Source organism: Micromonospora sp. CA-249363, assembly GCF_050950185.1.
In the GTDB taxonomy this organism is placed as follows: domain Bacteria; phylum Actinomycetota; class Actinomycetes; order Mycobacteriales; family Micromonosporaceae; genus Micromonospora.
In genome coordinates this window covers 280,560-335,984 of sequence record NZ_CP192020.1, presented here as the reverse complement: position 1 = coordinate 335,984, position 55,425 = coordinate 280,560, and the positions used below count along the sequence as shown (strand labels likewise).

Sequence of the window (55,425 nt, the reverse complement as noted above, 5' to 3'; positions counted from 1 at the left end):
GTGGTGCGCTATCCGGGCCTGGCCGAACGGATCGACCCCCGCTGAAGGCACACCCAGCTCAGGCGGGCCACTCCCCGCTGCTCAGGAAGCGCTCGACCGTCGCGCCGTGCGGCGTCAGGTCGAGGCCCTGGGCGGCGACCCAGTCGTCGGAGTAGTACGTGTCGGCGTACCGGTCACCGGCGTCACAGATCAGGCTGACCACCGAGCCGGTCCGCCCTGCCGCCAGCATGCCGGCGATGAGACCGAACGCGCCCCACAGGTTGGTGCCGGTGGAGCCGCCCACCCGGCGACCGAGAACCGCCGAGCCGGCGCGCATCGCGGCCAGCGAGGCCGCGTCCGGCACCTGGACCATCCGGTCCACGACCGAGGGCAGGAAGGACGCCTCGACGGTGGGCCGGCCGATCCCCTCGATGCGGGAACCCTTGCCGGTGCGTACGGACCAGTCGGCGGCCACCCAGGCGGGGTAGAAGGCGGAGTTCTCCGGGTCCACGACGCAGAGCTTGGTGGCCAGGCGGCGGTAGCGGGCGTACCGGCCGATGGTGGCGCTGGTGCCACCGGTGCCGGCGCCGACCACGATCCAGGCCGGGATGGGGTGCCGTTCCAGTTCCAACTGCGCGTAGATCGACTCGGCGATGTTGTTGTTACCTCGCCAGTCGGTGGCCCGCTCGGCGTACGTGAACTGGTCCATGAAGTGGCCACCGGAGTCCTCGGCCAGCCAGCGGGCCTCGACCACGACGCCCGCCGGGTCGTCCACCAGGTGGCACCGGCCGCCCTGGAACTCGATCTGCGCGATCTTCTCCGGCGAGGTGGAGGCGGGCATCACGGCGATGAACGGCAGGCCGAGCATCCGTGCGAAGTACGCCTCGGAGACCGCCGTGGAGCCCGAGGACGCCTCGACGATCGTGGTGTGCGGACCGATCCAGCCGTTGCAGAGACCGTAGAGGAACAGCGAGCGGGCCAGCCGGTGCTTCAGCGAGCCGGTCGGGTGGGACGACTCGTCCTTGAGATAGAGGTCGATTCCCCACGCCCGGGGCAGCGGGAACGGCAGCAGGTGGGTGTCGGCCGAGCGGTTCGCGTCCGCCTCCACGGCGGCGATCGCCTCGGTCACCCAGCTACGGCTGGCCTCGTCGCACCGGTCGAGATGAGTCACGCCGGAAACCTAGCAAGCAGGTCAGCGGCCTTCAGCTCCGGTCCGTGGACCTCGACCGGCGGGACTGCCGGCGCTGACCGGCCCGGCCGACGGCCGTGAGGAACGGGATCAGTGCGGCGGTCAGTCGGGGCAGGGCGTCCAGCAGCCGGACCTGGGCACCCCGCCAGCGAGGCAGACTGACCACCGGGCGGGGCCTGCGGGCCAGCCGGACGACGCGGGCGGCAACCCGCTGCGGGGTCAGCATCGACCCGGTGAACGACGCCAGCGCGCCCGGGTCGTCCAGCCGGTCGTGCAGCATCGGCGTCCAGATACCGTCCGGGCAGAGGCAGGAGACGTGCACCCGTCGGTGGCCGGCCATCCGCAGGTCGGACAGGGTGCCGAGGCTGAACGCCAGCAGGGCGTGCTTGCTGGCCGCGTACATCGTCTCGCCGGGCGCGGCGACGAGCCCGGCCAGCGAGACGACGTTGAGGACGTGGCCGTGACCCTGGCGGCGCATCACCGCGAGCGCGGCGAGCGTGCCGTTGATGGCGCCCAGCGCGTTGACGTCGAACACCCGGCGACGGGTCGGCTCGTCGTGCTCCCACGACGGACCGGTCACCAGGATGCCGGCGTTGTTGACCCAGAGGCCGAGGCCGCCGCGGCTCGCCGCGAGCTGGGCGATCGCGGCGCAGGCGGCCTCGTCGCGGACGTCCAGGGCGGCCGACCAGCCACCGGACGGCGCGGCCGCAGCAGCTGCCGCGTCCAGGTCGAGGTCCGTGAGAAGCACCGACCAGCCGTCGGCGTGCAGCGCGGCGGCGACGGCACGGCCCAGGCCGCCGGCGGCCCCGGTCACCACGGCCACGCCGCGTCCCGGCAAGGTCATCGGCGCACGCTACCGCCGCGCCGAGGGCGACACCAGGGGTACGCCGGTCAGGTGGGCTGCGGGCCGACCGGCTGGGGGCGGTTCTCCCACTTGGTGGAGAGGGCGATGGCGGTGCGCGTGGAGGCGACGCCGGGCGTCCGGTTGAGCCGCACGATGAGTTGCTCCAGCTCGGCGATCGTGCCGACCCGGGCCTTGAGCAGGAACGACTCGACGCCCGCCATGAAGTAGCAGGACTCGATCTCGGGCAGCACCCGCAGCGACTCCAGCATGTCGTCGGAGTCCGCCCCGGAGTCCTCGACGATGCCGATGAGCGCGGTGACGCCCAGCCCGATCGCCTCGGGCGCCACGTCCGCGCGGTACCCCAACACCACGCCGCTGCTCTCCAGCTTGCCGACGCGTTCGTGCACGGCCGGGGCGGAGAGGCCCACCTGCCGGGCCAGCTCGGCGTACGACAGGCGGGCGTTGCCTCGCAGCAGGTCGACGAGGCTCAGGTCGATGGCGTCCACGGGGAGTGACCTTAACGCGTTGGGCGTAACGCGAGGCCTTCGGCATCCGTTGGTCAGGACAGTGAGTAACTGTTCATAAACTGACGGTCTAGGTAGGGGTCGCACCAGTACCATTTACTAACTTCCCAGTCAGTGCATTTTTCGCGTTTGGCGGACAGGCCAGGTCCCTGGTGCTGTAATTGCCATACGTCCCTCATGACGGCTCTGGGCTCGCACCAGCCGGGGGCAGTGTGTTCAGCCAGGGGCTTCGTCGACGCGAGGAGGGGGCTGTGGACACTGGAGATCGCCTGCTGACACCGGGCGAGGTCGCCGCGCTGTTTCGGGTGGACCCGAAGACTGTGACGAGATGGGCGGCGGCCGGCCGGATAGGAAGCATCCGGACTCCAGGCGGGCATCGCCGGTTTCGGGAATCCGAGGTGCGAGCCCTGCTTGAGGGGGAGGGCATGCTGGACGAGGTGGATGAGGTCGGAAAGCCACGCAACGTGGGTCCGGCCGCCTCCACGGGGCCGGGTCCGGCCAACGCCGGCATGTACTGAACAGGTGCGGACAACGTCAGGCGGACCGGACACCAGTCCGGTCCGCGCACCACTGGAACAGTCGGGATGACCGTTCAGCTCCGGGCAGCGCCGAGCTGGCCGGACCACCGACGGAACAGGGTGTGTGGCACGCCGAGCGCGTCCAGCACCTTGCCGGCCACGAAGTCGACAAGTTGCTGGGCGCTGGCCGCCGCGCCGGCGCCGTAGAAGCCGGGGCTGGCCGGCAGCACCACCGCACCGGCGTCGTGCAACGCGATCAGATGCTCCAGGTGGCTGCGGGTCACCGGCGTCTCCCGGGGCACCACCACCACCGGTCGGCGCTCCTTCAGGTTGACCTCGGCGGCACGTTGCAGCAGGTCCTTGGAGAGCCCGATCGCGATGCCGGCGCAGGCCGCGGTGCTGGCGGGCACGACGGCCATCCCGCGTACCCGGTAGGAGCCGCTGCTCGGTCCGGCAGCCAGGTCACCAGCCGGCCAGTGGCGTACGTCCGCTCCGGTCAGATCCCGGCCCAGCCAGGCCGCGAGGTCGTCGGCCCAGTGCGCGTCGCGGAACGACCGGCCGGTCTCGTCGAGCAGGGTGAGCCGTGCCGCCCGGGACACGATGAGGTCCACCGGCTCGCCCGCGTCGAGCAGCCCGCCGACGACGGCTGCCGCGTACGGCGTACCGGAGGCCCCGGACACGCCGACCACCCATGGTTCCCGCATGCCCCCAGCCTGCCTGGTCCGTGCCGCGCGCCGCTGGGCACCCCACGATCCGCCGCTCCCCGGGCCGAGTTGTCCGGCCGGGTAGGTGGTTGTCCCGCCGACCTGCGATGCTGCCGGTGGCGATTCGCACCGGGAGCAGTTCGCGCGGGAGGCATCGGTGACGACCGGCGAGATCCTCTGGGCGCTGCGCGATGAGTGCCCCATTCCGCCCCGGCTCTCGCCGCACGCCGACCGGGTTCAGCAGTGGCTCGTCGGCATTCTGCCCGAGCTGGGCATGCCGCTGGACGACGCCGCGCTGCACCGGCTGGCCCGGGGCGGCTTCGCCCGGTACGCGGGGCGGCTCTACCCGGACGCCGACGAGGCCGACCTGCGGGTGCTGACGGCCCTCTTCACCTGGTTCTTCCTCGTCGACGACGCCTGCGACGGCCCACACCGGCTCAGCTCCGCGCAGATCCGGGCGCTACGCGACGGGACGTTGGCGCTCCTGCGCGACGGTCCCCGCCTCCGTCACGCCGGCCTGACCGGTCCGCTGCGGCGGCTGCTGGTGCTCACCTGGCGGGAGCCGCGACGCCGGATGCCATTCCGGTGGAGGCTGCGCTTCGCCGACGCGGTGGGCCGGCACCTCGACGGCACCTGGCGCGAGGCGGTCAACAAGGAGGGCGGGCTCCGGCCCGGCCTCGACGAGTACGTCGAGTTGCGGCGATCGACCTCGGCGGCCGAGGTGTCGTATCCGCTGGTGGAGTTCGTCACCGGCCGACCGTTGCCCGATCCCGTCTACCACCACCCGCTGCTGCGCCAGATCGCCCGTACCGGCAACGACCTGCTCTCCTGGTACAACGACCTGGCCTCGCTGGAGAAGGACCGGTCCACCTCGGGCGGGCACAATCTGGTCCTGGCGACGCAGGCCGAGTGGGGCGTCTCGTCGGAGGAGGCGGCGCGGCGGGTGGCCGAGCGCTGGCGTGCGGCGATGCGACAGTTCATGGTGCTCCGCGCCGCCGTGCCGTCGTTCGGGCCGGCGTTGGACGAGGCCGTCACCGACCATCTCGACGGGGTCGCGTACGCCGTGCGCGGCACCATCGACTGGACCCTGGAGAGCGCCCGCTACCCGACGACCGCCCGACCCTAGGGTCAGGGTCGTGAGCCCCTAGGGTCGGGGTCGTCAGGCCCTAGGGTCGCAGGTCGAGGCGGATCACCAGGTCGAGCAGGGCGAATACGAACAGCGCGATGCCCACGAACCCGTTGGCGGTGAAGAACGCCCGGTTGACCTTGCTGAGGTCGGTCGGGCTGACCACCAGGTGCTGGTAGGCGAACGCGACGGCGGTCAGCGCCAGGCCGACCCACCACAGCCAGCCGAACCCGACCAGCGCCCCGAACCACACGAACAGCCCGAAGGTCACCACGTGCGCCACGGTCGAGACGTGCAGCGCGAAGCGGCGGCCGTACCGGGCGGGGACGCTGTGCACGCCGATCTCCCGGTCGATCTCGGAGTCCTGGCAGGCGTAGATCAGGTCGAAGCCGCCGATCCACAGGCCGACGGCCGCGCCGAGCACCCAGGCCGGGCCGGAGCCGTCCAGGGTGCCGGTGACCGCGAGCCAGGCGCCGACCGGGCCGACCGCCTGGGCGATGGCGAGGATGGCGTGCGGCCAGTTGGTGAACCGCTTGCCGTACGGGTAGACGACCAGCGGCACCACGGCGAGCGGCGCGAGCACCAGGCAGAGCGGGTTGAGCAGGGCGGCGGCGGCGAGGAACACCACGAGCGCGACGGCCGCGCCGGTCCAGGCCGTCCGCACGCTCACTGCCCCGGTGACCAGTTCCCGCCCGGCGGTACGGGGATTCCGCGCGTCGATCCGCCGGTCGAGGATGCGGTTGGCGGCCATGGCGAACGTCCGTGCCCCGACCATCGCCACGGTGATCAGCAGCAGGTCAATCCAGCGAACCCGACCCCCGGAGACCTGCATGGCGCTCAACGCCGACAGAAAGGCGAAAGGAAGCGCGAAGACGGAGTGCTCGATGGTGACGAGATCCAGGAAGGCACGCACCCTCCCCCGCGATCTTGCACTTTCTGCTGGGACATCTGGGGAGGAAGAGCGCGAATCGTCGACAGAAAGCGCAAGATCGCGGGGGTTGTCGGGGGTCGTCATCAGATCCCGTACTCCTTCCAGCGCTTGTCGACCAGGGCGGCGACCTCGGGGGCCATGGTCATCTCCTCCGGCCAGCCGCGGGTGTAGCCCTCGGCCGGGAGTTTGCGGGTCGCGTCCACGCCCACCTTGCCGCCCCAGAACTGCTGGTACGACGAGTGGTCGAGGTGGTCCACCGGACCCTCGGTGAGCAGCAGGTCCCGCGCGTAGTCGACGTTGCCGAACGCGCGGAAGGCGACCTCGTTGTAGTCGTGCACGTCGCAGTCCTCGTCGACGATCACGATCAGCTTGGTGAGCGACATGAGGTGGGCGCCCCAGATCGCGTTCATGACCTTCTGCGCGTGCTTCGGGTAGCGCTTGCGGATCGACACGATCGCGCAGTTGTGGAAGACCCCGGCGGCCGGCAGGTCGTAGTCGACGATGTCCGGGATCAGCAGCTTGAGCAGCGGCTGGAAGATCCGCTCGGTCGCCTTGCCGAGGCCGTGGTCCTCCTGCGGCGGCTTGGAGGTGACGATCGAGTGGTAGACCGGGTTCCGCTGCATGGTCATGGCCTCGATGTGCAGCACCGGGAACGGCTCGACCGGCGTGTAGAAGCCGGTGTGGTCGCCGAACGGGCCCTCGGGCAGCCGCTCACCGGGCTCCAGGTAGCCCTCCAGCACGATCTGCGCGTGCGCGGGCACCTGCAACGGCACGGTGAGGCAGTCGACCATCTCCACCCGCTCGCCGCGCAGGAACCCCGCGAACAGGTACTCGTCGATGTCGCTGGGCAGCGGCGCGCTGGCCGCGTACGAGACGACGGGGTCGCAGCCGATCGCGACCGCGACCGGCAGGCGCTGCCCGAGCCGTTCGGCCACCGCGTGGTGGGCGGTCGAGTCCTTGTGGATCTGCCAGTGCATGCCCAGCGTGTTGCGGCCGTGCTGCTGAAGCCGGTAGAGGCCCAGGTTGCGCTTGCCGGTCTCCGGGTGCTTGGTGTGGGTCAGCCCGTAGTTGTGGAAGATCCCACCGTCGCCGGGCCACACCTGCAACCCCGGCAGCCGGCCCAGGTCGACGTCGTCGCCCCGGTAGACGACCTCCTGGCAGGGCGCGGTCTTGACCTTGCGCGGCGGCACCGACTTGAGCTGCATGACCTTGCCCAGGCCCTCGCGGATGCCGGACCAGCCGACCGGCAGCTCCGGCTTGATCAAGGCGCCGATCCGGGCGCCGACCTCGTCCAGCGAGTCGACGCCGAGGGCCATCGCCATCCGCTTCTCGGTGCCGAACAGGTTGATCGCCACCGGCATCTCACCCCGGGTGGGGTGCTCGAACAGCAGCGCCGGACCGCCGGCGCGCACCGTACGGGTGACCACCTCGCTGATCTCCAGGGTCGGGTCGACGGGGACGTCGACCCGACGCAGTTCCCCCGCGCGCTCCAGCGCCGCGAGGAAGTCCTTGAGATCGGTGTACGGGAAGCCACGAGCCATGTCGCCCAGTCTCCCGCACGGGGTGCGGCGCGGCCCACGCCGGGTGCTGTGACACCCGCGACGGCGCCGCCCCGCCCGGCGAGCCCGGCCAGCCCGGCCAGCCCGGCCAGCCCGGCCAGCCCGGCGAGCCCGGCGAGCCCGGCCAGCCCGGCGAGCCCGGCCAGCCCGGCCAGCCCGGCGAGCCCGGCCAGCCCGGCCAGCCCGGCGAGCCCGGCGAGCCCGCCCGCCCGGCGAGCCCGGCCTTGATCCACTCGGGCTCCCGGAAGTCGGGGTGTCCGGCGGCCTGGGACGGCCCGACTTCCTGGATGTCGAGTCGATCAACGCTCGTGCGCAGGCATGGCCGTCGGTCGAGCGGGTAGCCGGGCAGGCGGCAGCGGGCGGGACGGCGGTCGGAGGCGGCGAATGGGTGGCGATCGGGTTCCGGCGGGGTTCACCGAGCAACGGGCACGGGTCGGTCGGATCACCATGAACTACGTCCGTGGCGGCGAGGGCCCACCGCTGGTGCTGCTGCACGGGTACCCGCAGAGTTGGTACATGTGGCGGCACCTGCTGCCCGAGTTGGGGCGATCCTTCGAGGTGGTCGCGCCCGACCTGCGCGGTTTCGGCAGCAGCGACGCTCCGGCCGACGGGTACGACAAGAAGACCGTCGCCGCCGACCTGCACGCCCTGCTCGATCAACTCGGCCTGACCGGTGACCTGCGAGTGGTCGGGCACGACCTAGGGACGATGGTGGCGTACGCGTACGCGGCTGCCCATCCTGAGCGGGTGAGCCGGCTGGCGCTCACCGAGGCGCCGATCCCTGACGAGAGCATCTACACGTTCCCCGCGCTCACCGCGGCCGGGCCGGCGGTGTGGAACTTCGGCTTCTTCACGCTCGACAACGGGCTGCCCGAGGAGCTGGTCCGTGGGCGGGAGTCGCTCTGGGTGGACCGGTTCACCGACGCCCTGATGGTGCACAAGGGCAGCATCGCCGCTCCGGACATCGAGGAGTTCGCCAGCCACCTGCGCGATCCGGCGCACCTGCGGGCGAGCTTCGCCCACTTCCGGGCGTTCGATCGGGACATCGCCGACAACGCGACGTACCGGACCACGAAGCTCACCATGCCGGTGCTGGCCGTCGGCGCGTCGGCCAGCCTCGGCGGTCAGGTCGCCGAGCAGGCACGCCGGTACGCCGACACCGTGCGCGGCGAGGTGATCGACGACTGCGGGCACTGGCTGTACGAGGAGCGCCCGGACGTGATGCTCGCCCTGCTGCGCGACTTCCTCGGGGCGGTCTGAACAGCCGCCCCGGAGGTCAGGCGGTGCGGGCCAGGTCGACGAAGAAGCGCCACGCGGCCGGGCTGAAGGTCAGCACACCGCCGTCGCGGTCCTTCGAGTCGCGGACGTGCACCCGGCCGGGCAGGTTGTCGGCGACCTCGACGCAGGCGCCAGCGTCGTTGCCGCTGCGGGTGGACTTGCGCCACTGAGCTCCGGTCAGATCCATGGCTTCACGATCTCCTCGAGCAGGTCGATGGACTGCTGCCGGGGCAGCGCGTCGCTGCGCAGACTCTCCCACCTTCCGAGCAGGGTCGCCACCTCGTTGTTCTCGTCGACGGCGGTGCCGCCGGTCTGGTTGTCGAGGAAGCCGAGCCAACTGCCGTCGGCGGTGCGGCCGAGGATGAACGGCCCGAACAGGCCGGCGTGCAGCCCGACCGCCTGTGGCAGCACGTGCACCCGGATGTGGGGGCGACGGGCACACGCCACCAGGTGCCGGAGCTGGCCGGCCAATACGCCGGCACAGCTTTCGGCGAAGCGTTGCAGGGCCGCCTCGTCGATCACGGCGGTGAGCTGCGGCGGGTGCTCCCGGTCGAGGATCGTCTGCCGTTCCAGCCGGGCGGCCACCAGCTCCTCCACCCGCTCGACGGTGAGACCCAGGTCGAGCCGGAACACCGCCCGGGCGTAGTCGGCGGTCTGCAACAGCCCGGGAATCATCGTCGCCCCGAAGCACCGCAACTGGGTGGCCACCCGCTCGACCTCCAACCAGGGGCGGAACCACACCGGCTCGGCGTGCCGGCGACCCAGCTCGCGGAGCGAGACCAGCAGGCCGCCGGTGTCGAGCACCTCGTCGGCCCGGGTCAGGTACGCCAGGTTGGGCACCGTCTGGCCCACCTCGACCGACGACACCATGGACGGTGAGTAGTGCGCCCGTTTGCCGTACTCCTCCTGGCTGAGCCCGGCCGCGAGCCGCGACCGCCGGAGCTGGTCTCTGATCATTTCTGCTGTGGACAGTGTCGCGGTCACCGCGCCTCGCCTTCCGCCGTCGAGAGGGGTCACATCGGCCCTTCTGGCGCAAGGTAGCGAAACCGCGACCCTGAGTCAGCCCTCTACCGGCATGTTGCGGTAACGCGGTCTGGTCAGGCGGCGGGGGTCCAGGCGTGGGCGGCCAGTGGCGGGTCGAGCGGCGCGCGGGTGAGCCGGTTGGCGAAGGTCGAGATCGTGTACGCACCGACCCCGAACACCACGTCCAGCGCGTGTCGTGGCTCGTGACCGGCGGCCAGGAAGGCGTCGAGATCGTCGTCGGGCACCGCGCCCCGATAATCGAGGACGGCCAGCGTGAACCGGCGCAGCGCTTCCAACCCCGGCTCGGGCAGCGCCGTGCCGGCGCGCAGCGCGGTGATCAGGTCGGCACTCGCGCCGAGCTGGTTGAGCTTGCCGGTGTGCAGGGCCACGCAGACGTGGCACTCGTAGCTGGTGGCGACGGTCAGGACGACCACCTCCTGCTGCACAGGCGTGAGGGCGGTCTGCTCGAAGCCGGCACTGGCGGCGAGGAAACCACTGAGCAGTTGGGGCGAATCGGCCATCAGCGCCACCGGGGCGGGCAGCCAGCCGAAGCGGCCGCGCACTCCCTCGATGGCCCGCCGGGCGGCGGCGGGTGCGGTCTCGGCGGTGTGGGCGGTGAAGACGGACATGGGTGCCTGCCCTAAGATAGTCAACGTGGTTGACGAAATAGTAAACGTGGTTGTCGAACGTGACAACCCCTGAGCCGCCCCGGCCCGGCTTCCAGCTCCCGCTCCTTCTGCTGGCCGGCTTCCGCACCCTGATCGACGACCTGCACGCCGAGTTGGCCCGCGAGGGGCATCCCGACCTCCGCCCGCTGCACGGATTCGTGCTCCAGGCCGTGGGCGTCGACGGCACCACCGCCAGCGAGCTGGGGCAACGACTGGGCATCTCCAAGCAGGCCGCCGGCAAGACCGTCGACCGGCTGGTCGCCGTCGGCTACCTCGAACGGGTCGACGATCCCGCCGACGCCCGTCGTCGGCTGGTCCGGATGACACCGCGCGGCGTCGACGGGCTCCGTCGCTCGGCTGAGATCTTCGATCGGCTACGGCAACGGTGGGCCGCGACCCTGGGCGAGGAGCGCGTGGCCGCGATCGAGGACGACCTGCGCACGATGGCCGCCACCAACTGGTTCCGCCTCGACATGCCGGGCTGGTTCGGCGGCTGACCGAGGAAGCCACCACATCGACGATGCGGCGGCATCCCGCGCCTGAGAAGGCCCCACATCGCCGATCTGGAGTAGATCATCCGCGCCGATCGACGGATCGAAACCTGTCACAGGTGATCTCTAGAATCAGGGGTACCGGTCGGGCTGACGTGACGCCGACCGGTACCCCTCACCAAGGAGATCGATGAGATCTGTGCGTGTTTCACGGGGCAGGCTCCTACGCGTTCTCACCGCGCTGGTCGTGGGCGCCGCGACGGTCGGTGTGGCCGCCACGCCGGGCCTGGCGCAGGACGATCCCGGCTGGGTCGAGGCCCAGCTCTACGACACCACCGTCGGCGGCACGGGCGCTCCCGATCGGACGGTTCCGCTGACCCTGAGCAGCACCGGCGCGGCCCAACCCCGGGTGACAGTCGACCTGAGCGGCCTGGCCGGCGTCGCCACCGCCACCTTCCCCGCCTCCTGCATCACCGAGAGCACCTCGGTCACCTGCCCGATGCCGGCCGACGCCCTCGAGCTGTACGGCACGGTCACCGGCACCGTGCCGGTCGTGCTCCGGGCCGCGCCCGGGGCGGCCGAAGGGGCGACCGGCACCCTGACCTACACGGCGCTCGGCGAGCAGACCGAGCCGTCCACCCAGCAGGCGTCGATCACCGTTCGTTCCGGGCCCGACCTGCTCGACATGGTCGACGAGCAGGTCAACGGCGTCGACGTGGGTGACACGTACGCCCTCCCGGTGGCCGTGGTCAATGGCGGCGACCAGCCGGCCGTCGACCTGCGGCTCACCATGCGCTTCCCGGTGGGCCTCGTCCCGGCCAGCTACCGCAACTGCCGGTACGGCACCGACCAGGTGCTCGCCACCGTGGTCGTCTGCACCGTGCGGGGCACGTTCGCGCCCGGCCAGCGGCACGAGCTGCGCGGCGGGCTCGCCACCACGGTCGGCCCGGCCACCCTCGGCGACAAGCGGATCTTCCAGATCGTGGAGCCGCTGGCGACCGCCGGGCCCCTTCCGAGCGGTGTGCGGCTCACGCACCGCCAGGGGGATCAGGCACTGCGGCTCCGGCCGGTCGGAAAGCCGCTCGGCGTGATCCCGGTCGAGGTGGACGGTGCCGGCGGGCAGACCTACCTGCCTGGGGTGCACGGCGCCTTCGACATCGTCGCCCAGGGTGCCACCGTCACCGGTGCGGTCGGCGACACCGTCCAGGTCACCGTGGGCATCCGTAACGAGGGGCCGGGCGTGCCGGACGGCACGATCTCCGGCGACACGGTCGGCGCGTTCTACTTCACCCCGCCCGCCGGCGTCTCCGTGGTGGGCAGCCCGCGCTGCTCACAGGTCGGCAGTGAGGAGGAGGAGAACGGCGACGACACCCCGAAGACCTGGTACTGCGACGGACAGAGGGCCGTGTTCACCGCCGGGACCAGCAACACGGTCACCTTCGACCTGCGCATCGACAGCCTCTCCGGGACGCCCGGCGAGGTCCAGCCGCACGGCCGCTACCCGCGGGTGGACGACAACCCGGCCAACGACATCGCCCCGGTCACCGTGAGCTGACCAGGGCACCGAAAGACGACGGGCCGGTCACGGAGCAATCCGTGGCCGGCCCGAGCGTCGACCGAGGTCAGTTCAGCCCGCCGTACGAGTGCAGGCCGGTGAAAAAGATGTTCACGCCGAACAGGTTCATCAGCATGGTGAGGAAGCCGAGCACCGCGATCCAGGTGGCCACGTTGCGCTTCACGCTGGGCGTGGCCCGCGCGTGCAGGTAGCCGGCGTAGACCACCCAGGAGATGAACGCCCAGGTCTCCTTCGGGTCCCAGCCCCACGGCCGACCCCAGGCCGCCTCGGCCCAGATCGCACCCGCGATCACCGCGAACGTGAAGATCGGGAAGGCGAACGCGTGCAGCGCGAACGTCAGCCGCTCCAGGCTGGTCGCGGCGGGCAGCCGCTTCGCGAGGGTGTACGGGAAGCTGCGCTTGCCCTGCTCGTACCCGTTGCGCATGAGGAAGCCGACGGCCGGCACCGCGCCGAGCAGGAAGATGCCGGACGCGAAGACGATGGTCGAGACGTGGATGACGAACCAGTACGAGTTCAGCGCCGGCACCAGCGGCACGATCGGCACGTAGAGGACCAGCTCGGCGGTGGCCACCAGCAGCACCATGACCAGGGTGAGGAACAGCCCGAGCTTGCGCAGCGACGGCCGCTTCCAGAGCACCACCAGCCAGGCCGCGACGCCGATGAACGTCACCGTGAGCACGAACTCGTACATGTTGCCCCACGGCATGCGGTCCGCCGCGAGACCGCGGGTGACCAGCGCCGCGAGGTGCAGTACGGCGGCCAGCGCGGTGGCCGCCACGGCGACCAGCCCGGCGATCCGCGCCCGGTTGGCCGAGCCGTCGACGGACGGCGGCACCGGCCCGGGCGGCTCGGCGGTCACGCCGCCGGCACCGCCGACCCCGGCACCCACCAGCTCGCGAGCGGGCGACGCCACGGCAGCCCGGGTACGGGCGTTGCCCAGCGCGTACTCCACGGCGTGGCTGATCATCGCGATCAGGTACGTCAGGATCGCGAAGGTCACCAGATTGTCGGAGAGCGCGGACATCACTCGGTCCCTTCTCGCACACCGGCCGGGCCACCGGATTCGGTGTCGGCACCGGCCCGCTCGGCCGCCCGTTCGTCACCGTTCACGGCGGCGACCAACTGGGCGAACTCGTCGGCGAACCCTGGATAGTCGGTGCGCGGCAACCCACCGGCCTCCATCAAGCTACTACCGTCCGTCGGAGATCCATTCCCGGGGTCGGCCGGCAGCGCCCGGAACCACACCCGGCGACGCCGCCCGAACAGCGAGCCCATCAGCCCGACCAGCAGCACACCGCAGCTCACCAGCAGCGGCGTGGAGCCGGGATCGTGCCGAACGGAGATCGTCACGTACCGCTCGGTGCCCAGGAACTCGACGGTCGTGCCGTCGTCGAGCGTCCACTTCTCGCCCTTGCGGAGCAGCTTGCTGCCGACCTCCTTGACCTTGCCGGCGCGTACCTGCCGCTGGTCGAGCTGGTAGACCGAACCCGGGATACCGGCGTCCAAGCCGAGGTTGCCCCGATAGGCGACCAGGTTCAGCGCCGGGTTGCGCTCGGTGGGGTACTCGGAGCGGACGAACGGCGCCTGCTGCGGCGCGGTGGGCAGGTAGATGCCGGTGAAGGCCATCTGCTCGCCGGGTACCCGCTTGCCGGTGGCCGGGTCGACGTTCGCGTCCGGGAAGGCGGCCAGCCCTTCGCTGGTCAGGCCCATGTCACCGGTGGTCAGGAACGGCTCGTCACTGACCTGGCTGTTGCCGTACCGGTCGGTGTAGCGGATGACCGGGGCGTACCCGTGGCCGAGCAGGTAGACGCTGGCGTCGGCGAGGCGCAGCGGCGAGTTGACCGAGAAGTCCGCGCTGCGGGTCGGCTCGTCCGGGCCGTCGACGGTGACCCGGGCGTTGAAGAACTCCGGTTGACCGGACGGCAGGAACCGGGCCTGGAAGTCGTCCAGCCGCAGGCAGAAGCGGGGCAGGTCGGCGCTGTCGACGCGGGGTCCGAGCTTCGCCTCGGCGTACTGCTGGCGGGTGTTGCAGAACGCGTTGTCCGCGCCCGCCACCAGCAGACGGTTGCCGCTCCACCCGTACCAGGAGCCGAGCGCGACGCCGATCAGCACCGCGATGAGCGAGGTGTGGAACAGCAGGTTGCCGGTCTCCTTGAGGTAGCCCTTCTCGGCGGAGACCTCGTTCCCTCGTACCTCGACCCGCCAACGGCGCTTGCGCAGCACCTCGGCGACGGCGTCCACGCCGCCGGCCGGGGTGGGCAGCGTGGTGTGCTGCGGCAGCCGGGCCATCCGCTTGGGCGCGACCGGCGGCCGGGACCGAAGCGCCCGGACATGGTCGCGCAACCGGGGCGTGATGCAGCCGATCAGCGACGTGAACAGCAGCAGGTAGATGGCGGAGAACCAGACCGAGCCGAAGACCGCGAACGCGCCGATCCGGTCCAGCCGAGGTGCCCAGTCGGGGTGGTCGACGAAGTACTGGTTGACCTTCTCGGGGCTGATCCCGCGCTGCGGCAGCACCGACCCGGGGATCGCGGCGATCGCCAGCAGGAAGAGCAGGATCAGGGCCGTACGCATGCTCGTGAGCTGCCGCCACGAGTTGCGCAGCAGGGCCAGCAGCCGGCTGGGCCGGCGGCGCGGTGCCGGGGCCTCGGCCTCCGGGCGCTCGTCGACGACCGTCATATGCTCACCTCGCCCACCCCGACGGTGGTCTGCAACCAGATCACGAAGCTCTGCCATCCGCCGGTGACCAGCGCCAGACCGATCAGGATGAGCAGTGCGCCGCCGACCCGGGTGACCCAGCGGCTGTTGCGCCGGATGGCGCGGAAGACCCCGAGCAGGCGTTGGAAGCCCAGCCCGAAGACGACGAACGGTATCCCCAACCCGAGGCAGTACGCCACGGCGAGCACGACGGCCCGGTCGCTCTGGCCGCTGGTGGCCGCCATGCCCATCACCGCGCCGAGCGTCGGGCCGGTGCACGGCACCCAACTGAGCGCGAACACCGCGCCGAAGACCGGTGCGCCGAGCAGGCCGGCCGACGGCAGCCGGGAGATCCGGAACTCGCGTTGCAGCGCCGGGATCATCCCCAGGTAGCCCAGGCCGAGCACGATGATCAAAACGCCGACGACGACCTCCAACTGCCGCTCGTAGTCGAAGAAGACCCGACCGATGCCGGCGAACAGGATCGCGGTGGCCACGAAGACCACGGTGAAGCCGGCGATGAAGAGCAGCGTCCCGGCCAGCACCCGGCCCTTGACCGCCGCCGGTGCAGGTGCGGTCCGCTCCCGGACCGCGACCCCGCCGCCCGCCGCAGCGCCGTCGGGCGTCGGGGCCGTCGCCGGCCGCCGGCCTTCGAGGTCCGCGCCGGCCAACCCGGTGACGTACGACAGGTAGCCCGGCACCAGCGGCAGGACGCACGGAGACAGGAAGCTGACCAGGCCGGCGAGCGCCGCCGCGCCGATGGCGAGCACCAGCGGCCCGCTCTGGGCCAGCTCCTTGAACGTCTCGCCCATCAGTTCGACGCCGGCTTCTCGGCCGCGATCCGCTCGACGATGGGTTGCAGGCCCTCCTGCTTGACGGCGGCCCGGATCACCGAGGCGACCCGCCCCTGTCGGTCGAGCACCACCGTCGCGGGGACCGTGTTCGGCGGGATGTCGAGGTCGAGCGCCAGTCGGCTGGCCGGGTCGAACAGGCTCGGATAGGTGACCCGCCCCTGCTCGAACGCCTTGGCCTTGTCCCGCGAATCCTGCACGTTGATGCCGAGGAACGTCACCCCGGAGCCCTTGGTGGCCTGGTGGACGGCTTCCAGGTCGTCCGCCTCGGCCCGGCAGGGCGCGCACCAGGAGCCCCAGAAGTTGACCACCACGACCTGACCCCGGGCCTGGGTGACGTCATAGGTGCCGCCGAGAAGCAGCTCCCCGGCGAGCTTCGGAGGAGCCGAGCGCTGGTCCGGAGCACACTCGATGATGCCGTCGGAGGTGGTCGAGCAGGTCTTCTCCTGCCCCTTCGCCGACGTACAGCCGACCAGCGCCACCGCGGCGACGGCGGCGAGCAGACCGGCGGTCCACCTCCGGGCGTTCATCAGGCCCCCTTGGCCGTCCGGGCTGTCGCGGAGAGAGCGACGAGGTGCGCGGCCGGCTCGCTGTAGCCGATGCCCACCACCTTCGCGTCGTCGAAGTGGAACGACGTGAGGCTCGCCAGCCCGCACTGGCGCTTGCGCGGGTCGTGCCAGAGCCGCTTGCGCTCGACGTAGCGTCGCAGGGTCCAGATCGGCAGCTGGTGCGACACCAGCACGGCCTCGCGTCCCTCGGCGGCGACCCGGGCGGCGTGCACGGCCGCGAACATGCGCTCGGCGATCACCCGGTACGCCTCACCCCAGGACGGCGTCACCGGGTCGCGCAGCACCCACCAGTTGCGCGGGTCGCGGAACGACCCGTCGCCCGGCGAGACCTTCTTGCCCTCGAACCAGTTGGCGCTCTCGATCAGCCGCTCGTCCACCCCGACCGGCAGCCCGAACTGGGCGGCGATCGGCTCGGCGGTCTGCTGGGCGCGCTCCAACGGGCTGGCCACCACGTGCACGATCTCCCGCTCGGCGAGCCCCTGTGCGGCGGCCTTGGCCATCTGCACGCCCAGCTCGGAGAGGCGGAAACCGGGCAGCCGCCCGTACAGGATCTGGTCGGGGTTGTGCACCTCACCGTGCCGGAGCACGTGAACCACCGTCTTCGCCACTGCTTGTTACCCCCCGTGACCGGCCGCTGCCGCCGCATTCGCCGCCGTCGGCAGCGCGGCGGCGATGTGCTCCAGAGCGGCGTCGTCGATCGCCGCCGAGACGAACCACGACTCGAACGCGCTCGGCGGCAGGTAGACGCCGGAGGCGAGCATCGAGTGGAAGAACGCCTTGAACGCCGGCACCTGCTGGGTGCGCGCGCTGTCGTAGTCGACCACGTCGGCGTCCGTGAAGAAGATGGAGAACATGCTGCCCGCGTACGACAGGCGATGCGGGACCCCGGCGGCGGCCAGCGCGTCGGAGGCCAGCTTGCCCACGACGGCGGCCGTGTCGTCGAGCTTGCGGTACAGCGCGTCGTCGGCGAGCCGCAGGGTCGCCAGACCGGCGGCGCACGCCAGCGGGTTACCGGAGAGCGTCCCGGCCTGGTAGACCGGGCCGGCCGGCGCGAGACGCGCCATGATGTCCGCGCGCCCGCCGAACGCCGCGGCGGGCAGGCCACCACCCATGACCTTGCCGTACGTCCACAGGTCCGCGTCGGACGCGTCGAGGCCGTGCCACCCGGCGCGGGAGACCCGGAACCCGGTCATCACCTCGTCGACGACGAGCAGCGCGCCGTGCGCGTGGGCGATCCGGGCGAGCTGCTGGTTGAAGCCGTCGCGGGGAGCCACCACGCCCATGTTGCCGGCGGCGGCCTCGGTGATCACGGCCGCGATGTGCGGGCCCTCGGCGGCGAACGCCTCCTCGACGGCCCGGATGTCGTTGTACGGCAGCACGATCGTCTCGCTGGCCGCCGCGCCCGTGACGCCCGGCGAATCGGGAAGGCCGAGGGTCGCCACGCCGGAGCCGGCGGAGGCGAGCAGCGCGTCGACGTGACCGTGGTAGCAACCCGCGAACTTGACGACCTTGGAACGGCCGGTGAAACCGCGGGCCAGCCGGATCGCCGACATGGTCGCCTCGGTGCCGGAGTTGACCAGGCGGACCTGCTCCACCGGCGTCCGGTCGACGATCTCGGCGGCCAACTCCACCTCGCCCGGCGTGGGCGTGCCGAAGCTGGTGCCCCGGGCGGCGGCGGCCTGCACGGCGTCCACCACCTCCGGGTGCGCGTGCCCGAGGATCAACGGACCCCACGAGCACACCAGGTCGACGTAGCGGCGACCGTCGGCGTCGTACAGCCACGGGCCCTCACCACGGACCATGAAGCGCGGGGTGCCGCCGACCGCCTGGAAGGCGCGCACGGGGGAGTTGACCCCGCCGGGCACGATGGCGCGGGCGCGGTCGAACAGGGCCTCGGAAGCCGGCGCGTCGGCCGGGTAGCGGCCAGATCCGGCGGAAACGATGTCGGTCACGATGCCGCCATTGTGTCAGCGCCGAACGGTCCACCAGCAGCCACCCCGGGCGAGGGTTACCGGGCTCACCCAGCTCCGGCGCTCAATCGGGGCGGCTGACAGCACGGCTCGTCGCCTCGACAGGCCGGGTCGGCCGGATCGCGCTAGGCTGACCGAGTGGATCGTGCCGAACTGTCCATCACGCTACACCGGACGGGTGACGAAGCAGTGCTTCGCCTGGCCGGTGAGATCGACATGCTCACGGCCGCCCAGCTCAGCACCGTGGTCAACGAGGTGCTGACCGATCCGCCTCCGCGGATCGTGCTCGACCTCGGCGGCGTAACCTTCTGCGACTCGCAGGGCCTGGGCACGCTCGTGGTGCTCAGCCGCAAGGCCAGCCATGCCCAGAGCCTGCTGATGCTGACCCACGTGGGTGATTTCCTGATCCGCGTCCTGGACATCACCGGCCTGCGCAGCGCCCTGATGATCCGCAACGACCAACCCACGGGCTGACCCCCGATCACCCTGTTGATCAAGAGATTTGCGTCAGAAATCGTGCTTTCGGTGACGCAAACCTCTTGATCACCGTGTTCAGGGGGTGGGGATGTCTCGGGAACTGAAGGCGCGTAGGGCCAGGATCAGGAGGGTGGCTGCTGCTGCGGTCAGGGCCAGCAGGGGGGTTACGGTCCAGTTGCCGCCCAGGACCTGGGGGGTGTGGGTGAACGGGGAGATGTCCAGGACCCACTGGCTCAGCTTCAGCACCGCGCCGATCTGACCCAGCAGCAGGCAGCCGGCGAGCACCGCCCACGCCGCCCACGAGAACCTCGGCAGCCAGCCCACCAGCAGCGCAGCCAGCCCCGCGAGGACCCACGCCGCCGGCACCTGGGCCAGCCCCACGCCCAGCAGCCGGGGCATCTCGCGGCCGACGTCACCGACGCTGAGGCCGTACGACAGTCCCGTCGCCGCTCCCGTCACGGCCAGCACCACGACCGGGCCGAGCAGCGCGAAGACCAGGTGCGCCGCCAGCCAGCGGGACCTGCTCACCGCCGTGGCCAGCAGCGGTTCGGCCCGCCCGGCGGTCTCCTCCGCCCGCGCCCGCAGCGCAGACTGGATGCCGTACCCGGCGGCGGCCAGCGCGGTCAGGCTCAACGTGCTGCCGAGGTACGCCTCGGCCAACGTCGACGACCCACCCAGCCGGGCCAGCAGCTCGGCGACCTGCTCGTTGCCCTGCACCGCGTCGCCGGCCGCGTCCGCCGCGCCGCCCAGCACCAGACCGAGCAGCCCGAAGCCGACGGTCCAGCCGAGCAACTGGCCACGGTGCAGCCGCCAGGCCAGGCCGAACGGCCCGGCCAGCGCGCGGCCCGCCGTGGCCGGGCCGAGCCGGGGCGGCAGCACGCCGGCACCCACGTCCCGGCGTACCGAGACGGGGTACGCGACGAGCGCCACCGCCACGCTGAACAGCACCGGTAGCAGCAGCACCCACCAGCGCTCATCCGCGAAGGCCCGCCCCCGGGCCGCCCAGCCGAGCGGGGAGATCCAGCTCAACCATTCGGCACTCCCGCCGCTGCCACCGGAACCTCCGGCGTCGCCGCCGAGCCGCAGCGCGAACGCCAACCCGAGCACGCCCAGGCCGATGCCGCGCGCCCCGCCGGTGCTCTGGGTGAGCTGCGCGGCAAGGCCGCCGACCGTGGCGAACGCGATGCCGGTCAGGGCCACGCCGGCGCCGAACAGGAGCGACCCGGCACCGGGCAGACCCGCGGCGACCAGACCGCCGGCGATGAGCAGGCCGAGCAGCAGGTTCGCGGCGTACGTGACGAGCAGCGCCGCGGTCAGCCCGGCGTACCGGCCGAGGACCGACGCGCCCAGCAACTCCCGCCGGCCGGCCTCCTCCTCGGTGCGGGTGTGCCGCACCACCGTCAGCACGCTCGCCAGGGCGGCGACCAACGCGAACAGCCCGGCCCGCTGAACGGTGAGCGCCCCGATGCTGTCGCCGTAGACCGGACCGAGCAGCGCGACGATCGACGGGTTGCTCGCCGTGCTGGCCAGGTAGGCGGCCCGCTCGGCGGCGCTCGGATAGAGACCGGCGTACGCGCCGGCGTAGCTGGCCGGCAGCACGGCCAGCGGAAGGATCCAGATGGGCAGCACGACCCGGTCCCGCCGCAGGATCAGGCGCACCAGGTGCCGGGTGCCGGTGAACGCGGTCATGACCGCGCCTCTTCGCCCTGGTAGTGCCGCAGGAACAGCTCCTCCAGAGTCGGCGGTTGGCTGACCAGGCTGCGTACGCCGATCTCGGTGAGCCGACGCAGCGCGACGTCCAGCGCGGCGGCCTCCACGTCGAAGCGCACCCGCTGCCCGTTCACCCGTAGGTCGTGCACGCCGGTGAGCTGACCCAGCCCGTCCACCGGACCGGTCAGCTCGGCCTCGATGGAGGTGCGTCGCAGGTGTCGCAACTCGCTCAGGGTGCCGGTCTCCACGTTCCGCCCGTTGCGGATGATCGTCACCCGGTCGCAGAGCGCCTCCACCTCGGCCAGGATGTGGCTGGACAGCAGCACGGTACGACCGTCGGCCTTCGCCCGGCGTACCCACTGCTGGAAGACCTCCTCCATGAGGGGGTCCAGGCCGGAAGTCGGCTCGTCCAGGATGAGCAGTTCGGCGTCCGACGCCAGGGCGGCCACCAGGCCCACCTTCTGCCGGTTGCCCTTGGAGTACGTCCGGCCCTTCTTGCGGGGATCCAGCTCGAAGGAGTCGAGCAGTTCGGCCCGGCGGGCCGGATCGAGGCCGCCGCGCATCCGGCCGAGCAGGTCGATGACCTCGCCGCCGGAGAGGTTGGGCCAGAGCGTCACGTCGCCCGGCACGTACGCCAACCGGCGGTGCAGGGCCACCGCGTCGCGCCACGGATCGCCGCCCAGCAGGCGGACGACCCCCGCGTCCGTCCGCAGCAGGCCGAGCAGCGCCCGAATGGCCGTCGACTTGCCGGCGCCGTTCGGGCCGAGGAAGCCGTGCACCTCGCCGGCGCGGACGGTCAGGTCCAGACCGTCGAGCGCCCGTACCCGGCCGAAGGTCTTGACCAGGCCGGACACATCAATCGGGGTTTCCATGTATCGGAAGCTACACTCGTTTCACAAAGTTGTGAAGACAGTGTGAGCCGGGCACCATCGGTGCCCACGACACGCGCAGGAGGGGGACCAGAGATGGCGGACGCCGACGCCCATGACCCGGTGCACCTCTTCGTCGAACGGATGGCCCTCACGTTCGCCGAGGTCGGCTTCCCACGGATGGCCGCCCGGGTGCTGTTCACCGTCATGAGCGCGGACGACCCGCTGACGGCCGCCGAGATCGGCGAACGGCTCGGAGTCAGCGCGGCGGCGGTCAGCGGCGCGGTTCGCTACCTCACCCAGTTCGGCATGCTGATCCGCGAGCCGGTCCCCCGCTCCCGCCGTGATCGCTACCGGATGCCGGAGAACCCCTGGTACGAGGGGACCATCACGAAGACCGCGATCTACAAGACGTTCATCGACGTGGCCGAAGGCGGCATCGGAGCACTGGGATCGGAGACGCCGGCCGGTGAGCGGGTGGCCGAGATGCGGGACTTCTTCCTCTTCGTGCAGGAAGAGATCGACTCGCTGGGCGAACGCTGGCGCGTCCGCCGGGCGCAGACCGGTCACCTACGCCCCGGCGAAGGTTCGACCGTCCCGTCAGGCTGAGCTGCCCCAACGGGCCTGCTCCAGCAGCTCCATCGCACGATCCCGAGCCTCGGGGCCGTCCGAGCGAAGCAGCGTGGTGGCCTCGTCCACCGCGTCGGTGAGTCGCCGCCACTGCGCGTCGCGCTCCCGCACCAGGTCCGACTGGGCGGCCAACTGCCGGCTCTTGACCCACAGCTCGACGAAGACCGACACCTTGGCCCGCAGCACCCACGGGTCGAACGGCTTGGTCAGGTAGTCCACGGCACCCACCTGGTAGCCCCGCAGGGCGAGCTGGGCGTCCCGGTCGGCGGCGGTGAGGAAGATGATCGGCACGTGCCGGGTACGCTCCCGGCGCTTGATGTGGCTGGCCGTCTCGAAGCCGTCCATGTCCGGCATCTGGGCGTCCAACAGGATCACCGCGAAGTCGTCCACCAGCAACTGCTTGAGTGCCGCCTCGCCGCTCTCCACGGCCACCGACTGGACCGGCAGGCCCTGGAGGATCGCCTCCAGGGCCATCAGGTTCTCCCGGCGGTCGTCCACGAGCAGCGCCTTGGCCATCTGGGTCACGAAGTCTCCTCGGTACGGCTGCCACTGATCCACGACGACATCAGCTCGATCAGGTCGTCGAGGTCGACCGGCTTGGTGATGTAGTCGCTTCCCCCGGCCGCGAGCGCCGACTCGCGGTCGCCCGGCATCGCCTTCGCGGTGAGGAAGACGACGGGAAGGTCGGCGAACCGGTGGTTGCGCCGGATCTGCCGGGTCGTCTCGTACCCGTCCTGGTCGGGCATCATGGCGTCCATCAGCACGATGTCCACCTCCGGATGCTCGGCCAGCAGGCGGACGCCGTCCGCCCCGTTGTCCGAGTACAGCACGGTCATGCCGTGCAGCTCCAACGCGCTGGTCAGAGCGAAGACGTTGCGCACGTCGTCGTCCACGATCAGCACCGTGGCCCCGTCCAACTGCCGGGTGGCCGGCGCCTCCGGCCGCTCCGGCAACAGCTCCAGCGGCGGCATGAGCAGCGACGACGGCAGGCCGGCACGCTGCGGCGACGGCGGTTGCGGCGCGACGACCGCGTCCGGCGCGAGGACCTGGGGTACGAACAGCGTGAACGTCGAGCCCTGCCCGGGCGCCGACGAGACGGTGATCGTGCCACCGATCAGTCGCGCCAGGTCCCGACTGATCGACAGACCCAGACCGGTGCCGCCGTAGCGGCGGCTGGTCGTGCCGTCCGCCTGCTGGAACGCCTCGAAGATGATCGACAGCTTGTCGTCCGAGATGCCGATGCCGGTGTCGATCACCGTGAAGGCGATCACCTGCTGGGCGTTCGTCAACGCGGGCACGTCGAACACCGCGTTCGGCGCGGCCGGGGCGATCCGCAACGTCACCGCGCCGTTGTCGGTGAACTTCACCGCGTTGGACAGCAGGTTGCGCAGGATCTGCTGCAACCGCTGCGCGTCGGTCACCAGGGCCGGCGGCAGATCCTTGCTGACGCGTACCTGGAAGTCGAGATTCTTCTCCTCGGCCTGCGGCGCGAACGCCTGCTCGACGAAACTGCGCAGCTCGGTGAAGCGGATCTCGGTGGGCTCGACGTCCATGCGGCCCGCCTCGATCTTGGACAGGTCGAGGATGTCGTCGATCAGGCGCAGCAGGTCGGAACCGGAGCCGTGGATGGTCCGGGCGAACTCGATCTGCTTCGGGCTGAGGTTCTGCTCCGAGTTCTCCGCGAGCAGGCGGGCCAGCAGCAGCAACGAGTTCAGTGGCGTACGCAGCTCGTGGCTCATGTTGGCCAGGAACTCCGACTTGTACGCCGACGCCCGGGTGAGCTGCTGCGCCTTCTCCTCCAGACCGAGGCGGGCCAGCTCGATCTCCCGGTTCTTGGTCTCGATGTTGCCCTTCTGCTCGGAGAGCAGGGTGGCCTTCTCCTCCAGCTCGGCGTTGGTGCGCTGCAACTCCGCCGACTGTTCCTGCATCTCGTGCGCCAGCCGCTGCGACTGGGCCAGCAGCTCCTCCGTACGCCGGTTGGCCTGGATGGTGTTGACCGCGATGCCGATGGTGAGCACCAGCCGCTCCAGGAACGACAGGTGCAGCTCGGAGAAGGCGGACACGCTGGCGAACTCGATCACCCCGAGCAGCTCCCCCTCGAACAGCACGGGGAGCACCACCAGGTCGGTCGGAGGTGTCTCGGCCAGACCGGAGCGCAGCGTGAGGCGGCTGTTCGGTGGGGCGCTGACCCGGATCGTCCGGCGAGACAGGGCGGTCTGCCCGACCAGCCCCTCACCCGGCCCGAAGGTCACGTCGTGCCCCCGCGCCACGTAGCCGTACGACGAGGTCAACCGCAGCCGCATGCTCCCGTCGGTGTCGTCGGCGAGGAAGAACGCGCCGAGTTGCGCGTCGACCAGCGGCGTCACCTCGGTCATGATCATGCGGCAGACCTCGCCCAGGTCGCGCTGGCCCTGCAACAGGCCGCCGATGCGGGCCAGGTTGGAGTCCAGCCAGCCCTGCTCGGCGTTCTTCTTGGTCGTCTCCCGAAGGGTGACGATCATCTGGTTGATGTTGTCCTTCAGCTCGGCGACCTCGCCCTGCGCCTTGACGGCGATCCGCTGGGTCAGGTCGCCCCGGGTCACCGACGTGGACACCTGGGCGATGGCCCGTAGCTGGGTGGTCAACGTCGAGGCGAGCTGGTTGACGTTCTCGGTCAGGTCCCGCCAGGTGCCGGAGACGCCCTTGACCTGCGCCTGACCGCCCAGCTTGCCCTCGATGCCGACCTCGCGGGCGACCCGGGTGACCTCGTCGGCGAACGACGAGAGCTGGTCCACCATCGTGTTGACTGTCGACTTCAGCTCCAGGATCTCGCCCTGGGCGTCCACGGTGATCTTCTGGCTCAGGTCGCCCTTCGCCACGGCCGTGGTCACCGAGGCGATGTTGCGGACCTGGCTGGTCAGGTTGGACGCCATCGAGTTCACGTTGTCGGTCAGGTCCCGCCACGTACCCGAGACGCCCTTGACCTGCGCCTGACCGCCGAGCTTGCCCTCGGTGCCCACCTCGCGCGCGACCCGGGTGACCTCGTCCGCGAACGACGAGAGCTGGTCCACCATCGTGTTCACGGTCGACTTCAGCTCCAGGATCTCGCCCCGCGCGTCCACCGTGATCTTCTGCGACAGGTCACCCTTCGCCACGGCCGTCGAGACCTGGGCGATGTTCCGCACCTGGGCGGTCAGGTTCGACGCCATCGAGTTCACGTTGTCGGTCAGATCGCGCCAGGTGCCCGCGACCCCGCGCACCTGGGCCTGACCACCGAGCTTGCCCTCGGTGCCCACCTCGCGGGCCACCCGGGTGACCTCGTCCGCGAACGACGACAACTGGTCCACCATCGTGTTGACGGTCGACTTCAGCTCCAGGATCTCGCCCCGCGCGTCCACCGTGATCTTCTGCGACAGGTCGCCCTTCGCCACCGCCGTGGTCACCGAGGCGATGTTGCGGACCTGACTGGTCAGGTTGGACGCCATCGAGTTCACGTTGTCGGTCAGGTCCCGCCACGTACCGCTGACGCCCTTGACCTGCGCCTGACCACCCAGGTTGCCCTCGGTGCCAACCTCGCGGGCCACCCGGGTCACCTCGTCGGCGAACGACGAGAGCTGGTCGACCATCGTGTTGACGGTGTTCTTCAGCTCCAGGATCTCGCCCTGCGCGTCCACGGTGATCTTCTGGCTCAGGTCGCCCTTCGCCACCGCCGTGGAGACCTGGGAGATGTTGCGGACCTGGCTGGTCAGGTTGCCGGCCAACTGGTTGACGTTCTCGGTCAGGTCACGCCAGGTGCCCGAGACGCCGCGTACCTGCGCCTGACCACCCAACTTGCCCTCGATGCCCACCTCGCGGGCCACCCGCGTGACCTCGTCGGCGAACGACGACAACTGGTCCACCATCGTGTTGACGGTGTCCTTGAGCTCCAGGATCTCGCCCTGCGCCGCCACGGTGATCTTCTGCGACAGGTCACCCCGCGCCACCGCCGTGGAGACCTGCGCGATGTTACGGACCTGGGCGGTCAGGTTCGACGCCATCGAGTTGACGCTGTCGGTGAGGTCCTTCCAGGTGCCCGCCACGTTCGGCACCTCGGCCTGCCCGCCCAGCTTGCCCTCGGTGCCCACCTCACGGGCCACCCGGGTCACCTGCTCGGCGAAGAGCCGCAGCGTGTCCGTCAGGTAGTTCATCGTGGCGGCCAGCTCGGCCACCTCACCGCGCGCGCTGACCGTGATCTTCTGCGACAGGTCGCCCTTGGCCACCGCCGTCGCCACCTGCGAGATCGACCGCACCTGGCCGGTCAGGTTCGACGCCATGGTGTTCACCGAGTCGGTGAGGTCCTTCCACGTGCCGGCGACACCCCGCACGTCGGCCTGGCCGCCCAGCTTGCCCTCGGTACCCACCTCACGGGCCACCCGGGTCACCTCGTTGGAGAACGAGGACAACTGGTCGACCATCGTGTTCACGGTGCGCCCGATGCGCAGGTACTCACCGCGCAGCGGCCGACCGTCGATCTCCAACGCCATGTGCTGGGACAGGTCGCCGTCGGCGACCGCCACGATGACCCGGGCGATCTCGGTCGTCGGCCGGCCCAGGTCGTCGATCAGCGAGTTGATCGCCCGCTGCCCCTCCGCCCACGAGCCGTCCAGCCCCTCGTCGTCCAGCCGCTCGGTGAGCCGACCGTCCCGACCGACGATCCGACTGATCCGCCGCAGGTCCAGGTACTGCCGCTCCTGGAGCGAGACCACCTCGTTGAAGGCGTCCGCCACCTCGCCCGCCTTGCCGGCGCGGCGGGGCAGCCGGACCTTCAGATCGCCGCGACCGATGCGTCGCAGCGCCTCGGTCAGCTCGCCGAGAAGCGCCTCCTGGTCCGCTGCGGAGGGATCCGCGTACGACTGCTTCGCCGTGGTCATGATGCCTCGCTCACCTGGGGGGGTCCGTGCCCGTACAGACACACCGGCACCCCATATTGTGCCCGCGTCGGCCGTGGTGCCAGGGGCCACGACCCGCCGATCGCCCCCGGCGGCCCGCGGGACCCTCGCGCCGGCACCCAACCCGACACAGAAGTCGCCGAGTGGCGCTCGTCACGTCGGAGAGGCCGCAGCGCCTCGCGCCGATCACGGATCGGCTTGGCACCTGGCCCGGGGACGGTAGAGGATACGGGGGTGTCAGCCGAGGCGGGGGCCGCGACGGCCGGGGCCCGTAACGGGGCCGTCCGGCGTGTCCGTCTGCCCGCCGACCGCCGTACGCCCGCCGCCGCCCGCGCGGTCGTCCGCTCCGTCCTCACCGAGGCGCACCTCGACGACCTGGTCAACGAGGCCCTGCTGCTCACCACCGAGCTGACCACCAACGCCGTCGAGCACGCCGGCACGGAACTGGACATCGAGGTCGTGGCGGACGGTGTCGGGCTCTCCGTGACCGTCTCCGACTTCGCGCCCAGCTCCGGCAACGACGAGCTGACCGTCGGCGTGCGCAACGACACGACCGATCTCGACGAGGTCTCCGAGCGAGGTCGCGGGCTGCTGCTCGTCGACCACTTCGCCAGCCGCTGGGGCACCACGTACCTGCCGACCGGCAAGGGCGTCTGGTTCCGCCTGGACCGCCCCGGCACCGAGCCGGGCGCCGGCAGCAGCGCCGGCGGCACCTCACTGGCCGGCGACCCCGGAGCCGGCGACGGCTCGGCGCCGAGCGCGGGCGCGATGAGCGAACTCATGCAGACCGCTCCCGACATGTACGCGGACGACCCGCTGCCCGACTTCGCCGCCAGCCTGCTCAGCCGGGTCGCCGAGATGGTCGGCGCGGCCGGCGGGGCGGTCCGCCTGGACCGGGGCGACGGGCAGGGCCGACAGTTGTTGGCCCGCTTCGGCCGGCAGCCCCGCCGCGACAGTGAACTGCTGCGGGTGCCGCTGACCGTGCACCGCCCGTACGCCGGGGAGTTGGAGCTGGACGCCGCGCCGTCCGCGTACGCCCGCCCGTTGGCGGTGCTCACCGCGGAGCGGCTGTCGCTGCACCTGGAGAACGACCGGCTGCGCCGAGCGGACGTCCGCCGGCAGGCGTGGCTGACGTTCCTCGCCGAGGCCAGCGAGCTGCTGGCCCAGTCGCTGGACGTCGAGCTGACCATGGCGTTGATCCCGCAGTTGGTGGTGCCCCGCCTCGGCCAGTGGTGCGCCGTGCACACCACCGACGAGTGGGGCCGGCTGCGGTTGGCCGCGACCAGCCACGCCGACGAGTCGGTGCTGCCCCAACTGCACCGGGTCCTGGCGGAGACCGGCCCGGACTCCATCCAGGCCCGGCTGCGGGAGGCGTCCCGCAGCGCGGCGCAGATCCCGCTCGGCGGCCCGATGGAGGGCTTCGCGGTCCCGCTGATCGCCCGCGGCCAGCGGCTCGGCACTCTCGCGGTGGGCCGGCACCAACGTCACCGGCACGACCCGGACGAGGTGGCCGTCCTGGAGGACGTGGCCCGGCGGGCCGCACTGGCGATCGAGAACGCCCGGATCCACGCCGAGCGCAGACGGGTCGCGCAGACGCTCCAACAGTCGCTGCTGCCGCCCGTGCTGCCGGTGGTGGAGGGCATCGGCTTCGCCGCCGAGTACGTGCCCACCGGCGACGACGCCGAGGTGGGTGGCGACTTCTACGACGTGGTGCCGCTGCCCGACGGACGCTGGCTCGTGGTGATCGGCGACGTGTCGGGCAAGGGCGTCCAGGCGGCGGCGGTCACCGGGCTCGTACGGGACGTGATCCGGGTGCTGGTAGGTGACGGCAAGCCGTTACCGGAGGCGCTGGCCCGGCTCAACGAGACGCTTGTCGAACGCGGCGGCGGCCGGTACTGCACGCTGGCGCTGGCCGCCGTCGGGCCGGGCGACGGCGACCACCTCGACGTGTCCCTGCACCTGGCCGGGCACGACCGGCCGGTGCTGCTGGCCGGCGCGGGCGGCGCCCGGTTCGTCGGTGTCGGCGGCACGGCGCTGGGCCTGCTGGACACCATCACCTCACCGACGACGGAGATCACGCTCGCCCCCGGCGACTCGCTGATCTTCTACACCGACGGGGTCACCGAGCGGCGGCACGGTCGGGAGCTGTTCGGCACCGACCGGCTGCGCGACGCGGCCGCGCCGCTGGCCGGCTACTCCGCCGACGTGGTCGCCGCGCGTCTGCGCGCCGCCGCCATCAACTTCTCGGTCGAGCCACCCCGGGACGACATCGCCGTCCTGGTGCTCCGCAACGACGCGGTCTGACCGTCGCAGGCTCACGAAGCCGGGGCAGCGTCACACACCGACGCAACGTCACGGGCCGACGCAACGTCACGGGCCGACGCAGCGTCACGGGCGGTTCGACGGCTTCACAGGCCGCCGGGCAGACGGCCGGGGGCCAGGCGACGATCCGGGTCGAGGTGTTCCTTGGCCGCCTCCAACCGGGCCAGGCCGGCCAGCTCGCCCCACAGGTCGACGGCCTGCCGGACCGCCGCCGGGGCGGAGACGACCACGCAGCGCCCCTGCCGGGCCAGCAGCACACCGCGGACGGCGGCCAGGATGGACGCCACCCGGTCGGGTGCCACCGCGCCGGACAGGGCCGCGTGCACCACGCCCAGGCCGGCCGAGCCGCGCACCGGCACGGGAGCGCCGGCCGCGTCGCGCAACGCGTACACGGCGGCGTGCAGATCGCTGATCGGCACCTCCAGGCGTAGTGCCGTGTCGCCGGGCGCGAAGGGGTAACGACGCCACCAGGGCGGCGCCGAGTGGGCGACGGTCGCCTCGCCGTGCAGCAGGCCGACCAGCCGTTCGGCGCGTTCGTTCACCTCGGCCGGGCCGCCTTCGAGCAGCACCACGAGGCTGCCCGCCCGGGACGGGGCCCCGGACCGGCCGGACATCGACGGGTGGCGCTCCCGGGCGGTGGCGGACGGATGACCCGGCGGGTACACGGTGCGGGGCCGGGGCAGGCCACCGGGCAGGTCCAGCTCGATGGCCGCCGGCTCCAGGCGGGCCGCGAGGATCGACCGGATCAGCTCGTGGACCTCCAGCGGGGTCCACACCGGCCGGGACACCCACAGCCGGCTGGCCGGCACCGGCTGCACCCGCAGGCTCGCCGAGACCAGCACGCCGAGCGCGCCCTGGGAACCACAGAGCAGCCGGGCCAGGTCGAGCCCCGGCGCGCCGCCACCGGCGCTGACCAGCTCACCGTCGGCGGCCAGATAGCGGACGCCGACGAGCTGGTCGCACGGGCTGCCGTGGCGGTGCCGCAGTGGACCGGCCTCCCCGGCAGCGAGCACCCCGCCGAGGGTCGCGCCGGGGGAGGGAGCGTCCATCGCGAGCCGCTGCCCGGTGCGTTCCAGAGTGGCCTGTACGGCCCGCACCGGAGTGCCCGCGCCCACCTCGACCACCGACGCGCCGACCGGCTCGTGGCCGATGCCGGCCAGCCGACCCGTGTCGAGCAGGATGTCGACCTGCGTCGGGGTGGCACCCCAGTCGATCTTCGTGCCGGCACCTCGGGGTACCACCGTCAGATCGTGGGCGGCGGCCAGCCGCAGCACCTCGGCCGCGGCGTGCGGACCACCGGGCACGGCCACCCAGCGGGCTGGACGCCCGGCCACCTCGTCGGCCGGGCCGGCGAGTCGGGCGAACGGCGGACCGCAGATCGCGGTCAATCGTCGGGTGATCTCGAGGGCTCCGGACCGGCCGAGGGAACTCGCTGCTGCCGCCATGCCGGCCATCGTACATGTGTTCGAAAGGCGAGGTGATGGTGTTCGGGATGCCACTGGTCCGGCACGTAGGGTGAGCCGGCCGGTAACGTGGCCGCCGTGACCACCGAGACTGCCCCGCCCGCGGCGAAGCGGGTGCCCACCGAGCGCACCCACCACGGCGACACCGTCGTCGACGAGTACGCCTGGCTCGCCGTCAAGGACGACCCGGAGACGATCGCCTACCTGACCGCCGAGAACGCGTACACCGAGGAGCGCACCGCGCACCTGGCCGCCCTCCGCGCGGAGCTGTTCGAGGAGACCCGCCAGCGCACCCGCGAGACCGACCTGTCCGTGCCCACCCGCAAGGGCGGCTACTGGTACTACACCCGGACGGTCGAGGGCCAGCAGTACGGGGTGCACTGCCGGCGCGTGGTCCGCGACGGCGAGTCCGAGCCGCCGGTCAGCGCGGACGGCGCCCCGCTCGACGGCGAGGAGGTGCTGCTCGACGGCAACCTGCTGGCCGAGGGGCACGATTTCTTCTCGCTGGGCGCGTTCGACGTCAGCCCGGACGGGCGTTGGCTGGCGTACTCGACGGACTTCTCCGGTGACGAGCGCTTCACCCTGCGCGTGAAGGACCTGAGCACCGGGGAGCTGCTGCCGGACGAGGTGCCGGACACCTTCTACGGCACCGCCTGGTCGGCCGACGCGTCGGTGCTGTTCTACGTGACGGTCGACGATGCCTGGCGACCGAACCGGGTCTGGCGGCACACGATCGGCTCCGGCGCGTCCGAGGACGTGGTGGTGCACCAGGAGGACGACGAGCGGTTCTGGGTGGGCGTCGAGCTGACCCGGTCGGAGAAGTTCATCCTCGTCGACATCCACAGCAAGATCACCAGCGAGGTGCTGGTGATCCCGGCCGGCAACCCCACCGGCGCGCCGGCCGTGATCGCGCCGCGCCGGCAGGGCGTCGAGTACGCGGTGGAGCACCACGGCCACCGCTTCCTGATCCTGCACAACGACGGCGCGGAGGACTTCGCGCTGGCGTTCACCTCGGCGGACGCCCCGGGCGACTGGGTGCCGCTGATCGAGCACACCCCGGGCACCCGTCTGGAGGCGGTGGACGCGTTCGCGAACCACCTGGTGGTGTCCCTGCGCACGGACGGCCTCACCGGCCTGCGGGTGCTGCCGATCGGCAGTGACGACGGGTACGACATCGACTTCCCCGAGCCGCTCTACAGCGTGGGCCTGGACGCCAACCCGGAGTACCGCACCGGGCAGGTCCGGCTGCGCTACTCGTCGCTGGTCACGCCCGACTCGGTGTACGACTACGACCTGGTCACCCGGCAGATGGTGCTGCGCAAGCAGAAGCCGGTGCTGCCCGGGCCGGACGGCCGACCGTACGACCCGGCCGAGTACGAGCAGCACCGCGACTGGGCGCTGGCCGACGACGGCACGCGGGTGCCGATCTCGCTGGTCTGTCGGGTCGGCACGCCCCGGGACGGCTCGGCACCCTGCGAGCTGTACGGCTACGGCTCGTACGAGGCCAGCATGGACCCGTGGTTCTCGGTGGCCCGACTGTCCCTGCTGGACCGGGGCGTGGTCTTCGCCGTGGCGCACACCCGGGGCGGCGGTGAGCTGGGCCGGCGCTGGTACGACCAGGGCAAGATGCTGGCCAAGAAGAACACCTTCACCGACTTCGTGGCCTGCGCCCAGCACCTGGTCAAGGCCGGCTGGACGGCGAGCGACCGGTTGGTGGCCCGGGGCGCGTCGGCCGGCGGCCTGCTGATGGGCGCGGTCGCCAACCTCGCTCCGGACGCCTTCACCGGGATCGTGGCGCAGGTGCCGTTCGTGGACGCGCTCACCTCGATCCTCGACCCGTCGCTGCCGCTGACCGTCACGGAGTGGGAGGAGTGGGGCAACCCCCTCGAAGACCCCGAGGTGTACGCCTACATGAAGTCGTACACGCCGTACGAGAACGTCGCGGCGGTGGACTACCCGGCGATCCTCGCGGTGACCAGCCTCAACGACACGCGGGTGCTCTACTCCGAGCCGGCGAAGTGGATCGCGCGGCTGCGGGCGACCGCGCCGCAGGGCGACTACCTGCTCAAGACCGAGATGGGCGCCGGGCACGGCGGCCCGAGCGGTCGCTACGACGCCTGGCGTGAGGAGGCGTTCATCAACGCCTGGATCCTGGACCGCCTGGGCCGCGCCTGACGCTCGATCCCGGAGGTGGTGGCCGCACGCGCCGTCGAGGCCACCACCTCCGCGAAACCGCGCGATCAGTCCGGTGTCGTCCTCGCTCAGGCCGTCCGCAACTCGTCCACCGCCGTGCTCACCCGTAGGAAGAGCAGGCCGACACCGACCGTCACCAGGACCGCCGCCAGGGCGCCGGCGCCGAGCCAGGCCAGGTGCTCCAGGGGTACGGCGACAGTCCGCTCTGTCGCAGCGGTCTGCACGAGGTGGGTGTACTGGTCGCGGGTGGCCGGGTCGTCGCAGAGCGCCGCCGTGGCGTCGCACACCAGCGCCGACGACCCGCTGGTGGTGACGCTGGGGAAGAGTCCCCTGCCGAGCAGCACTCCCACGGTGAGCGCCAGCAGGATCGCCGGCACCGCCGGGGTGAGCGCCTGCCAGGCCACCGACCCACTGAGCGTGGCGCGGGGCACGCCGGTCGCGACCAGCGCGGCGTACGCGCGTCGGCGGGCCACGATCCCCTCGACCAGCGCGACGATCAGACCGCCCGCCGCGATCAGCACCGCGACGGCCACCGCGGCGTCGACCAGGTCCATCGTCGACAGGTAGAACGGGTTGGCACCGCCGTCCTCCACCCCGGCGAGGCGGTCCTGCTCCCGATCGAGCGCGTCCTGGGCGACGAAGTAGGCGCGCTGTGCCGCCGCTCCCGCACCGAAGATCAAGGCGGCCAGCAGCGCGGCGAACGTCCGGCTGCCCGCCCACGGGTCGGCCATCAGGCGGCCCGCCGCGAGCAGCGCCGACGCACCCCGGGCGTGTTTACGCAGCAGACGCCCGCAGGTGTACGAGATCCAGCCGGCGCCGACCACCACCCCGATCATCGCGGTGAGCCCGCTCAGCAGGAACAACAGTGGCACCAGCCAGCCCAGCAGCACGGCGTTGCCCTCGACCCGGTAGAGCAACGGGCGGACGGCGATGAAGGACCCCAGACCCAGACCGATCAACAGCCCGGCCCAGGGGCGGGGACCCCGCTCGCGGGCGGCTTTGCGGCTGACCCCGAGCGGGCTCGTCGTGACCGTACGCAACATGAGGGCGGTGGCCAGCGCCGCGATCACCGGCAGACCCAGTACCACCGCGGCGAGGGCGCCGACCGGGGGCAGCACGTCGGTGGGCAGCGCCAACCGGCCCTGGTCGTCCGGCCGGTGCAGGAGGTCGCGGCCGACCAGGTAGACGCCCAGCCCCGCACCGGTGCCGAGCAGGCTGGCCAGGCCGGTCTCCAGCACCGCCAGTCGGGTGACCTGACCGGGGGTCGCGCCGGCCAGCCGGAGCGCGGCGAGTCGCCGGTCCCGGGCGGGAGCGCCGAGCCGGGCACACTGGCCGGCCAGGGCCAGCACCGGGACGGCCAGCATCAGCAGCGCGAACGCGGTCCCACCGCGCAGTCCCGGCTCACGCAGCAGCGCGTTGCGGTACTGCTCGGACTGCGCCCAGGCGTCGCCGGCCGGTTTCTCGATCGCGAGCACGGTGAGCGCCGTCAGCCCTGCCAGCGTCGCCAGCAGAGCGCTGAGCGCGGTCAACACGACGCGTGCCGTGTCGGTCCGGTTGCCGGCCAGCGCGAGCCGCACCAGCGTCGCCGGCCTCACCGTGCGCCACCCGCCAACGGCGCGTCCAGCCCCAGGCCGGTGTGGTCCACCAGGCCGTCGCGCAGCACGATCTCCCGATCGGCGTACGCGGCGATCCGCGGCTCGTGGGTGACCAACACGACCGAGGTCCGCTGCTCACGTGCGAGCCGGACCAGCTGGGTGAGCACCTGCTCGCCGGTGAGCGTGTCCAGCGCCCCGGTCGGCTCGTCGGCGAAGAGCACCCACGGCTCGGTCACCAACGCCCGCGCCGTCGCACACCGCTGCTGCTGACCGCCGGACATCTCGCCGGGCCGCAGGTCGGCCAGGTCGGCCACCCCGAACCGGTCCAGCCAGGTGAGGGCCGCCGTCCGCGCCTCTCGCCGCCCCGTGCCGGCGAGGAGCAGGGGCAGCGCCACGTTCTCGGCCGCCGTCAACTCGGCGACCAACTGGCCGAACTGGAAGAGCACACCGAACTCGGTGCGCCGTAGGCGGGACCGGGCGGCCTCCGACCAGGTGTCGATCCGCTGGCCGCGCCAGGTGACCTCGCCCGCGTCCGGCCGGAGGATCCCGGCCAGGCAGTGCAGCAGGGTCGACTTGCCGCAGCCGCTCGGCCCGGTGACCGCGACGATCTCGCCCTCGGCCACGTCGAGCGTCACGCCGCGCAGGGCGGGTGTCGGGCCGTACGCCCTCACCACGCCGCGAGCCTGGAGTTGCGTCACTCGTGCACCTCCCGGTGCCAGTCGGCGACCCGGCCCAGCGTGGTGTGCAGCCACCGCAGGTCGGCGTCGAGGTGGGCGATCGCGAAGTCCGCCGCGACCACGTCGTTGAGGGTGGCGGCCGGGTCGGTCTTGACCGTCGTCAACTCCCGCAGCCGGGCGGTGTGCGCGGCGCGCTGGGCGACCAGGTACGAGCGCGCCCGGTCGACGTCGGCGACCAGCAGCGCCACGACGACCTTGGCGAAGAGGGTGCTGGCCACGTACGGCATCGGCGGCTCCACGGTGGACAGCCAACGGTCCAGCGTGGAGCGGCCCTCGTCGGTCAGCGCGTACGCCGTGCGGTCCGGCCCGGAGGCGCGATCCTGACCGGCGCTGGCGACGAGCCCGTCCCGTTCGAGGCGACCGAGGGTCGCGTAGACCTGCCCGAAGGCCAACGGCCGAGCCCGCGGCAGCCGCTGGTCATGCGCACGCTTGAGCTCGTACCCGTGCCGACTCCCCCCAGCCAGCAACCCAAGCAGAACATGCGGCGTGGACACCGCCCCACTATTCACCCAGCGAATACCCGAGGTCAACACCCACACCCACACCCATCCCCTCCGGCCCGGCCCTCGTTGATCAAGAGGATGGCGTCAAATTTCGCCCCGGTGATGACGCAAACCTCTTGATCAACGGGGGGTGGGGTGAGGCAGAGGCTGGGGCCAGGTGGGGGCTCGGCCGGTCTGCGCCAAGAGGCGGTCCAGGTCGGGTGTCGTGGAGGCGGGTGGCGTCGAGGTGGGGTCGGCGAAGATGCCTACCCTGCGGGCGTTCGGGCCCAGCTGCTCGACCAGGGCGTGCAGCTCGGCCACCGCCGCAGGGGCGGGCCGGTAGGGCTGCCCGGTCGCCACGGCGAGATCCCAACCGTGCACGATCAGGTCCAACAGCGCCATGCCGCCGACGACGGTCTGCGGCACTCCCATGCCCGGCGAGTCGCCCTCCAGCGTGGACGGATCCGACCAGGCGGCGACCAGCCGGTCGGTCTCCACCGCAAACCGGTCCCGCCAGCCGTCGTCCACGTGGTCTGGATTCGCGGTCCACGCCACCGGCTTCTTCTCCGCCAGCTCCCGGAAGTTCAGCACCACCTCGAACAGATGGTTGAGCAGATCACGGACCACGTAGTCGCGGCACGGAGTGGGCAGGTAGAGCTGGTCGTCGGCGATGCCGCGTACGACGTCGATGGTTCGCGGCGCGGCAACCGCCAGTAGATCGCTAGTCTGAGTGGACATATGGCCAGCGTATGAAGGTGGTCTTGAAGAAATGCGACAGCGAGCTCGCGACGACAGTCGGGGCATTCTCGACCCGGCGCGGCTGCTGCGCGAGGTCCGCTTCCGGCGGCACCTGCCGGCCGAACCACTGCGCGGATGGGTCGAGCACTACTGGTTGATCGATTGGACGTTGAGCACGCCGTTCGAGCAACGCATCGTGCCGCACCCGGCCGTGAACGTCGTGTTCCGCAGCGACGGTGACAGCGACGCGGAAGGGGCCGAGGTGGTCGGAGTGGGCCGCGACCCGTTCCGGATCACCCTCACCGGCACCGGCCGGGTCTGCGGGGTCCAGTTTCGTCCCGGTGGCTTCCGCCCGTTCTGGCGTCGCTCGGTGGCCGAGTTGACCGGACTGCGACTGCCGCTGCCCGCCGGCAGGCTCTCCCGTGCCGTCCAACCGGTCTGCGCAGGCAGCGACAGCGACAGCTGCAACGCGCTCGACGCGACGCTCACCGCGTGGGCGCCCGACCCCGACCCGGCCGCGAAGGAGGCCGTCCGCCTGGTCGAGTCCATCCGAGCCGATCGGACGGTGCTGCGCGTCGACGAGTTCGCCGCGCGGCACGGCGTTCCGGTCCGCCGGCTCCAACGGCTCTTCACCGAGTGCGTGGGCGTCAGCCCGAAGTGGGTGATCCGCCGCTACCGCCTCCAGGAGGCCGTCGAGCGGGCCGCCCGGGCTCCGCTCGACTGGGCGGGTCTCGCCGCCACCCTCGGCTACAGCGACCAGGCCCACCTGGTCCGTGACTTCACCGCCGTCGCCGGAGTGTCACCCGCCGCGTACGCGCGCTCGGTGCGCTGAGCAGTAACCACCTGGCAGCCCTGCCGTGGTCGCCGTATTCACCGGCGGCGCAGGACCACCACGGCCACGTCGTCCTGGATCTTGTCCGGGGCCAGTTCGACGAGGAGGCGGGCACAGAAGTCGTCGAGGTTCGCGTCCACGGTGGCCGATACCGCGGCCAGCGCGGACAGACCTTCGTCGATGGTGGCGTCCCGGCGCTCGATCAACCCGTCGGTGTAGAACACCAGCGTGGCGCCGGTCGGTAGGACGAACTCCAGGTCGGCCGGTCGGGGCGCGCGGACGCCGAGCAGGGGCGCCGAGTGCTGCACGAACTCGACCTTGCCGTCGCGGTGCAGCAGCGGCGGCAGGTGACCGGCGCTGGCCAGCCGGACGTGGCCGCTCGGCGGGTGCAGCAGCAGGACGCAGAGTGTGGCCAGCTCGTCCGGCAGGAGGGTACGCATCAACTCGTTGACCCGGTGCAGGATCTCGCCGGGTTGGTGCCCCTCCACGGCGTACGCCCGCACCGCGTGCCGCAGCTCGGCCATCACGGTGGCCGCGTGCAGCGAGTGACCGGCCACGTCCCCGATCGCCAGCAGGAGGTGCCCGTCGAGCATCACCAGCTCGTAGAAGTCGCCGCCCACCTCGGTCTGGGCGCTGGCCGGCTCGTACCGCACCGCGAGGTCCAGACCGGCGACCGTGGGCAGGCTGCGCGGGAGCAGACTGCGCTGGAGGGTGACGGCGATCCGGTGCTCCTCGTCGAAGGAGCGCTGGGCCTCGACGGCCGCCGCGACGGCCTGGGCGAGCTGTACGAGCACCGGCGTCCGGGCGGTCTGGGTGGCGGTGGGCACGACCACGTACAGCGGCGCACGGTCCTCCCGCAGCCGGGCCGCGGCCACCGTCACGGTGTCGTCCGTGGGCCAGGTGAGCAGCCCCCAGTTGGCCGGCGACTCCACCCGGACGGTCGCCCCGGTGGGCACCCCCGTGTCGTCGACGACCCACGGCACGACGGCGGGCTCGGCGCCGGGGCCGGCGCAGACACCGGCGATGCAGTCACCGTCGAACGTCTCGGCGATCACGGCGGCGGGGCTCTTGAAGATCTGCGCGGCGCCCTCCGCGGCGACCTCGAGCAGGCGCGCGAAGGTCGACGCGGCGTGCACCGCGACGGTGGTGTCGGCGAGGCCCAGCAGCCGTTCGGCGAGCAGCTCGGCCCGTTGGCGGGCCTGGTAGTAGCGCAGGACCGCCCGTGAGGTGGCGATCAGCTCCTCCGGCTCGATCGGCTCGGCCAGGTACGCGTCCGCCCCACGGGTGAGCCCCTGGGCGCGGTCGGCGACGTCCACGGCGTGCGCGGAGACGTGGATCACCGGCATCGCCGGGTGCGCCTCCTTGATCCGCTCGCACACCTCGTAGCCGCTCAGGTCGGGCAGCCGGACGTCGAGCACCACGAGGTCGATCCGGTCCGTCTCGACCCGGGCCAGCGCCTCGGTGCCACTCTCCGCCTCGAGCACGGTGTACCCGGCCCGGGTGAGCCAACTGACCAGCAGGTAACGCTTGGTACGACTGTCATCGACCACCAGGACGGTCGTCGGCACGGCGTCCACCGTCACGCTCCGCCTGTGGGCAGCGAGACGGTGAAGGTGCTGCCTCGGCCGGGTTCGCTGGTCAGTTCCAGCGTGCCGCCGAGCAGAGTCACCAGCCGCCGTGCGTACGGGAGGCCGAGGCCGGTGCCGCCGACCCGGGTCGCGCCGGGCACCTGGTAGAACTCCTCGAAGATCCGATCGTGCAGCTCGGGGGCGATCCCCGGGCCGGTGTCACTGACCTCGAAGTGCCACCGGTCGTCGCGGCGTCGGGCGCGCAGCCGTACCTCGCCGCGCTCGGTAAACTTCAACCCGTTGTGCAGCAGGTTGCGCAGCACCTGGCCGAGCAGCACCTCGTCGGTGCGCAGCACGGCCGGCGCGGTCGGCTCCTCCACCGTCAGCTCCACCTCCGGGCGGGTGGCCAGCGCCCGCATGGTGCCGCGCAGTTGACCGAAGACCGGCCGCAGGTCGACGTCCGCCCAGTCCGGCTCGATCCGGCCCGATTCGGCCTTGGCGAGGTCCAGCAGTTCGTTGACGAGCCCGAGCAGGTCCTCCGCCGACGAGCGGATGAGGCCGACCTGACGGACCTGTTCGGTGGTGAGGGGGTCGGACGAGGAGTCCGCGAGCAGGCGTCCCAGCCCGATGATCGCGGTCACCGGCGCGCGCAGCTCGTGGCTCACGTTGGCCAGGAACCGGCTCTTCGACTCGCTCGCGGCGCGCAGTTGGGCCGACTTCTCGTCGAGCTCGGCGTACAGGGCGACGACTCCCCGGTTGGTCGCCTCCAACTCCTCGGTGAGCTGGTTGTAGAGCGCCAGCACACCGCGGTTGGTCTCGGCCAGCTCCTCGTTCAGCACGGCCAGCTCGTCGCGCTGACTGCGGACCTCGTCGAGCGCCGCGATGAGCTGACCGTTCTGCACGGTCAGCTCGTCCAGCGCGCTGGCCGGCGCGGTGCGGCCGAGTTCGGCACGGAACTCGGCCAGCCGCTCCGGGGTCGGCGTCGGCGCGTTCGCCGGGACTCTGCGGGACATCCTTACGACCGTAACCCCCTCGGCGGTCGTGACGCTCAAGGTGTCGACCAGGCGGGACACCGCACCGGACTGCGGCTCGTACCGGCCGTCGGGGAGGGCCGCCACCGGCGCCAGGTCGGCCCGCAGGTGGAAGCGGCCGTCGGTGCCCCCGTCGACGTGGAAGGCGACGTCCGCGCCGCCGGTGATCCGCAGCAGGTCCCGGGCGACCTCACTGAGCGCCGTGGCGATCCGCACCTGGTCCTGGTGTTCGAGGCCCACCACGCCGGCCACCTCGCGGCCGCGCTGGCGGATGACGAAGATGTCCTGTTCGACGCGGAGCGCCATCTGCAGCAGCGGCGCCGTGGCCGGCACGACCGGGTCGTCGCTCATGCCCCGGACCTCGCGACCAGGACGCAGGCGTCGTCGCGCCGCACCCCGGCGTCGCGCAGCAGGGTGGCCGCCAGCACCAGCGGTGACCGTTCGACGATGCCCGGGTAGTCGGCCAACCGCCAGCGGTCGACGACCCCGTCGCTGTGCATGACGAGCCGGGCGCCCGGCCCGAACGGGTAGTCGTAGCCGCGTACCGTCGGCTTCTGGTGACCGGCGATGCCGGGCAGCGACACGAGCCCGCGGCGCTGCCCCTCGCTGTCGACGATCACGCCGGTGATGTTGCCGAGCCCGGCGTAGTGCAGGACGCCGGACGCCAGTTCGGCGACCGCGAGCGCGGCCCCACGGGTGTGCGACATGCTCCGGTGCAGATGGCTGACCACCGCCGCCGGCGGGCCGGCCGGAGCGTTCCGGAAGGCGGCGAGCGCGGCCTCGGTGGCGGCGGCGGCCAGTGGGCCGTGCCCCAGACCGTCGCTGACGAGCACCTGGTGCCGACCGTCGGCGAGCCGGACGGCGTACCCGTCACCGCTGACCGTCTCGCCGGCGATGGGCCGGGTGAGGCCGCCGGCCCAGGACGGTTGCGCCGGTTCGGCCGGCCAGACCTGGACGGCGAAGACCGTCCCCTTGCCGGGCAGCGAGTACCCGTCGAACCAGCTCGCCTGCCGGACGATGGCGCCGAGGCCGATGCCGAGCGTGCCGGTGGTGGAGTGCCCGTCGCGGGAGGAGACGGTGAGGTCGGCCATGCCGGGCCCGGAGTCGATGGCGACCATCTCCACGCCGGCCCGCCCGGCGCGGCGGACCGGCCGCAGCAGCAGGACGCCGCTGTCGGCGTGCTTGACGAGGTTGCTGGTCAGTTCGGCGGCGACGATGGCCAGGTCCGCGATGCGGGCCGCACCCATCTCCACCTGTTCGCCGAGACGTTCGGCCGCACGTCGTACGGCGCTGGCCGCGCTGCTGGCCTCCACCCGGAACCAGATGCCGCTGTCGGTGACCGCGTCTCCGTTCACCGGGCCCACTTGGTGACCGTGATCCGGGTGCCGGTCTCCGGCGAAGTCTCGATCTCGAACTCGTCGACCAGACGTCGGGACCCGCTGAGGCCGAGGCCGAGGCCGCCGCCGGTGGTGTACCCGTCGGTCAGGGCCAGGTCGAGGTCGGCGATGCCCGGACCGGAGTCGACGAAGACGATCCGCATACCCTTGCGTACGCCGTTGTCCACGGTCGCGACCTCGACGGTGCCGCCGCCGCCGTACACCAGGGTGTTGCGGGCCAGTTCGCTCGCGGCCGTGACCACCTTGGTCTGGTCGACCAGCGACAGCTTGACGGCGACCGCCACCGACCGGACCAGTTGCCGGACGCGGACCACGTCCTCGTCGCTGCGGACCGACTGCGCCTGCGGGTGGCCCAGGTCGATGCCCGTGGTCACGGCGTGGCCGTCTCGGCGTCCGGATCGTCGTCGAGCTGGTGGTCGAGCTCGTCGGCGTTGGCCGCCGCGATCAGCTCCATGCCGCGCTCGACGTTCAGCGCGGTACGGATGCCGTTCAGCGACAGCCCCAGTTCGACAAGTGTGATGGCGACGGCGGGCCGCATGCCGACCACCACCGTCTCCGCGTCGAGGACCTTGGAGATCGACGCGATGGTGGAGAGCATCCGGCCGACGAACGAGTCGACGATGTCCAGCGCGGTGATGTCGATGATGACGCCGTGGCAGCCGGTGGCCACGATCCGCTCGGCGAGGTCCTCCTGGAGCTGGACCGCCGTCTGGTCGGACATGTCGAGCTGGATGGAGACCAGCAGGATGTCACCGATCTTGAGGATCGGTACGCGCTCCATCAGGCGTCCCTGCGTGACTGACGGCGGGCGGCCTCGACCCCGGTGAGCCGCAGCACGTGGCGCAGCGCGTCGGCGAGGCTGGCCTTGGTGGCGATGTCACCGAACTCGATGCCGAGCGCCACGATGGTCTGCGCGATCTGCGGCCGGATGCCGGAGATGATGCAGTCGGCGCCCATCAGCCGGGCGGCCACCACGGTCTTCAGGATGTGCTGGGCGACCTGGGTGTCCACGGCGGGAACGCCGGTGATGTCGATGATCGCGTACGGCGAGCCGGTGTCGACAAGCGTCTGCAGCAGCCGCTCCATGACCACCTGGGCCCGGGCGGAGTCCAGGGTGCCGACCAGCGGGACGGCGACCACGCCCTCCCAGAGCTTGACCACCGGGGTGGAGAGTTCGAGCAGCTGCTCGGCCTGGTCGGCGATCAGACTCTCGCGGGTGCGCACGAAGCTCTCGAAGGTGAACAGACCCAGATCGTCGACCAGCCTGGAGTAGGCGACGAAGTCGTGCAGCGCGTTGGCGGCACCGGACTCCTGGAGCAGCTCGGCCAGCACGTCCTTGAGCGCGAAGACGCTGATCGACGTCTCGGTGGCGGAGAAGCCCTGCCGGGCCCTGCCCCGGGACAGCTCGGAGAGCGTGGCGCGCAGCTCGCCCGCGTTCTCGGCGGACAGGTCGACGCTGCCCTGCTCGGCGACGCCGACGATGGCCCGGTGCAGGTCCTCGACCTGCCGGCGCAGCTCGGCGTGGCTCAGCCGGCCCCGCAGCGAGCCGGCGACGATGTCGGTCCACCGCTGCGTGACCTGGTCGGAATGCCCGCCCAGCAGCGCGGCGAGTCGACCACTTTCCTCGGCGTTCAACGCCATCGCGAAAACCCCCCTCGACCTGGACCGGCCGGACTCTATCACCGGGGCCTGCACAACTACTTGCTCCGTAGCAACGGAATGACGATGCCCACCGAATGCCGGCTCCCGTTCTGCGTACGACCCCGGTCGTGGGATACCGTTCCCCCGATAACAGGAGGTCTGGCGAATGTCCCTGACGGTGCACACGGAACAACGCGGCGACGTGGTAGTCGTGTCGGTCGCGGGCGAACTGGACATGGCAACCGCACCGCAGTTGCAGGACCAGATCACCGACCTGCTCGACAAGGGCCGCAACCGGCTGGTGTTCGACCTGGCGGACGTCTCGTTCTGCGACTCGACCGGTCTGTCGGTGTTCGTTCGGGCCAAGAACAGCTGTGACGAGGCCGGCGGTGTGGTGCGGTTGGCCGCTCCGCAGCGGGGCGTGCTGCGCATCCTCGAGGTGAGCGGGCTCGTCGAGGTGCTGCACACCTACCCGACGGTGGACGAGGCCGTCGCCGGCGAACCGACCCCGGCGTCCTCCTGACCACTGTTTCGACCTACTCGTCCTCGACGTAGCGGGGACGGGCGATTGCCATGCCCGCCGCCGTCTGCACGGCGAGCGCGGCCAGCAGGAATCCGATCGGCGCCGTCCAGCCACCGGTGATCTCGTAGAGGATGCCGACCGACAGCGGGCCGAGAGCGGCGATCACGTACCCGGTGCTCTGCGCGAAGGCCGAGAGCGCGACGGTCCCGTCAGCGGTGCGCGCGCGCAGGCCGATCGTGGTGAGGATCAGCGGGAACGCGCCCTGGCCGAGCGCCAGGAGGGTCACCCAGAGCAGCGCGCCGCCGTGGGGCGCCAGCGCCAGCCCCAGGTAGGCCAGCGCCGACGCGCCGGTCAGGCCGAACACCAGCGGGCGCAGGGTGGCGAGTCGGCCGGCGAGGGTGGGCATCAGCAGCGCGATCGGCACGCCGAGCGCGGTCACCCCGGCGAGCAGCAGCCCGGCCGACTCGGGCCGGTAGCCGGCGTCGCGGAACAGCTGGGCCAGCCAACCCATGATCGCGTACCCGCTGAGCGACTGCGCCCCGAAGTAGATCGCCATGGCCCAACCCAGCCGCGTCCGCGCCGGCCGGACCCGCGCGACGGCGCCCGTCTGGGGTGCGCGCCGCGCGCCCCTGCGGGTGCGCAGCGCCAGCGGCACCCACGGGAGTACGGCCACCGCGGCCAGCCCGGCCCACACGCCCAGCCCGGCCCGCCACGACCCGAAGGCATGTGCGATCGGCACGGCGGTGGCGGCGGCCACCGTCGTGCCCAGGGTCAACGCCATGGTGTACGCCCCGGTGACGAGGCCGGTCCGGTGGCCGAAGTGCTGCTTGACGAGCATCGGCAGCAGGATGTTGGCGACCGCGATGCCGGCCAGCGCCAACGCGCTCGTGAGCACGAAGATCCAGGCCGAGTCGGTGGCGGCCCGGAGCACCTGACCCACGGCCAGAAGGATCATGGCGACCACCAGCACCCGGGCCGGGGCCACGCGGCGGACCAGCCACGGGGTGAGCGCGCCGAGGCCGGCGAACGCGATGGTCGGCAGGGTGGTGACCAGCCCGGCCATGACGCCGGAGAGCCCCAGCCCGACGCGGATCTCGTCGAGCAGGGCGCCGAGGCTGGTGACCGCCATGCGCAGGTTCAGCGCGACCAGCAGCATCCCGACCAGTACCAGCGCGCCGCCGGTCACCGGGTGCGTCCGCCGGGTGGCGGGTTCCCGCGTCGGTTGGGTGTCGACGAGGGGTGTGGGCAGGGCCGGAGCGGCGGCGGCTGGCGGGGTCATGACCTCTAACCTACAATCATGGGATGAATTTTGGTCCGGTGATGTAACCAGTGCCACCATCGGTCGATTCCCCCGCCGCGCAGCCAGCCGTGCCTCCCCGGGGGCATCGCGTCCGGCAGACCATCGAGCAGCTCCGGGCCCGGATCCTCGGCGGGGAGTGGCCGGTGGGTGGCCGCATCCCCACCGAGCCACAGTTGGTCGCCGCCCTGGGCGTCGGGCGCAACACGGTCCGCGAGGCCGTCCGCGCCCTCGTCCACGCCGGGGTGCTGGAGTGCCGCCAGGGCTCCGGCACGTACGTGGTGTCCACCGACGAACTGGCCCCGGTGGTGGCCCGTCGACTGGGCGACGACCGGATGACCGAGGTCATCGAGGTACGCCGGGCCTTCGAGGTGGAGGCGGCCCGACTCGCCGCGCTGAGGCGTACACCGGAGGACCTGGCGGCGCTCGACGGCGCGCTCGCCGACCGCGAGGCGGCCTGGCGCGGAGGCCGGGTCGACGCGTTCGTGGAGGCCGACGCGGCGCTGCACGTCGCGGTGGTCGCCGCCGCGCACAACACGATGCTCGCCGAGCTGTACGCCTCGGTCGGCGCGGCCCTGCGCAGCACCGTCGCCCAGGCGATGGGTGACGCGCTCACGCCCGAGCGCTACGTCGACCACACCCGCCTGGTCGAGGCGATCCGGGCCGGCGACGCCGGCCGGGCGGCGATCGAGGCCGGTGCTTTTCTGGAGCCGGCCGACGGGGCATAGGTTGTCCGCGACGGAAAACCGGACACCTCGGGAGTACGGATGCTCAAGGGCTTCAAAGACTTCATCATGCGCGGCAACGTCGTCGATCTGGCGGTCGGTGTCGTCATCGGCGCCGCGTTCACGGGCGTGGTCACCCAGCTCACCAAGTCGTTCCTCGACCCGCTGATCCGGGTCTTCGTGCTGCTCATCACCGGCAGCGACAAGGGCCTCGCCGGCACGGCCCCGGAGTTTCGTGGCATCCCGTTCGACTGGATCGCCTTCGTCAACGCGGTGATCACGTTCCTGCTCACCGCGGCGGCGCTCTACTTCCTGGTCGTCTACCCGATGAACCGGCTGGCCGAGCGGCGCAAGCGGGGCGAGGAGCCGCCGCCCTCCGCGCCCAGCGAGGAGGTCAAGCTGCTCACCGAGATCCGGGACGCCCTGGTCTCCGCCGGTCACACCACCCCGGGCCAGCAGCGTGGGGCGCTGGACGACGTGCTGGGTCGCCGCACCGAGCCGCCGGCGCCGCGCTGACCGAGACGGATGCACATCGGCCCCTGCGGGATTCCCGCAGGGGCCGCATCTTCTCGTACGTGTGTTCGATAGAGTCCGGCCATGGAGCAGCGGAAGCACTGGTGGAACGGGAAGTGGGGGCGACTGGCCCGGCGGGACGTCTTCCTTCGGGTGGACGCCGATCGGTGGCACGTCGAGCAGCGGGCCGGCGGCGCCGAGGGCATCTCCCGGTTCTACGAGTACGGCAGCGCGGACGAGGCCGAGGAGACGGTCCGGGCACTGCTCGACGGCACGGACACCTGGCGCGAGCTGTCCCCGCGCCCACCGGGCGGCTGGACTCCCCCGAACGGCTGAGCGCGCGGCTCCGGAGGCGGCGGCGTTTAGCGGCCGGCCGCCTCGGGAACCGCTGAGAGATGGACCAGCAGGACGAGCAGCAGCCGACCATCTCGCGGATCACCACCGGCATGCCGGTGATCGACGTCGCCGGCACCGAGATCGGCACCGTGGACCTCGTCCAGCGGGGCGACCCGAACGCGGTGACCGTGCAGACACCGACCGCCGACCCGGGCAGCAGCCTGGACGAGCTGATCGAGGCGACGGCGGTCGAGGAGCCGGACGTGCCGGCCGACCTGGCGGCACGTCTGCTGCACACCGGCTACCTGAAGGTCTCCACCGAGTCAGCCGACGGCGCCGTGTACGTCCCGGCCGACCGGATCGGCTCGGTGGCCGACGGCCGGGTTCTCCTCGCTGTGGGCATGGCCGACCTCCCCCGCGAGGAGTGACCCCGGCGCTGGCTCGGTCGGGGAAGGCGAGGCGGGCCCGGGTGGGCGGCGGCGGAAGAGCAGCAGCATGAGGCAGCCGGCGACCAGCCCCCAGAACGCGCCCCCCACGCCGACCAGCGTCACACCGGAGGCGGTCACCACGAAGGTGACCACGGCGGCCTCCCGACCCTCGGGGTCGGTCACCGCCGCGGCGAGCGCGGTGGCGAGCGCGCCCAGCAGGGCCAGCCCGGCGACGGCCTCGATGAGGATCGGCGGCGCGACCGCGACCAGGGCCGTGGCGACGCCCGCGCCCAGCCCGAGCAGGGCGAGCCCGACTCCGGCGGTGACCGAGGCGACCCACCGACGCTCCGGGTCCGGATGCGCGTCGGGGCCGGCCGCCAGCGCGGCGGTGATCGCCGCGAGGTTCACGGCGTGTCCGCCGGCGGGGGCAGCCAGCAGGCTGGCGAGCCCGGTGGCGCGAAGCGCGGCGCCGAACGGTGGCCGGTAGCCGTAGCCCACCAGCACCGCCATTCCGGGTACGTTCTGCGCCGCCATCGTGACCAGGAACAGCGGAAGGGCGAGTCCGACCAGCGCCGACGCGTTCCAGGCCGGCACGGTCAGGGTGACCGACGGGATCAGCGCGGCGCCATGCAGCCCGGCCGGCGGCGCGGTCAGCGCGAGCGCCACCACGGCCACCAGCAGCGCCCCGGGCACCGCCCAGCGGCGGGCGAACCGGTGCAGCAGCAGCCAGCCGGCCACCACCGGACCGGCCACCATGGGCAGCTCGACGAGGGCCCGGACCGGCGCGGTGCACAGCGGCAGCAGCACTCCGGCGAGCATCGCGCCGGCCACCGGCTTGGGGATGGCGGCCACCGCCCGGCTGAGCGGCGGGAAGAGACCGGCCGCGACGATCAGCGCCCCGGAGACGAGGAAGGCGCCCACCGCGACCGGCCAGCCTCCGGGCGGCGGTCCGGTCGCCACCAGCAGCGCCGCGCCCGGCGTCGACCAGGCGACGCTCATCGGGATCCGGTGCCGCCAGCCCAGCCAGGCGGCGGCGAGCCCGCACGTCACGCAGAGGGCTAGCAGGCCGGAGGCGGCCTGCCCGTCCGACGCGCCGACCGCCCGGAGCCCGGCCAGTACGACGGTGAACGAGCTGGCGAAGCCGACCAGCGCGGTCACGACGCCCGCCAGCACCGGTTGAGTGCGTCCGCCCATGCCCCACCCCCCATGTGTTCCGTTTACGGAACGACAGCGTGTAGCACCATAGTCGGATGCCGCAGCCACCACCAGCGGGCCGTCCGGGCCTCGACGTGGACCCCGCCGTCGTCGGTCGACGCGTACGCGCGCTGCGCGAGGAGCGGGGGATCTCGCTGTCCACACTGGCCCGGCTCGCCGGCATCGGGAAAGCGACCCTCTCCGGCCTGGAGAACGGCACCCGCAACCCGACCCTGGAGACGCTCTGGGCGGTCACGGCGCAGCTCGGCGTACCGTTCACCGCCCTACTGGCCGACCCGACCCCCGGGCCCGTGGTGCACGGAACCGCCGTCACCGCCACCCTGCTGGAGGTGTTCACCGACACCGACGCGACCTACGAGCTGTACCGGATGCGTGTCGCGCCGGGCGTCGTGCAGACCTCCCCCGCCCACCAGCCGGGCGTCACCGAACACATCACCGTCTTCGCCGGGGTGCTCCGCGCCGGACCGGCCGACGCGCCACTGACCGCTGAGGCCGGCGGTCACCTCCGGTGGGTCTCCGACGTCCCGCACACGTACGCGGCGGTGGGCGACGAGGAGGTCGCCGCGAGCCTGCTGCTGCGCTACCCCCGTCGCTGAAACCGGCTCAGTCCACCGGGGCGGGCACCGGCATCCGCCGGCGTACCGCCCAGAGCGCCACCTCGGTCCGCGACGCCGAGCCGGTCTTGCGCAGCAGGTTCGACACGTGCACGGTGACCGTGCGCACCGAGATGCCGAGCGCCTTCGCGACCTGCTTGTTCGACATGCCGCTGACCAGGCAGCCCAGCACCTCGACCTCCCGGGCGGTCAACTCCGGCTCGATCGTCTCCACCGGGCCGAGGGGCGTACGCGGCCCGGGCAGCCGCCGCAGCAACGCGTCCGGCCCCTCCGCGGCGTACGCGGCCAGCAGCTCGGTCAACGCATACGGGTTGCCACCGGTGTGTCGCCACACCGAGGCGACCAGCCGGTCCGACGGGCTGCCCGCGTACACCTGGGTCAGCACCTCGGCGACCTCGGCCGGGCGCAGCGGACCCAGGTGTTGGCGGACGACTCCGCGTACGCCACAGAGGCGGGCCAACGCGCGGCGGGTGAGGTCCGGGGCCACCGCGTCGGCTGCCGGCCGGCTGGCGACGATCAGCAGCGCCGGCAGCTCGGCCACGGTCGCCAGCTCACCGACCAGGTTGACGCTGGCCGGGTCGAGCGCGTGCAGGTCGTCCACGACCAGCACCGCCGGGCCGGCGCCGACCAGCAACTGGACGGTACGGACGGCGAGGCGCAGCAGGGTGCCCGGCGCGTACCGCTCGCGGGGCGCGGTGGGTTGCTGGGCGAGCCACGCCAGCGCGTCCGGCGGCAGGGCGAGCGAGCCGGTGTCGCGGCCGGTGAGCACCGCCGCCAGCCAGTCGTACGGGGCCGGGCCGTGCACCCGGGCGGCGCCCGAGAGCACCACCGACGGACGCGGCGTGAGGGCGTCCACCGCGGCGGCGACCAGCAGACTCTTGCCCACGCCGGCCGCGCCGGTGAGCACCGCGACGGTCGGCGCGCGGCGCTCGGCGGCTGCCACGGAGGACCACGCCCGGTCGAGCTCGGCGAGCTCGCCGGCGCGTCCGACCATGGACACCGGCATCATTTCTCAACCCTACGCAGTAGTGCGTAGAGACGAAGGCGGGGTGTTCTTGGCAAGCTGGCACCATGACGCTGATCCTCCGCTCGGCCATCCTCAACGACATCGGCCTGGTCCGCACCAACAACGAGGACTCGGCCCTCGCCGGTGACCGCCTGATCGCCGTCGCCGACGGCATGGGTGGCCTGCCCGCGGGTGAGGTGGCGAGCGAGATCGTGATCCGGATCCTGGACGAGCTGACCCCACCCACCGAGCCGGACGCGGCCGCGGACGCCCTGCGTGCCGTGGTCAGCACCGCCAACCAGCGCATCCACGCCGCGATCACCGTGGACCCGGCGCGCGAGGGGATGGGCACCACGCTCACCGCCGCGCTGCTGGCCGGCGAGACGTTGGTGCTGGCCCAGGTCGGCGACTCCCGCTGCTACCTGCTGCGCGACGGGGAGCTGACCCAGCTCACCCGGGACGACACGTTCGTGCAGGCGCTCGTCGACCAGGGCACCCTCTCCCCCGACCAGGCGCGGCACCACCCGCAGCGCTCCCTGGTGACCCGCGCCGTGCAGGGCGCGGACACCCCGCCCGCGGTCGGCGTGCTCACCGTGGTCCCCGGCGACCGGCTGCTGCTGTGCAGCGACGGGCTCTCCGACTACGTCGAGGACGACGCCATCGCGGCGGCGCTGGGCATGTACTCCGACCGCCAGCAGTGCGGCGAGCAGTTGGTGAAGCTCGCTCACCACGCCGGCGCTCCGGACAATGTGACGGTCGTCGTCTCGGACGTCACCACCCGCTGACCTGTTCCGGCCCGCCCGACGGTCCCACGGGGGCCGTCCGACCGGGTCCGGTCGCCGCAACTAGGTGGTTGTGCCATCTAGGTTGCGGCGCTAGTGTTCCCCGCTGTGGATTCCGACCGGCGCGGGCAGTGGCTGCGGGGGGTGCTCGACATCTGCGTCCTGGCCCTGTTGGCCGAACGCGAGTCCTACGGCTACCAACTCGCCCAGGCACTCGACGCGGCGGGCGTCGGACCGATCCAGGGCGGCACGCTCTACCCCGTCCTGCTGCGCCTGCAGAAGACCGGCCTGGTGACCGCCCAGTGGCGGGAAGGCACCGCCGGGCCGGCCCGCAAGTACTACCGGCTCACCGACGACGGGCAGGTGGCGCTGCGCGAGGGCGGCAGCGCCTGGCTCACCTTCGTGCGGCCGGTGAACGACATCGTCACGAAGGGGGTTGCCGGGTGAACGCCGACGACTGGCTCCGGACATTCGCCGTCGAGCTGCACCAGCGCCGGGTCGCGGCCGACGCCGCCCGGCACGTGGTCGCCGAGGCCGCCACACACCTGCGCGACTCCGGCGGGGACCCCTGGGTCGTCTTCGGCCCACCCCAGCAGTACGCGGGCGCGATCGTGGACAGCATCGGCACGGCGCCCGGGCCCCGCCCCGGACCGGTCCGGCTGCACGCGTCCGGCATCACCAAGCGGTACGGCCGGCAGACGGTGCTGCGGGGCGTCTCGCTGACCGTCCGCGCCGGACAGATCGCGGCGGTGGTCGGCGCGAACGGCTGCGGCAAGAGCACCTTCCTACGGATCTGCGCCGGGCTGATGTCGCCCGACGCCGGTGAGGTGACCGTCAGCGGGCGGCTCGGCTTCTGCCCGCAGTCCGGTGGCACCTCCGACTTCCTGCTCGCCGACGAGCACTTCGTGCTGGTCGGCGCCGGCCAGGGCATCGCCCGTGGACCGGCTCGCCGCGCCGGCCGTGCGGCGGCCCGACAGCTCGGCTGGGAAGCCGGCGGCGCCGTGCAGGCCCGGCACCTGTCCGGCGGCACACGGCAGAAGCTCAACCTGACCATCTCCACCCTCAGCGAGCCGGACGTCCTGCTGCTCGACGAGCCGTACCAGGGGTTCGACCAGGGCACCTACATCAACTTCTGGGATCAGCTCAGCCGGTTGCGGGACGAGGGAGCGGCGATCGTCGTGGTGACCCACCTGCTCAACCAACTCGACCGGGTGGACACCGTGCTCGACCTGACCCCGGCACACCAGTCCGGACGGGTCACGTCCGGTGTTCGAGGAGGCCGCGCGTGAACAGGCTCGTCACCGTCGCCGAGATGACGCTGCGGGAGCTGCTGCGGCGTCGGGGCGTACTCCTGCTGCTGTTGTTGATGCCGTTGACCTTCTACCTGATCCGGCGGGACGCGTACCTCGGGCAGTCGGTCCGGTCGTTGCTGCTCGGCGTGTGCTGGGCGGTGAGCACCGCGGCCCTCTTCGCGACCACCGCCGCGCGGGAGCTGGAGCCGAGGCTCCGGCTGGCCGGCTACCGTCCGCACCACCTCTACCTGGGTCGGATGCTCGGCCTGTGGGCGGTGGGACTCGTCATCTCCGTACCCTTCTTCCTCCTCCCGATGCTCGACGGCGCGGCCCTGCGCTACGGCGGCCTGGTCGCGGCGCTGCTGTGCTGCGTCGCGGTGGCGGCGCCGTTCGGGATGCTGATCGGCACTCTGCTGCCCCGCGAGATGGAGGGAACGCTGCTGCTGCTCACGGTGGTGACCGTGCAGATGCTCATCGACCCGGCCGAGTCGGGGGCGAGGTTGACGCCGTTCTGGTCGAGCCGGGAGATCGCCACCTGGGCGGTGGACCACACCGACGACGGTTACCTGATCCGAGGTGTGCTGCACGGCCTCACCGTCACCGCCCTGCTGGTCGTGGGCGTGGCCACCGTGGCCAGCGTGCGGCTGCGCCGCCGTCGGCACCTGCGCCACCTGCCCGTCGGCTGAGCGGATCCGGCCAATCCGGTTGCTGTCGCCTGTCGGGCGGGTTGAGATGAGCGGATGACCATCCGCCGGGTGACCGCCGACGACCGCCTCACCACCAGCTTCCCGCTGGCCGCGTACGCGTTCGAGTCGTCACCGCTGGGCGCCGCGCGGGTCGAGCAGTTCCGTGACTACCTGCCCTACAACGAGGGCAACACGACGCTCGCCGTCGAGGAGGACGGCGACACGCTGGCCGCCGCCTCGGCCATTCCGATGCGGCAGAACCTGCGCGGGGTGGTCCTGCCGATGGCCGGCGTCGCCGGGGTGGCCACCCATCCGCTGGCCCGCCGGCAGGGGCACGTACGGACGCTGTTGCACCAACTGCTCGACGAGATGCGCGACGAGGGACACGCGCTCAGCGCGCTCTACCCGTTCCGGCCCAGCTTCTACGCCCGGTTCGGCTATGTGGGGATGCCCAAGCCGCGCACGGTCACCTTCAACCCGGCCGACCTCGGCCCGCTGCTGCGCGCCGAGCTGCCCGGCGAGGTGGGCTGGGAGCGGATCGGGGCGGGCTACCCGGTGTGGCGCGCGTTCACCGAGCGCTGCCTGCGGGACCGGCACGGCTTCTCGGTCTTCCCGGACTACCGGGCGGTCGGGCTGCGGGACCGCGACGAGCACTGGTTGCTCACCGCCCGGGTGGACGGCGCGGTCACCGGCGCGGTGACCTACCGGATCGACGAGCACGGCGGCACGCTGCACGGCAACGAGCTGCTCGCCACCGACCCGCTCGCCCGGACGCTGCTGTTGCAGTTCTTCGCCCGGCACGTCGACCAGGTCGAGCGGGTCAGCCTCCAGGTGCCGCCGGACGAGCTGCCCGAGCTGTGGCTCACCGACCTGGACGTGCATGTCGAGGCGCGGGCCGGCCGGCCCGGGTCGTCCGCGCCGATGGCCCGGCTCCTGTCGCTGGACGCACTGCGTGGACTGCCCGCCGGCCCGGGTCGGGTGCGCGTCGAGCTGACCGGGGACCGGTGGCTGACCGGCACCCACCTGCTGGACGGCACGACCGGCGTTCTGGAGGTCGTCGCCGGCGACAGCGGCCCGGCGCCGACCGCGACACTCACCGCGGCGGGACTCTCCGCCCTGGCGTACGGGGTGCTGGATCCGTCGGAGCTGCCGTTGCGAGGGCTGGGCGAGGTGCCGGGCGACGCCGCCGCCGAGCTGCGGGGCATCTTCCCGCGCGCGGTGCCGTACCTCTTCGCCGACTTCTGAGCACCGTTTGCCGCCCCCACCACACGGGGTACGGTCCCGGGAATGCCGGAGTGGTTGCAGGCGGGCGGATGGGGACTGTTGGCCGGGTCGGCGCTGCTGATCGGGGCGGCGGTCGGCTGGTTCGCGCGGGTGCCCCAGCGGCTCATCGCGTCGGTCATGGCGTTCGGCGCGGGCGTACTGCTGTCCGCCGTCTCGTACGAGCTGATCGAGGTCGCGCACGAGCAGGGCGGCATGCTGCCCACCGTGCTCGGCGCGGCCGGCGGCGCGGGCGCGTACACCCTCGCCAACGTGGGCCTCGCCCGGCGCGGCGCGCGGAACCGCAAGCGCTCCGGCGGTCAGCAGCCCTCCGAGGGTGAGCACCCCGGCTCCGGATCGGCGATCGCCGTCGGGGCGCTGCTGGACGGCGTACCCGAATCGGTCGTGATCGGCGCGAGCCTGCTGGCCGGCGGTGCGGTCAGCCTGGTCACGGTCGTGGCGGTGTTCCTCAGCAACATCCCGGAGGGGCTGTCCAGCGCGGCCGGCATGCGCCAGGCCGGCCGGACCCGCCGGTACGTCTTCCTGCTGTGGACCGGGATCGCGCTGATCAGCGGGCTCGCCGCGCTGGTCGGCAACACGCTGCTGGGTGGCGCGCCACCGGAGGCGCTGGCCGCGATCACGGCGCTGGCCGCCGGGGCGATCCTCGCCATGATCACCGACACGATGGTCCCGGAGGCGTTCGAGGACGCCCACCTGCTGGTCGGTCTCATCACGGTCGCCGGCTTCCTGACCGCGTTCGCCCTCTCCCACGCCTGACCGCGCCGCGTCGGTCAGCGGCTCCCGGCGCGGCGTCGCTCAGCGAATTCCGGCGCGGCGTCGTTTTAGCGGCTCATTAAGCCGCCACGGTTGATTCGTCGCGACGCGGCCGGGCCTCCTAGCATCATCGGGTGCGCATCACGTCGCTTGCCGCCCTGCTCGTCCTCGGTGTCGCCACCGCGACTCTGCCCGCCTGCGGGTCCACCGATCCGGCTCCGGCCGGTGCGTCGGCCACCCCGGAGGCCACGCCGGACGCTCCCTCCACCGGCGACCAGGGTGTCGCAGCGGCGGGCCGGGACGGTCTCGGTGGCCCCGGTACCAGCGCGAGCCCGAAGCCGAGCACCTCGGCCGCCAAGGTGGTCGCGGCCGGCAACCCGAACGGCCACGCCACGGTGCCGACCGAGGCCCGGGCCGTGGACACCTCGAAGCCGACCCGGACCGTCGGCACCGGCACCCCGGCGAGCTGCACCTCCGCAGCCGTGGTGAAGGCCGTCGCCGCGGGCGGGATCATCACGTTCGACTGTGGACCGGCCCCGGTGACGATCAAGATGGCCGCGACCGCGAAGGTCCGCAACGCCAACGGGCCGAAGGTCGTGCTGGACGGCGGCGGCAGGGTGACGCTCAGCGGCCAAGGCCAGCGCCGCATCCTCTACATGAACACCTGCGACGAGGCTCAGGGCTGGACCACCTCGCACTGCCAGAACCAGGACCACCCGCAGCTCACCGTCCAGAACCTGACCTTCGCCGACGGCAACTCGACGGGCGACAGGGCCGAGGGTGGCGGCGGAGGCGCGATCTTCGTACGCGGCGGACGGCTCAAGATCGTCAACTCACGCTTCGTCCGGAACCGCTGCGACCGTACGGGCCCGGACCTGGGCGGCG

The 55,425-nt window shown here is 72.1% G+C and carries 57 protein-coding genes (2 of these 57 running past the window's edge); 24 read left to right on the top strand and 33 right to left on the bottom strand.

The genetic code is table 11. The annotated features are described in order from the left end of the window. On the top strand, positions 1-45 hold the 3' end of the coding sequence (locus tag ACQPZK_RS01670; protein WP_433539076.1) for a putative glycolipid-binding domain-containing protein. It extends 576 nt beyond the left edge of the window; 45 of the gene's 621 nt are visible here — the last part of the coding sequence; the start codon falls outside the window, past its left edge; it ends in the stop codon at positions 43-45. 13 nt (positions 46-58) lie between these two features. On the opposite strand, the gene ACQPZK_RS01665 is transcribed toward ACQPZK_RS01670, so the two are convergent. Genes ACQPZK_RS01665 through ACQPZK_RS01655 form a run of 3 tightly spaced genes read right to left on the bottom strand, consistent with a single transcriptional unit; the run spans position 59 to position 2,518 of the window. Then, positions 59-1,150, bottom strand: coding sequence for a PLP-dependent cysteine synthase family protein (locus ACQPZK_RS01665; RefSeq protein WP_433536592.1), 1,092 nt, complete (start codon positions 1,148-1,150; stop codon positions 59-61). Positions 1,151-1,181: 31 nt separating this feature from the next. Further along, complete coding sequence (locus tag ACQPZK_RS01660) at positions 1,182-2,012, bottom strand: SDR family NAD(P)-dependent oxidoreductase (RefSeq protein ID WP_433536591.1); 831 nt, start codon at positions 2,010-2,012, stop codon at positions 1,182-1,184. Positions 2,013-2,059: 47 nt separating this feature from the next. Further along, a complete protein-coding gene (locus tag ACQPZK_RS01655) occupies positions 2,060-2,518 on the bottom strand; it encodes an Lrp/AsnC family transcriptional regulator (protein ID WP_433536590.1) in 459 nt (152 codons plus the stop codon). 269 nt (positions 2,519-2,787) lie between these two features. Here ACQPZK_RS01655 and ACQPZK_RS01650 point away from each other — a divergent pair, with 269 nt between their 5' ends. Next, the gene (locus tag ACQPZK_RS01650; RefSeq protein WP_007454516.1) at positions 2,788-3,054 is read left to right on the top strand and encodes a BldC family transcriptional regulator; all 267 of its coding nucleotides are present in this window, start codon (positions 2,788-2,790) and stop codon (positions 3,052-3,054) included. A gap of 74 nt (positions 3,055-3,128) precedes the next feature. Here ACQPZK_RS01650 and ACQPZK_RS01645 read toward each other — a convergent pair whose 3' ends face one another. Continuing rightward, positions 3,129-3,758, bottom strand: a complete 630-nt coding sequence (locus ACQPZK_RS01645) for a UbiX family flavin prenyltransferase (RefSeq protein WP_433536589.1) — start codon at positions 3,756-3,758, stop codon at positions 3,129-3,131. A 157-nt stretch (positions 3,759-3,915) separates the two neighbouring features. On the opposite strand from ACQPZK_RS01645, the gene ACQPZK_RS01640 reads away from it, so the two are divergent. Beyond that, positions 3,916-4,884, top strand: a complete 969-nt coding sequence (locus ACQPZK_RS01640; RefSeq protein ID WP_433536588.1) for a terpene synthase family protein — start codon at positions 3,916-3,918, stop codon at positions 4,882-4,884. 40 nt (positions 4,885-4,924) lie between these two features. Here ACQPZK_RS01640 and mqnP read toward each other — a convergent pair whose 3' ends face one another. Then, positions 4,925-5,899 (bottom strand): menaquinone biosynthesis prenyltransferase MqnP, encoded by a 975-nt coding sequence (gene mqnP / locus ACQPZK_RS01635; protein ID WP_433536587.1) that lies wholly within the window; start codon positions 5,897-5,899, stop codon positions 4,925-4,927. Beyond that, positions 5,899-7,356, bottom strand: coding sequence for a menaquinone biosynthesis decarboxylase (locus ACQPZK_RS01630; protein ID WP_433536586.1), 1,458 nt, complete (start codon positions 7,354-7,356; stop codon positions 5,899-5,901). Before ACQPZK_RS01630 ends, mqnP begins: the two co-directional genes overlap by 1 nt. A gap of 402 nt (positions 7,357-7,758) precedes the next feature. Between ACQPZK_RS01630 and ACQPZK_RS01625 the strand changes: the two genes are divergently transcribed. After that, the gene (locus tag ACQPZK_RS01625) at positions 7,759-8,634 is read left to right on the top strand and encodes an alpha/beta fold hydrolase (RefSeq protein ID WP_433536585.1); all 876 of its coding nucleotides are present in this window, start codon (positions 7,759-7,761) and stop codon (positions 8,632-8,634) included. A gap of 16 nt (positions 8,635-8,650) precedes the next feature. Here ACQPZK_RS01625 and ACQPZK_RS01620 read toward each other — a convergent pair whose 3' ends face one another. From ACQPZK_RS01620 to ACQPZK_RS01610, 3 genes are all read right to left on the bottom strand, one after another. After that, positions 8,651-8,839: a DUF397 domain-containing protein gene (locus ACQPZK_RS01620; RefSeq protein ID WP_433536584.1), complete on the bottom strand. Its 189-nt coding sequence runs from the start codon at positions 8,837-8,839 to the stop codon at positions 8,651-8,653. Continuing rightward, the gene (locus ACQPZK_RS01615) at positions 8,830-9,609 is read right to left on the bottom strand and encodes a helix-turn-helix domain-containing protein (protein ID WP_433536583.1); all 780 of its coding nucleotides are present in this window, start codon (positions 9,607-9,609) and stop codon (positions 8,830-8,832) included. Before ACQPZK_RS01615 ends, ACQPZK_RS01620 begins: the two co-directional genes overlap by 10 nt. A 140-nt stretch (positions 9,610-9,749) precedes the next feature. Continuing rightward, entirely contained in the window at positions 9,750-10,304 is a 555-nt protein-coding gene (locus tag ACQPZK_RS01610; protein ID WP_433536582.1) for a carboxymuconolactone decarboxylase family protein, read from the bottom strand. A 59-nt stretch (positions 10,305-10,363) separates the two neighbouring features. On the opposite strand from ACQPZK_RS01610, the gene ACQPZK_RS01605 reads away from it, so the two are divergent. Next, a complete protein-coding gene (locus ACQPZK_RS01605) occupies positions 10,364-10,840 on the top strand; it encodes a MarR family winged helix-turn-helix transcriptional regulator (RefSeq protein ID WP_433536581.1) in 477 nt (158 codons plus the stop codon). Between the two features lie 184 nt (positions 10,841-11,024). After that, on the top strand, positions 11,025-12,389 hold the full coding sequence (locus ACQPZK_RS01600; RefSeq protein ID WP_433536580.1) for a hypothetical protein: 1,365 nt from the start codon (positions 11,025-11,027) through the stop codon (positions 12,387-12,389). Positions 12,390-12,456: 67 nt separating this feature from the next. On the opposite strand, the gene ccsB is transcribed toward ACQPZK_RS01600, so the two are convergent. The 6 genes from ccsB to hemL are packed head-to-tail and all read right to left on the bottom strand — an operon-like array spanning position 12,457 to position 18,479. Further along, positions 12,457-13,434 (bottom strand): c-type cytochrome biogenesis protein CcsB, encoded by a 978-nt coding sequence (ccsB, locus tag ACQPZK_RS01595; protein ID WP_433536579.1) that lies wholly within the window; start codon positions 13,432-13,434, stop codon positions 12,457-12,459. Further along, positions 13,434-15,089, bottom strand: a complete 1,656-nt coding sequence (gene resB, locus ACQPZK_RS01590) for a cytochrome c biogenesis protein ResB (protein WP_433536578.1) — start codon at positions 15,087-15,089, stop codon at positions 13,434-13,436. The genes ccsB and resB overlap by 1 nt, the downstream gene beginning before the upstream one ends. Next, positions 15,086-15,919 carry a cytochrome c biogenesis CcdA family protein gene (locus ACQPZK_RS01585; protein WP_433536577.1) on the bottom strand — a complete coding sequence of 278 codons (834 nt, stop codon included), beginning with the start codon at positions 15,917-15,919 and terminating at the stop codon, positions 15,086-15,088. The genes resB and ACQPZK_RS01585 overlap by 4 nt, the downstream gene beginning before the upstream one ends. After that, entirely contained in the window at positions 15,919-16,488 is a 570-nt protein-coding gene (locus ACQPZK_RS01580) for a TlpA family protein disulfide reductase (protein WP_433536576.1), read from the bottom strand. Before ACQPZK_RS01580 ends, ACQPZK_RS01585 begins: the two co-directional genes overlap by 1 nt. Further along, positions 16,488-17,135: a histidine phosphatase family protein gene (locus tag ACQPZK_RS01575; RefSeq protein WP_355048316.1), complete on the bottom strand. Its 648-nt coding sequence runs from the start codon at positions 17,133-17,135 to the stop codon at positions 16,488-16,490. The genes ACQPZK_RS01580 and ACQPZK_RS01575 overlap by 1 nt, the downstream gene beginning before the upstream one ends. Before the next feature lie 6 nt (positions 17,136-17,141). Beyond that, on the bottom strand, positions 17,142-18,479 hold the full coding sequence (hemL, locus tag ACQPZK_RS01570; RefSeq protein ID WP_433536575.1) for a glutamate-1-semialdehyde 2,1-aminomutase: 1,338 nt from the start codon (positions 18,477-18,479) through the stop codon (positions 17,142-17,144). 156 nt (positions 18,480-18,635) lie between these two features. On the opposite strand from hemL, the gene ACQPZK_RS01565 reads away from it, so the two are divergent. Further along, the gene (locus tag ACQPZK_RS01565; protein ID WP_421474061.1) at positions 18,636-18,971 is read left to right on the top strand and encodes an STAS domain-containing protein; all 336 of its coding nucleotides are present in this window, start codon (positions 18,636-18,638) and stop codon (positions 18,969-18,971) included. Between the two features lie 78 nt (positions 18,972-19,049). On the opposite strand, the gene ACQPZK_RS01560 is transcribed toward ACQPZK_RS01565, so the two are convergent. Together ACQPZK_RS01560 and ACQPZK_RS01555 are read right to left on the bottom strand one after the other, a co-directional pair. Next, complete coding sequence (locus tag ACQPZK_RS01560) at positions 19,050-20,663, bottom strand: ABC transporter permease (protein ID WP_433536574.1); 1,614 nt, start codon at positions 20,661-20,663, stop codon at positions 19,050-19,052. Further along, the gene (locus ACQPZK_RS01555) at positions 20,660-21,556 is read right to left on the bottom strand and encodes an ABC transporter ATP-binding protein (protein ID WP_433536573.1); all 897 of its coding nucleotides are present in this window, start codon (positions 21,554-21,556) and stop codon (positions 20,660-20,662) included. Before ACQPZK_RS01555 ends, ACQPZK_RS01560 begins: the two co-directional genes overlap by 4 nt. 93 nt (positions 21,557-21,649) lie before the next feature. Here ACQPZK_RS01555 and ACQPZK_RS01550 point away from each other — a divergent pair, with 93 nt between their 5' ends. Beyond that, positions 21,650-22,162: a GbsR/MarR family transcriptional regulator gene (locus ACQPZK_RS01550; RefSeq protein ID WP_433536572.1), complete on the top strand. Its 513-nt coding sequence runs from the start codon at positions 21,650-21,652 to the stop codon at positions 22,160-22,162. On the opposite strand, the gene ACQPZK_RS01545 is transcribed toward ACQPZK_RS01550, so the two are convergent. Together ACQPZK_RS01545 and ACQPZK_RS01540 are read right to left on the bottom strand one after the other, a co-directional pair. After that, on the bottom strand, positions 22,154-22,708 hold the full coding sequence (locus tag ACQPZK_RS01545) for a response regulator (RefSeq protein ID WP_433536571.1): 555 nt from the start codon (positions 22,706-22,708) through the stop codon (positions 22,154-22,156). The genes ACQPZK_RS01550 and ACQPZK_RS01545 overlap by 9 nt on opposite strands. Then, the gene (locus ACQPZK_RS01540; protein ID WP_433536570.1) at positions 22,705-27,072 is read right to left on the bottom strand and encodes a HAMP domain-containing protein; all 4,368 of its coding nucleotides are present in this window, start codon (positions 27,070-27,072) and stop codon (positions 22,705-22,707) included. The genes ACQPZK_RS01545 and ACQPZK_RS01540 overlap by 4 nt, the downstream gene beginning before the upstream one ends. 252 nt (positions 27,073-27,324) lie before the next feature. Here ACQPZK_RS01540 and ACQPZK_RS01535 point away from each other — a divergent pair, with 252 nt between their 5' ends. Then, positions 27,325-29,394, top strand: a complete 2,070-nt coding sequence (locus tag ACQPZK_RS01535; protein ID WP_433536569.1) for a SpoIIE family protein phosphatase — start codon at positions 27,325-27,327, stop codon at positions 29,392-29,394. Between the two features lie 104 nt (positions 29,395-29,498). Here the strand turns inward: ACQPZK_RS01535 and ACQPZK_RS01530 are convergent, their stop codons facing one another. Further along, a complete protein-coding gene (locus ACQPZK_RS01530) occupies positions 29,499-30,857 on the bottom strand; it encodes an FAD-binding oxidoreductase (protein WP_433536568.1) in 1,359 nt (452 codons plus the stop codon). Between the two features lie 96 nt (positions 30,858-30,953). Here ACQPZK_RS01530 and ACQPZK_RS01525 point away from each other — a divergent pair, with 96 nt between their 5' ends. Beyond that, positions 30,954-33,050 (top strand): S9 family peptidase, encoded by a 2,097-nt coding sequence (locus ACQPZK_RS01525; protein WP_433536567.1) that lies wholly within the window; start codon positions 30,954-30,956, stop codon positions 33,048-33,050. 86 nt (positions 33,051-33,136) lie between these two features. On the opposite strand, the gene ACQPZK_RS01520 is transcribed toward ACQPZK_RS01525, so the two are convergent. The 4 genes from ACQPZK_RS01520 to ACQPZK_RS01505 form a co-directional block, all read right to left on the bottom strand. Further along, positions 33,137-34,663 (bottom strand): FtsX-like permease family protein, encoded by a 1,527-nt coding sequence (locus ACQPZK_RS01520; protein ID WP_433536566.1) that lies wholly within the window; start codon positions 34,661-34,663, stop codon positions 33,137-33,139. Then, positions 34,660-35,361 (bottom strand): ABC transporter ATP-binding protein, encoded by a 702-nt coding sequence (locus ACQPZK_RS01515; RefSeq protein WP_433536565.1) that lies wholly within the window; start codon positions 35,359-35,361, stop codon positions 34,660-34,662. Before ACQPZK_RS01515 ends, ACQPZK_RS01520 begins: the two co-directional genes overlap by 4 nt. After that, complete coding sequence (locus ACQPZK_RS01510) at positions 35,358-35,894, bottom strand: PadR family transcriptional regulator (RefSeq protein WP_433536564.1); 537 nt, start codon at positions 35,892-35,894, stop codon at positions 35,358-35,360. Before ACQPZK_RS01510 ends, ACQPZK_RS01515 begins: the two co-directional genes overlap by 4 nt. 129 nt (positions 35,895-36,023) lie before the next feature. Beyond that, positions 36,024-36,620 (bottom strand): TIGR03086 family metal-binding protein, encoded by a 597-nt coding sequence (locus ACQPZK_RS01505; RefSeq protein WP_433536563.1) that lies wholly within the window; start codon positions 36,618-36,620, stop codon positions 36,024-36,026. Positions 36,621-36,651: 31 nt separating this feature from the next. On the opposite strand from ACQPZK_RS01505, the gene ACQPZK_RS01500 reads away from it, so the two are divergent. Then, positions 36,652-37,452 (top strand): AraC family transcriptional regulator, encoded by an 801-nt coding sequence (locus ACQPZK_RS01500; RefSeq protein WP_433536562.1) that lies wholly within the window; start codon positions 36,652-36,654, stop codon positions 37,450-37,452. 38 nt (positions 37,453-37,490) lie between these two features. On the opposite strand, the gene ACQPZK_RS01495 is transcribed toward ACQPZK_RS01500, so the two are convergent. Genes ACQPZK_RS01495 through ACQPZK_RS01470 form a run of 6 tightly spaced genes read right to left on the bottom strand, consistent with a single transcriptional unit; the run spans position 37,491 to position 43,089 of the window. Further along, entirely contained in the window at positions 37,491-39,029 is a 1,539-nt protein-coding gene (locus ACQPZK_RS01495) for a SpoIIE family protein phosphatase (protein WP_433539075.1), read from the bottom strand. Between the two features lie 2 nt (positions 39,030-39,031). Continuing rightward, the gene (locus ACQPZK_RS01490) at positions 39,032-40,402 is read right to left on the bottom strand and encodes a sensor histidine kinase (RefSeq protein ID WP_433536561.1); all 1,371 of its coding nucleotides are present in this window, start codon (positions 40,400-40,402) and stop codon (positions 39,032-39,034) included. Continuing rightward, complete coding sequence (locus tag ACQPZK_RS01485; RefSeq protein ID WP_433536560.1) at positions 40,399-41,406, bottom strand: SpoIIE family protein phosphatase; 1,008 nt, start codon at positions 41,404-41,406, stop codon at positions 40,399-40,401. Before ACQPZK_RS01485 ends, ACQPZK_RS01490 begins: the two co-directional genes overlap by 4 nt. Next, positions 41,403-41,822 (bottom strand): anti-sigma regulatory factor, encoded by a 420-nt coding sequence (locus ACQPZK_RS01480; RefSeq protein ID WP_433536559.1) that lies wholly within the window; start codon positions 41,820-41,822, stop codon positions 41,403-41,405. Before ACQPZK_RS01480 ends, ACQPZK_RS01485 begins: the two co-directional genes overlap by 4 nt. Beyond that, positions 41,819-42,229: an STAS domain-containing protein gene (locus ACQPZK_RS01475; protein ID WP_421474046.1), complete on the bottom strand. Its 411-nt coding sequence runs from the start codon at positions 42,227-42,229 to the stop codon at positions 41,819-41,821. Before ACQPZK_RS01475 ends, ACQPZK_RS01480 begins: the two co-directional genes overlap by 4 nt. Then, positions 42,229-43,089: an STAS domain-containing protein gene (locus ACQPZK_RS01470; RefSeq protein ID WP_433536558.1), complete on the bottom strand. Its 861-nt coding sequence runs from the start codon at positions 43,087-43,089 to the stop codon at positions 42,229-42,231. Before ACQPZK_RS01470 ends, ACQPZK_RS01475 begins: the two co-directional genes overlap by 1 nt. A 166-nt stretch (positions 43,090-43,255) precedes the next feature. Here ACQPZK_RS01470 and ACQPZK_RS01465 point away from each other — a divergent pair, with 166 nt between their 5' ends. Next, on the top strand, positions 43,256-43,612 hold the full coding sequence (locus ACQPZK_RS01465) for an STAS domain-containing protein (protein WP_007454464.1): 357 nt from the start codon (positions 43,256-43,258) through the stop codon (positions 43,610-43,612). Between the two features lie 13 nt (positions 43,613-43,625). Here the strand turns inward: ACQPZK_RS01465 and ACQPZK_RS01460 are convergent, their stop codons facing one another. After that, positions 43,626-44,891 carry an MFS transporter gene (locus tag ACQPZK_RS01460; protein WP_433536557.1) on the bottom strand — a complete coding sequence of 422 codons (1,266 nt, stop codon included), beginning with the start codon at positions 44,889-44,891 and terminating at the stop codon, positions 43,626-43,628. 50 nt (positions 44,892-44,941) lie between these two features. On the opposite strand from ACQPZK_RS01460, the gene ACQPZK_RS01455 reads away from it, so the two are divergent. From ACQPZK_RS01455 to ACQPZK_RS01440, 4 genes are all read left to right on the top strand, one after another. After that, positions 44,942-45,637 carry a FadR/GntR family transcriptional regulator gene (locus ACQPZK_RS01455; RefSeq protein ID WP_433536556.1) on the top strand — a complete coding sequence of 232 codons (696 nt, stop codon included), beginning with the start codon at positions 44,942-44,944 and terminating at the stop codon, positions 45,635-45,637. Between the two features lie 39 nt (positions 45,638-45,676). Beyond that, on the top strand, positions 45,677-46,150 hold the full coding sequence (gene mscL / locus ACQPZK_RS01450; RefSeq protein ID WP_433536555.1) for a large conductance mechanosensitive channel protein MscL: 474 nt from the start codon (positions 45,677-45,679) through the stop codon (positions 46,148-46,150). 81 nt (positions 46,151-46,231) lie between these two features. Then, on the top strand, positions 46,232-46,483 hold the full coding sequence (locus tag ACQPZK_RS01445; RefSeq protein WP_433536554.1) for a hypothetical protein: 252 nt from the start codon (positions 46,232-46,234) through the stop codon (positions 46,481-46,483). Between the two features lie 59 nt (positions 46,484-46,542). Beyond that, complete coding sequence (locus ACQPZK_RS01440) at positions 46,543-46,911, top strand: hypothetical protein (protein WP_433536553.1); 369 nt, start codon at positions 46,543-46,545, stop codon at positions 46,909-46,911. On the opposite strand, the gene ACQPZK_RS01435 is transcribed toward ACQPZK_RS01440, so the two are convergent. After that, positions 46,807-48,105 (bottom strand): benzoate/H(+) symporter BenE family transporter, encoded by a 1,299-nt coding sequence (locus ACQPZK_RS01435; protein ID WP_433536552.1) that lies wholly within the window; start codon positions 48,103-48,105, stop codon positions 46,807-46,809. The two genes, ACQPZK_RS01440 and ACQPZK_RS01435, sit on opposite strands and share 105 nt — an antisense overlap. A gap of 56 nt (positions 48,106-48,161) precedes the next feature. On the opposite strand from ACQPZK_RS01435, the gene ACQPZK_RS01430 reads away from it, so the two are divergent. Then, positions 48,162-48,722, top strand: coding sequence for a helix-turn-helix domain-containing protein (locus ACQPZK_RS01430; protein ID WP_433536551.1), 561 nt, complete (start codon positions 48,162-48,164; stop codon positions 48,720-48,722). Positions 48,723-48,729: 7 nt separating this feature from the next. Here the strand turns inward: ACQPZK_RS01430 and ACQPZK_RS01425 are convergent, their stop codons facing one another. After that, positions 48,730-49,749, bottom strand: a complete 1,020-nt coding sequence (locus tag ACQPZK_RS01425; protein WP_433536550.1) for a LuxR C-terminal-related transcriptional regulator — start codon at positions 49,747-49,749, stop codon at positions 48,730-48,732. A 62-nt stretch (positions 49,750-49,811) separates the two neighbouring features. Here ACQPZK_RS01425 and ACQPZK_RS01420 point away from each other — a divergent pair, with 62 nt between their 5' ends. From ACQPZK_RS01420 to ACQPZK_RS01390, 7 genes are all read left to right on the top strand, one after another. After that, a complete protein-coding gene (locus ACQPZK_RS01420) occupies positions 49,812-50,531 on the top strand; it encodes a PP2C family protein-serine/threonine phosphatase (RefSeq protein ID WP_433536549.1) in 720 nt (239 codons plus the stop codon). Positions 50,532-50,636: 105 nt separating this feature from the next. After that, positions 50,637-50,975 carry a PadR family transcriptional regulator gene (locus ACQPZK_RS01415; RefSeq protein ID WP_422737777.1) on the top strand — a complete coding sequence of 113 codons (339 nt, stop codon included), beginning with the start codon at positions 50,637-50,639 and terminating at the stop codon, positions 50,973-50,975. After that, on the top strand, positions 50,972-51,817 hold the full coding sequence (locus ACQPZK_RS01410; RefSeq protein ID WP_433536548.1) for an ATP-binding cassette domain-containing protein: 846 nt from the start codon (positions 50,972-50,974) through the stop codon (positions 51,815-51,817). Before ACQPZK_RS01415 ends, ACQPZK_RS01410 begins: the two co-directional genes overlap by 4 nt. After that, positions 51,814-52,506 (top strand): ABC transporter permease, encoded by a 693-nt coding sequence (locus tag ACQPZK_RS01405; RefSeq protein WP_433536547.1) that lies wholly within the window; start codon positions 51,814-51,816, stop codon positions 52,504-52,506. Before ACQPZK_RS01410 ends, ACQPZK_RS01405 begins: the two co-directional genes overlap by 4 nt. A gap of 54 nt (positions 52,507-52,560) precedes the next feature. Next, positions 52,561-53,751 (top strand): GNAT family N-acetyltransferase, encoded by a 1,191-nt coding sequence (locus tag ACQPZK_RS01400; protein ID WP_433536546.1) that lies wholly within the window; start codon positions 52,561-52,563, stop codon positions 53,749-53,751. Between the two features lie 42 nt (positions 53,752-53,793). Beyond that, positions 53,794-54,543 carry a ZIP family metal transporter gene (locus ACQPZK_RS01395; RefSeq protein ID WP_433536545.1) on the top strand — a complete coding sequence of 250 codons (750 nt, stop codon included), beginning with the start codon at positions 53,794-53,796 and terminating at the stop codon, positions 54,541-54,543. A gap of 131 nt (positions 54,544-54,674) precedes the next feature. Next, positions 54,675-55,425: the 5' portion of a hypothetical protein gene (locus tag ACQPZK_RS01390; RefSeq protein WP_433536544.1), read on the top strand. The gene runs 434 nt beyond the window's last position; only the first 751 of its 1,185 coding nucleotides appear in the window; its start codon is at positions 54,675-54,677; the stop codon falls past the right edge of the window.

Bases quoted from the DNA above. Each gene is read 5' to 3' on its own strand.
- ACQPZK_RS01600 (WP_433536580.1), top strand. From the start codon at position 11,025: ATGAGATCTGTGCGTGTTTCACGGGGCAGGCTCCTACGCGTTCTCACC.
- ACQPZK_RS01490 (WP_433536561.1), bottom strand. From the start codon at position 40,402: ATGAGCGACGACCCGGTCGTGCCGGCCACGGCGCCGCTGCTGCAGATG.
- ACQPZK_RS01395 (WP_433536545.1), top strand. From the start codon at position 53,794: ATGCCGGAGTGGTTGCAGGCGGGCGGATGGGGACTGTTGGCCGGGTCG.
- ACQPZK_RS01445 (WP_433536554.1), top strand. From the start codon at position 46,232: ATGGAGCAGCGGAAGCACTGGTGGAACGGGAAGTGGGGGCGACTGGCC.
- ccsB (WP_433536579.1), bottom strand. From the start codon at position 13,434: ATGTCCGCGCTCTCCGACAATCTGGTGACCTTCGCGATCCTGACGTAC.
- ACQPZK_RS01580 (WP_433536576.1), bottom strand. From the start codon at position 16,488: ATGAACGCCCGGAGGTGGACCGCCGGTCTGCTCGCCGCCGTCGCCGCG.
- ACQPZK_RS01610 (WP_433536582.1), bottom strand. From the start codon at position 10,304: ATGTCCGTCTTCACCGCCCACACCGCCGAGACCGCACCCGCCGCCGCC.
- ACQPZK_RS01435 (WP_433536552.1), bottom strand. From the start codon at position 48,105: ATGGGCGGACGCACTCAACCGGTGCTGGCGGGCGTCGTGACCGCGCTG.
- ACQPZK_RS01440 (WP_433536553.1), top strand. From the start codon at position 46,543: ATGGACCAGCAGGACGAGCAGCAGCCGACCATCTCGCGGATCACCACC.
- resB (WP_433536578.1), bottom strand. From the start codon at position 15,089: ATGACGGTCGTCGACGAGCGCCCGGAGGCCGAGGCCCCGGCACCGCGC.
- mscL (WP_433536555.1), top strand. From the start codon at position 45,677: ATGCTCAAGGGCTTCAAAGACTTCATCATGCGCGGCAACGTCGTCGAT.
- ACQPZK_RS01585 (WP_433536577.1), bottom strand. From the start codon at position 15,919: ATGGGCGAGACGTTCAAGGAGCTGGCCCAGAGCGGGCCGCTGGTGCTC.
- ACQPZK_RS01560 (WP_433536574.1), bottom strand. From the start codon at position 20,663: ATGACCGCGTTCACCGGCACCCGGCACCTGGTGCGCCTGATCCTGCGG.
- ACQPZK_RS01420 (WP_433536549.1), top strand. From the start codon at position 49,812: ATGACGCTGATCCTCCGCTCGGCCATCCTCAACGACATCGGCCTGGTC.
- ACQPZK_RS01550 (WP_433536572.1), top strand. From the start codon at position 21,650: ATGGCGGACGCCGACGCCCATGACCCGGTGCACCTCTTCGTCGAACGG.
- ACQPZK_RS01430 (WP_433536551.1), top strand. From the start codon at position 48,162: ATGCCGCAGCCACCACCAGCGGGCCGTCCGGGCCTCGACGTGGACCCC.
- ACQPZK_RS01505 (WP_433536563.1), bottom strand. From the start codon at position 36,620: ATGTCCACTCAGACTAGCGATCTACTGGCGGTTGCCGCGCCGCGAACC.
- ACQPZK_RS01630 (WP_433536586.1), bottom strand. From the start codon at position 7,356: ATGGCTCGTGGCTTCCCGTACACCGATCTCAAGGACTTCCTCGCGGCG.
- ACQPZK_RS01475 (WP_421474046.1), bottom strand. From the start codon at position 42,229: ATGGAGCGCGTACCGATCCTCAAGATCGGTGACATCCTGCTGGTCTCC.
- ACQPZK_RS01460 (WP_433536557.1), bottom strand. From the start codon at position 44,891: ATGACCCCGCCAGCCGCCGCCGCTCCGGCCCTGCCCACACCCCTCGTC.
- ACQPZK_RS01625 (WP_433536585.1), top strand. From the start codon at position 7,759: ATGGGTGGCGATCGGGTTCCGGCGGGGTTCACCGAGCAACGGGCACGG.
- ACQPZK_RS01470 (WP_433536558.1), bottom strand. From the start codon at position 43,089: ATGGCGTTGAACGCCGAGGAAAGTGGTCGACTCGCCGCGCTGCTGGGC.
- ACQPZK_RS01660 (WP_433536591.1), bottom strand. From the start codon at position 2,012: ATGACCTTGCCGGGACGCGGCGTGGCCGTGGTGACCGGGGCCGCCGGC.
- ACQPZK_RS01465 (WP_007454464.1), top strand. From the start codon at position 43,256: ATGTCCCTGACGGTGCACACGGAACAACGCGGCGACGTGGTAGTCGTG.
- ACQPZK_RS01645 (WP_433536589.1), bottom strand. From the start codon at position 3,758: ATGCGGGAACCATGGGTGGTCGGCGTGTCCGGGGCCTCCGGTACGCCG.
- ACQPZK_RS01500 (WP_433536562.1), top strand. From the start codon at position 36,652: ATGCGACAGCGAGCTCGCGACGACAGTCGGGGCATTCTCGACCCGGCG.
- ACQPZK_RS01540 (WP_433536570.1), bottom strand. From the start codon at position 27,072: ATGACCACGGCGAAGCAGTCGTACGCGGATCCCTCCGCAGCGGACCAG.
- mqnP (WP_433536587.1), bottom strand. From the start codon at position 5,899: ATGACGACCCCCGACAACCCCCGCGATCTTGCGCTTTCTGTCGACGAT.
- ACQPZK_RS01400 (WP_433536546.1), top strand. From the start codon at position 52,561: ATGACCATCCGCCGGGTGACCGCCGACGACCGCCTCACCACCAGCTTC.
- ACQPZK_RS01425 (WP_433536550.1), bottom strand. From the start codon at position 49,749: ATGATGCCGGTGTCCATGGTCGGACGCGCCGGCGAGCTCGCCGAGCTC.
- ACQPZK_RS01530 (WP_433536568.1), bottom strand. From the start codon at position 30,857: ATGGCGGCAGCAGCGAGTTCCCTCGGCCGGTCCGGAGCCCTCGAGATC.
- ACQPZK_RS01615 (WP_433536583.1), bottom strand. From the start codon at position 9,609: ATGATCAGAGACCAGCTCCGGCGGTCGCGGCTCGCGGCCGGGCTCAGC.
- ACQPZK_RS01555 (WP_433536573.1), bottom strand. From the start codon at position 21,556: ATGGAAACCCCGATTGATGTGTCCGGCCTGGTCAAGACCTTCGGCCGG.
- ACQPZK_RS01620 (WP_433536584.1), bottom strand. From the start codon at position 8,839: ATGGATCTGACCGGAGCTCAGTGGCGCAAGTCCACCCGCAGCGGCAAC.